The sequence below is a fragment of the Bacillus sp. GW823-FHT06B01 genome, assembly GCF_058952315.1.
Map to the genome: position 1 here is coordinate 174,896 of NZ_JBXAHR010000004.1, position 57,671 is coordinate 232,566.

General features: G+C 37.9%; 64 protein-coding genes and 1 pseudogene (1 of these 65 cut by a window edge). 62 read left to right on the forward strand and 3 right to left on the reverse strand.

The window, feature by feature from the left end; all coding sequences use genetic code 11:
• Positions 1-327 precede the first annotated feature (327 nt).
• From rho to AC1Q8N_RS19445, 11 genes are all read left to right on the forward strand, one after another.
• On the forward strand, positions 328-1,599 hold the full coding sequence (gene rho / locus AC1Q8N_RS19395) for a transcription termination factor Rho (protein ID WP_001053898.1): 1,272 nt from the start codon (positions 328-330) through the stop codon (positions 1,597-1,599).
• 688 nt (positions 1,600-2,287) lie between these two features.
• Positions 2,288-2,533, forward strand: a complete 246-nt coding sequence (locus tag AC1Q8N_RS19400) for a type B 50S ribosomal protein L31 (RefSeq protein ID WP_000643447.1) — start codon at positions 2,288-2,290, stop codon at positions 2,531-2,533.
• Positions 2,534-2,643: 110 nt separating this feature from the next.
• The gene (locus AC1Q8N_RS19405; RefSeq protein WP_000281084.1) at positions 2,644-3,228 is read left to right on the forward strand and encodes a thymidine kinase; all 585 of its coding nucleotides are present in this window, start codon (positions 2,644-2,646) and stop codon (positions 3,226-3,228) included.
• 314 nt (positions 3,229-3,542) lie between these two features.
• Complete coding sequence (prfA, locus tag AC1Q8N_RS19410; protein ID WP_002096180.1) at positions 3,543-4,610, forward strand: peptide chain release factor 1; 1,068 nt, start codon at positions 3,543-3,545, stop codon at positions 4,608-4,610.
• Positions 4,610-5,461, forward strand: a complete 852-nt coding sequence (gene prmC / locus AC1Q8N_RS19415; RefSeq protein WP_098577204.1) for a peptide chain release factor N(5)-glutamine methyltransferase — start codon at positions 4,610-4,612, stop codon at positions 5,459-5,461. The genes prfA and prmC overlap by 1 nt, the downstream gene beginning before the upstream one ends.
• 112 nt (positions 5,462-5,573) lie before the next feature.
• Complete coding sequence (spoIIR, locus tag AC1Q8N_RS19420; protein ID WP_098079821.1) at positions 5,574-6,437, forward strand: stage II sporulation protein R; 864 nt, start codon at positions 5,574-5,576, stop codon at positions 6,435-6,437.
• Positions 6,438-6,486: 49 nt separating this feature from the next.
• The gene (locus tag AC1Q8N_RS19425) at positions 6,487-6,945 is read left to right on the forward strand and encodes a GNAT family N-acetyltransferase (protein WP_000758432.1); all 459 of its coding nucleotides are present in this window, start codon (positions 6,487-6,489) and stop codon (positions 6,943-6,945) included.
• A gap of 108 nt (positions 6,946-7,053) precedes the next feature.
• On the forward strand, positions 7,054-8,097 hold the full coding sequence (locus AC1Q8N_RS19430) for an L-threonylcarbamoyladenylate synthase (protein ID WP_048560279.1): 1,044 nt from the start codon (positions 7,054-7,056) through the stop codon (positions 8,095-8,097).
• A gap of 74 nt (positions 8,098-8,171) precedes the next feature.
• Positions 8,172-8,720, forward strand: coding sequence for a manganese efflux pump MntP (locus AC1Q8N_RS19435; protein ID WP_048542694.1), 549 nt, complete (start codon positions 8,172-8,174; stop codon positions 8,718-8,720).
• Between the two features lie 19 nt (positions 8,721-8,739).
• Positions 8,740-8,871, forward strand: coding sequence for a hypothetical protein (locus AC1Q8N_RS19440; protein WP_001037624.1), 132 nt, complete (start codon positions 8,740-8,742; stop codon positions 8,869-8,871).
• 81 nt (positions 8,872-8,952) lie between these two features.
• Complete coding sequence (locus AC1Q8N_RS19445; protein ID WP_048542692.1) at positions 8,953-9,231, forward strand: DUF3935 domain-containing protein; 279 nt, start codon at positions 8,953-8,955, stop codon at positions 9,229-9,231.
• Positions 9,232-9,620: 389 nt separating this feature from the next.
• Here AC1Q8N_RS19445 and AC1Q8N_RS19450 read toward each other — a convergent pair whose 3' ends face one another.
• A complete protein-coding gene (locus AC1Q8N_RS19450) occupies positions 9,621-10,232 on the reverse strand; it encodes a flavin reductase family protein (protein WP_404519790.1) in 612 nt (203 codons plus the stop codon).
• A 159-nt stretch (positions 10,233-10,391) separates the two neighbouring features.
• Entirely contained in the window at positions 10,392-10,778 is a 387-nt protein-coding gene (locus AC1Q8N_RS19455; protein WP_087985979.1) for a DoxX family protein, read from the reverse strand.
• Positions 10,779-11,165: 387 nt separating this feature from the next.
• Here AC1Q8N_RS19455 and AC1Q8N_RS19460 point away from each other — a divergent pair, with 387 nt between their 5' ends.
• The 19 genes from AC1Q8N_RS19460 to AC1Q8N_RS19550 all read left to right on the forward strand — a co-directional run bounded on the left by AC1Q8N_RS19460 (position 11,166) and on the right by AC1Q8N_RS19550 (position 25,590).
• Positions 11,166-11,663 carry a PTS sugar transporter subunit IIA gene (locus AC1Q8N_RS19460; protein ID WP_000473649.1) on the forward strand — a complete coding sequence of 166 codons (498 nt, stop codon included), beginning with the start codon at positions 11,166-11,168 and terminating at the stop codon, positions 11,661-11,663.
• A gap of 247 nt (positions 11,664-11,910) precedes the next feature.
• Positions 11,911-12,351, forward strand: a complete 441-nt coding sequence (locus tag AC1Q8N_RS19465; RefSeq protein WP_048542685.1) for a low molecular weight protein arginine phosphatase — start codon at positions 11,911-11,913, stop codon at positions 12,349-12,351.
• A gap of 96 nt (positions 12,352-12,447) precedes the next feature.
• Entirely contained in the window at positions 12,448-12,891 is a 444-nt protein-coding gene (rpiB, locus tag AC1Q8N_RS19470) for a ribose 5-phosphate isomerase B (protein ID WP_000869917.1), read from the forward strand.
• A 21-nt stretch (positions 12,892-12,912) separates the two neighbouring features.
• A complete protein-coding gene (locus tag AC1Q8N_RS19475) occupies positions 12,913-13,530 on the forward strand; it encodes a TIGR01440 family protein (RefSeq protein ID WP_095205689.1) in 618 nt (205 codons plus the stop codon).
• 253 nt (positions 13,531-13,783) lie between these two features.
• Positions 13,784-15,025, forward strand: coding sequence for a serine hydroxymethyltransferase (glyA, locus tag AC1Q8N_RS19480; RefSeq protein WP_116443103.1), 1,242 nt, complete (start codon positions 13,784-13,786; stop codon positions 15,023-15,025).
• Positions 15,026-15,296: 271 nt separating this feature from the next.
• Positions 15,297-15,926, forward strand: coding sequence for a uracil phosphoribosyltransferase (gene upp / locus AC1Q8N_RS19485; protein WP_000517539.1), 630 nt, complete (start codon positions 15,297-15,299; stop codon positions 15,924-15,926).
• Between the two features lie 372 nt (positions 15,927-16,298).
• Positions 16,299-16,412: a DUF4024 domain-containing protein gene (locus AC1Q8N_RS19490; RefSeq protein ID WP_048542683.1), complete on the forward strand. Its 114-nt coding sequence runs from the start codon at positions 16,299-16,301 to the stop codon at positions 16,410-16,412.
• Between the two features lie 26 nt (positions 16,413-16,438).
• Positions 16,439-16,663: an AtpZ/AtpI family protein gene (locus tag AC1Q8N_RS19495; RefSeq protein WP_001171220.1), complete on the forward strand. Its 225-nt coding sequence runs from the start codon at positions 16,439-16,441 to the stop codon at positions 16,661-16,663.
• Positions 16,663-17,055, forward strand: coding sequence for an ATP synthase subunit I (locus AC1Q8N_RS19500; protein ID WP_000567600.1), 393 nt, complete (start codon positions 16,663-16,665; stop codon positions 17,053-17,055). Before AC1Q8N_RS19495 ends, AC1Q8N_RS19500 begins: the two co-directional genes overlap by 1 nt.
• Before the next feature lie 7 nt (positions 17,056-17,062).
• Positions 17,063-17,782 (forward strand): F0F1 ATP synthase subunit A, encoded by a 720-nt coding sequence (gene atpB, locus AC1Q8N_RS19505; protein ID WP_048542682.1) that lies wholly within the window; start codon positions 17,063-17,065, stop codon positions 17,780-17,782.
• Between the two features lie 56 nt (positions 17,783-17,838).
• On the forward strand, positions 17,839-18,057 hold the full coding sequence (gene atpE, locus AC1Q8N_RS19510) for a F0F1 ATP synthase subunit C (RefSeq protein WP_000052064.1): 219 nt from the start codon (positions 17,839-17,841) through the stop codon (positions 18,055-18,057).
• A gap of 129 nt (positions 18,058-18,186) precedes the next feature.
• Entirely contained in the window at positions 18,187-18,693 is a 507-nt protein-coding gene (gene atpF, locus AC1Q8N_RS19515; RefSeq protein ID WP_001142625.1) for a F0F1 ATP synthase subunit B, read from the forward strand.
• Positions 18,690-19,232, forward strand: coding sequence for a F0F1 ATP synthase subunit delta (gene atpH, locus AC1Q8N_RS19520; protein ID WP_000064683.1), 543 nt, complete (start codon positions 18,690-18,692; stop codon positions 19,230-19,232). The genes atpF and atpH overlap by 4 nt, the downstream gene beginning before the upstream one ends.
• An 11-nt stretch (positions 19,233-19,243) precedes the next feature.
• The gene (gene atpA / locus AC1Q8N_RS19525; RefSeq protein ID WP_493521324.1) at positions 19,244-20,752 is read left to right on the forward strand and encodes a F0F1 ATP synthase subunit alpha; all 1,509 of its coding nucleotides are present in this window, start codon (positions 19,244-19,246) and stop codon (positions 20,750-20,752) included.
• A gap of 412 nt (positions 20,753-21,164) precedes the next feature.
• On the forward strand, positions 21,165-22,025 hold the full coding sequence (gene atpG / locus AC1Q8N_RS19530) for a F0F1 ATP synthase subunit gamma (protein WP_000157696.1): 861 nt from the start codon (positions 21,165-21,167) through the stop codon (positions 22,023-22,025).
• A gap of 119 nt (positions 22,026-22,144) precedes the next feature.
• A complete protein-coding gene (gene atpD / locus AC1Q8N_RS19535; RefSeq protein ID WP_048542681.1) occupies positions 22,145-23,554 on the forward strand; it encodes a F0F1 ATP synthase subunit beta in 1,410 nt (469 codons plus the stop codon).
• A gap of 20 nt (positions 23,555-23,574) precedes the next feature.
• Complete coding sequence (gene atpC / locus AC1Q8N_RS19540) at positions 23,575-23,976, forward strand: F0F1 ATP synthase subunit epsilon (protein ID WP_000847206.1); 402 nt, start codon at positions 23,575-23,577, stop codon at positions 23,974-23,976.
• A 130-nt stretch (positions 23,977-24,106) separates the two neighbouring features.
• Positions 24,107-24,889, forward strand: a complete 783-nt coding sequence (locus tag AC1Q8N_RS19545; protein WP_000578786.1) for a DUF975 family protein — start codon at positions 24,107-24,109, stop codon at positions 24,887-24,889.
• Between the two features lie 47 nt (positions 24,890-24,936).
• Positions 24,937-25,590: a DUF975 family protein gene (locus AC1Q8N_RS19550; protein WP_048542679.1), complete on the forward strand. Its 654-nt coding sequence runs from the start codon at positions 24,937-24,939 to the stop codon at positions 25,588-25,590.
• 16 nt (positions 25,591-25,606) lie between these two features.
• Here the strand turns inward: AC1Q8N_RS19550 and AC1Q8N_RS19555 are convergent, their stop codons facing one another.
• On the reverse strand, positions 25,607-28,336 hold the full coding sequence (locus AC1Q8N_RS19555) for a putative bifunctional diguanylate cyclase/phosphodiesterase (RefSeq protein WP_493521325.1): 2,730 nt from the start codon (positions 28,334-28,336) through the stop codon (positions 25,607-25,609).
• A gap of 289 nt (positions 28,337-28,625) precedes the next feature.
• Between AC1Q8N_RS19555 and nuoA the strand changes: the two genes are divergently transcribed.
• From nuoA to gmd, 32 genes and pseudogenes are all read left to right on the forward strand, one after another.
• Positions 28,626-28,994 carry an NADH-quinone oxidoreductase subunit NuoA gene (gene nuoA, locus AC1Q8N_RS19560; RefSeq protein WP_000179270.1) on the forward strand — a complete coding sequence of 123 codons (369 nt, stop codon included), beginning with the start codon at positions 28,626-28,628 and terminating at the stop codon, positions 28,992-28,994.
• Positions 28,985-29,503, forward strand: coding sequence for an NADH-quinone oxidoreductase subunit NuoB (nuoB, locus tag AC1Q8N_RS19565; RefSeq protein WP_000236331.1), 519 nt, complete (start codon positions 28,985-28,987; stop codon positions 29,501-29,503). The genes nuoA and nuoB overlap by 10 nt, the downstream gene beginning before the upstream one ends.
• A complete protein-coding gene (locus AC1Q8N_RS19570; protein ID WP_493521326.1) occupies positions 29,500-30,669 on the forward strand; it encodes an NADH-quinone oxidoreductase subunit C in 1,170 nt (389 codons plus the stop codon). Before nuoB ends, AC1Q8N_RS19570 begins: the two co-directional genes overlap by 4 nt.
• A gap of 3 nt (positions 30,670-30,672) precedes the next feature.
• Positions 30,673-31,773 (forward strand): NADH-quinone oxidoreductase subunit NuoD, encoded by a 1,101-nt coding sequence (gene nuoD, locus AC1Q8N_RS19575; protein WP_000621434.1) that lies wholly within the window; start codon positions 30,673-30,675, stop codon positions 31,771-31,773.
• A complete protein-coding gene (nuoH, locus tag AC1Q8N_RS19580; protein ID WP_000573437.1) occupies positions 31,773-32,774 on the forward strand; it encodes an NADH-quinone oxidoreductase subunit NuoH in 1,002 nt (333 codons plus the stop codon). Before nuoD ends, nuoH begins: the two co-directional genes overlap by 1 nt.
• Positions 32,775-32,799: 25 nt before the next feature.
• A complete protein-coding gene (nuoI, locus tag AC1Q8N_RS19585) occupies positions 32,800-33,219 on the forward strand; it encodes an NADH-quinone oxidoreductase subunit NuoI (protein WP_000677191.1) in 420 nt (139 codons plus the stop codon).
• Positions 33,216-33,740 (forward strand): NADH-quinone oxidoreductase subunit J, encoded by a 525-nt coding sequence (locus AC1Q8N_RS19590; protein ID WP_048542672.1) that lies wholly within the window; start codon positions 33,216-33,218, stop codon positions 33,738-33,740. Before nuoI ends, AC1Q8N_RS19590 begins: the two co-directional genes overlap by 4 nt.
• Entirely contained in the window at positions 33,733-34,047 is a 315-nt protein-coding gene (gene nuoK, locus AC1Q8N_RS19595) for an NADH-quinone oxidoreductase subunit NuoK (protein ID WP_000100078.1), read from the forward strand. Before AC1Q8N_RS19590 ends, nuoK begins: the two co-directional genes overlap by 8 nt.
• A gap of 29 nt (positions 34,048-34,076) precedes the next feature.
• Positions 34,077-35,939 carry an NADH-quinone oxidoreductase subunit L gene (nuoL, locus tag AC1Q8N_RS19600; RefSeq protein WP_098075931.1) on the forward strand — a complete coding sequence of 621 codons (1,863 nt, stop codon included), beginning with the start codon at positions 34,077-34,079 and terminating at the stop codon, positions 35,937-35,939.
• Positions 35,936-37,438, forward strand: coding sequence for an NADH-quinone oxidoreductase subunit M (locus tag AC1Q8N_RS19605; protein ID WP_493521327.1), 1,503 nt, complete (start codon positions 35,936-35,938; stop codon positions 37,436-37,438). Before nuoL ends, AC1Q8N_RS19605 begins: the two co-directional genes overlap by 4 nt.
• Positions 37,439-37,445: 7 nt before the next feature.
• The gene (gene nuoN / locus AC1Q8N_RS19610; RefSeq protein WP_327986646.1) at positions 37,446-38,960 is read left to right on the forward strand and encodes an NADH-quinone oxidoreductase subunit NuoN; all 1,515 of its coding nucleotides are present in this window, start codon (positions 37,446-37,448) and stop codon (positions 38,958-38,960) included.
• A 216-nt stretch (positions 38,961-39,176) separates the two neighbouring features.
• Positions 39,177-39,413 carry a DUF1146 family protein gene (locus tag AC1Q8N_RS19615; protein ID WP_000940744.1) on the forward strand — a complete coding sequence of 79 codons (237 nt, stop codon included), beginning with the start codon at positions 39,177-39,179 and terminating at the stop codon, positions 39,411-39,413.
• A gap of 51 nt (positions 39,414-39,464) precedes the next feature.
• Positions 39,465-40,169 (forward strand): YwmB family TATA-box binding protein, encoded by a 705-nt coding sequence (locus AC1Q8N_RS19620; RefSeq protein WP_371399382.1) that lies wholly within the window; start codon positions 39,465-39,467, stop codon positions 40,167-40,169.
• Positions 40,170-40,208: 39 nt separating this feature from the next.
• Positions 40,209-41,513, forward strand: a complete 1,305-nt coding sequence (gene murA, locus AC1Q8N_RS19625) for a UDP-N-acetylglucosamine 1-carboxyvinyltransferase (RefSeq protein WP_000411269.1) — start codon at positions 40,209-40,211, stop codon at positions 41,511-41,513.
• A 208-nt stretch (positions 41,514-41,721) separates the two neighbouring features.
• Complete coding sequence (gene spoIID / locus AC1Q8N_RS19630) at positions 41,722-42,741, forward strand: stage II sporulation protein D (RefSeq protein WP_098075933.1); 1,020 nt, start codon at positions 41,722-41,724, stop codon at positions 42,739-42,741.
• Positions 42,742-42,844: 103 nt separating this feature from the next.
• A pseudogene (locus tag AC1Q8N_RS19635) lies at positions 42,845-43,312 on the forward strand (AMP-binding enzyme); the annotation flags it as partial.
• A 116-nt stretch (positions 43,313-43,428) separates the two neighbouring features.
• Complete coding sequence (locus AC1Q8N_RS19640) at positions 43,429-44,436, forward strand: LytTR family transcriptional regulator DNA-binding domain-containing protein (RefSeq protein WP_098048747.1); 1,008 nt, start codon at positions 43,429-43,431, stop codon at positions 44,434-44,436.
• Positions 44,437-44,616: 180 nt separating this feature from the next.
• Positions 44,617-45,459: an ABC transporter ATP-binding protein gene (locus tag AC1Q8N_RS19645; RefSeq protein WP_493521328.1), complete on the forward strand. Its 843-nt coding sequence runs from the start codon at positions 44,617-44,619 to the stop codon at positions 45,457-45,459.
• Positions 45,459-46,166 (forward strand): ABC transporter permease, encoded by a 708-nt coding sequence (locus AC1Q8N_RS19650; RefSeq protein WP_493521329.1) that lies wholly within the window; start codon positions 45,459-45,461, stop codon positions 46,164-46,166. Before AC1Q8N_RS19645 ends, AC1Q8N_RS19650 begins: the two co-directional genes overlap by 1 nt.
• A gap of 162 nt (positions 46,167-46,328) precedes the next feature.
• Positions 46,329-47,234 carry a stage II sporulation protein SpoIIQ gene (gene spoIIQ, locus AC1Q8N_RS19655; protein WP_098048749.1) on the forward strand — a complete coding sequence of 302 codons (906 nt, stop codon included), beginning with the start codon at positions 46,329-46,331 and terminating at the stop codon, positions 47,232-47,234.
• Between the two features lie 235 nt (positions 47,235-47,469).
• Positions 47,470-47,604 carry a hypothetical protein gene (locus AC1Q8N_RS19660; protein WP_000008907.1) on the forward strand — a complete coding sequence of 45 codons (135 nt, stop codon included), beginning with the start codon at positions 47,470-47,472 and terminating at the stop codon, positions 47,602-47,604.
• 308 nt (positions 47,605-47,912) lie between these two features.
• A complete protein-coding gene (spoIIID, locus tag AC1Q8N_RS19665) occupies positions 47,913-48,185 on the forward strand; it encodes a sporulation transcriptional regulator SpoIIID (RefSeq protein ID WP_000544012.1) in 273 nt (90 codons plus the stop codon).
• A gap of 161 nt (positions 48,186-48,346) precedes the next feature.
• A complete protein-coding gene (locus tag AC1Q8N_RS19670; protein WP_098067768.1) occupies positions 48,347-49,348 on the forward strand; it encodes a rod shape-determining protein in 1,002 nt (333 codons plus the stop codon).
• A 493-nt stretch (positions 49,349-49,841) separates the two neighbouring features.
• The gene (fabZ, locus tag AC1Q8N_RS19675; protein ID WP_000931959.1) at positions 49,842-50,276 is read left to right on the forward strand and encodes a 3-hydroxyacyl-ACP dehydratase FabZ; all 435 of its coding nucleotides are present in this window, start codon (positions 49,842-49,844) and stop codon (positions 50,274-50,276) included.
• Between the two features lie 366 nt (positions 50,277-50,642).
• Positions 50,643-51,320: a CpsD/CapB family tyrosine-protein kinase gene (locus tag AC1Q8N_RS19680; RefSeq protein WP_098819885.1), complete on the forward strand. Its 678-nt coding sequence runs from the start codon at positions 50,643-50,645 to the stop codon at positions 51,318-51,320.
• Positions 51,321-51,594: 274 nt separating this feature from the next.
• Positions 51,595-52,338: a YveK family protein gene (locus AC1Q8N_RS19685; protein ID WP_120451025.1), complete on the forward strand. Its 744-nt coding sequence runs from the start codon at positions 51,595-51,597 to the stop codon at positions 52,336-52,338.
• Positions 52,328-53,029 (forward strand): CpsD/CapB family tyrosine-protein kinase, encoded by a 702-nt coding sequence (locus tag AC1Q8N_RS19690; RefSeq protein WP_120451024.1) that lies wholly within the window; start codon positions 52,328-52,330, stop codon positions 53,027-53,029. The genes AC1Q8N_RS19685 and AC1Q8N_RS19690 overlap by 11 nt, the downstream gene beginning before the upstream one ends.
• A 108-nt stretch (positions 53,030-53,137) precedes the next feature.
• The gene (locus AC1Q8N_RS19695) at positions 53,138-53,905 is read left to right on the forward strand and encodes a tyrosine-protein phosphatase (RefSeq protein ID WP_493521330.1); all 768 of its coding nucleotides are present in this window, start codon (positions 53,138-53,140) and stop codon (positions 53,903-53,905) included.
• A 240-nt stretch (positions 53,906-54,145) separates the two neighbouring features.
• Positions 54,146-55,027, forward strand: a complete 882-nt coding sequence (gene galU / locus AC1Q8N_RS19700) for a UTP--glucose-1-phosphate uridylyltransferase GalU (protein WP_493521331.1) — start codon at positions 54,146-54,148, stop codon at positions 55,025-55,027.
• Positions 55,028-55,098: 71 nt separating this feature from the next.
• Positions 55,099-55,728 carry a sugar transferase gene (locus AC1Q8N_RS19705; RefSeq protein WP_479688828.1) on the forward strand — a complete coding sequence of 210 codons (630 nt, stop codon included), beginning with the start codon at positions 55,099-55,101 and terminating at the stop codon, positions 55,726-55,728.
• A 27-nt stretch (positions 55,729-55,755) separates the two neighbouring features.
• Entirely contained in the window at positions 55,756-56,700 is a 945-nt protein-coding gene (gene fcl, locus AC1Q8N_RS19710) for a GDP-L-fucose synthase (protein ID WP_120451021.1), read from the forward strand.
• A gap of 35 nt (positions 56,701-56,735) precedes the next feature.
• Positions 56,736-57,671, forward strand: the 5' portion of a protein-coding gene (gene gmd, locus AC1Q8N_RS19715; RefSeq protein ID WP_493521332.1) for a GDP-mannose 4,6-dehydratase. 141 nt of this gene lie beyond the right edge of the window; 936 of the gene's 1,077 nt are visible here — the first part of the coding sequence; it begins with the start codon at positions 56,736-56,738; its stop codon lies beyond the right edge, outside the window.

Sequence of the window (57,671 nt, forward strand, 5' to 3'; positions counted from 1 at the left end):
TCGAGCGAGAGAGTGAAATGACCGGAGATTCTAGCCACTGGAACTGGATTAAATAAAAGTGGAAGCGGCTCGTTCAGAATCGCAGGGCATTGTAGCTCCTGACCATTCTAGCTACTGGAACTAGGTTAAATAAAAGCGAAGACAAATTTTCTTGTCTTCGCTTCTTGTATTTGTGTTTCAACGTATTGATTAAAACTAGATAAAAGGGTTACAATAGTGAATATTACCCTACTTGAACTTATTGCCTTTCATTATTAATTATTTGCCTTCCGTATTTTTTCCCTTTACCCATGTGAAAAGAGAATAACGTTAAAGTGTGGTGTCTGAATGAATTTGTCAATTGCAGCATTAGAAAACATGAAATTAAAAGAGTTATACGAGCTTGCGAAAGAATTTAAGATTTCGTATTATAGCAAATTAACGAAAAAAGAGTTAATCTTCGCTATCCTAAAAGCTCGAGCAGAAAAAGAAGGTTTCTTCTTCATGGAAGGCGTATTAGAAATTATTCAATCAGAAGGATTTGGATTCCTACGTCCTATCAACTATTCTCCAAGCTCAGAAGATATTTATATCTCAGCTTCGCAAATTCGTCGTTTCGATTTACGTAATGGAGACAAGGTTTCTGGTAAAGTACGACCTCCGAAAGAAAATGAACGCTATTTTGGATTATTACAAGTTGAAGCTGTAAACGGAGATGATCCAGAGTCAGCAAAAGAGCGTGTGCATTTCCCTGCATTAACACCATTATACCCAGATCGCCAAATGAAATTGGAAACGGAACCGAAAAAGTTACCGACACGCATCATGGATTTAATCGCACCAGTTGGATTTGGACAACGTGGTTTAATTGTCGCGCCTCCAAAGGCTGGTAAAACAAGTCTATTAAAAGAAATCGCACACAGTGTTACAACAAATCACCCGGAAGCTGAATTAATTGTACTTTTAATTGATGAGCGTCCAGAGGAAGTAACAGACATTGAACGTTCTGTTAAAGGAGATGTTGTAAGCTCTACTTTTGATGAAGTGCCAGAAAATCATATTAAAGTAGCGGAACTTGTGTTAGAACGTGCAATGCGTCTTGTAGAGCACAAAAAAGATGTTATCATTTTAATGGATAGTATTACCCGTTTAGCGCGAGCTTACAACCTTGTTATTCCGCCAAGTGGTAGAACATTATCGGGTGGTATCGACCCAGCTGCCTTCCATAGACCGAAGCGTTTCTTTGGAGCTGCACGTAATATTGAAGAAGGCGGTAGCTTAACGATTTTAGCAACAGCGCTTGTTGATACAGGATCTCGTATGGACGATGTAATTTACGAAGAATTTAAAGGAACTGGAAATATGGAACTTCACTTAGATCGTTCATTAGCTGAGCGTCGTATCTTCCCGGCAATTGATATTCGCCGTTCTGGTACACGTAAAGAAGATCTATTAATTCCGAAAGAACATTTAGACAAGCTATGGGGTATTCGTAAAACAATGCGTGATACACCAGACTTTGTCGAAGGTTTCTTACGTAAACTTCGTCAAACAAAGACAAATGAAGAATTTTTACAAAACATTGTTGCAGACTCAAAAAGATATGTAACAACTAAGTAAAGGGAAAAGATTGGGACTCGCTTATTTTGTGGTAAGCGAGTTTTTTATGTTTTTTTAAGGGAATATTAGAGAGAGTAATATATGGGAAAAATTTTATTTTTTGAGATGAAAATTATATTTGGGTCGAGAGTTTGAAGTGTCCCGGATTCTGAACGAGCTGCTTGCGCTTTTAATTATATCCAGCTTCAGCGGCTAGAATGGTCGGTGGCTTCGCGTCTTCCTACGAGGTAAAAAGCGCCTCTACGTCAGAAGCTCCATCCCCCTCCTATTCTGAACGAGCTGCTTGCGCTTTTAATTATATCCAGCTCCAGCGGCTAGAATCTCCGGCCATTTCGCTCTCTCGGTCGAAGCAAAAAGCGCTTCTTGGTCGAGAGCTCCAATGTCCTGCGATTCTGAACGAGCCGCTTGCGCTTTTAATTATATCCAGCTCCAGCGGCTAGAATCTCCGGCCATTTCGCTCTCTCGGTCGAAGCAAAAAGCGCTTCTTGGTCGAGAGCTCCAATGTCCTGCGATTCTGAACGAGCCGCTTGCGCTTTTAAATTTTAAAAAGACAAAAACAGGTAGTTGCAAAATGGAGTTAGCCTTGTTATAATTTCATCATATGTGTTTCATCAATATAGTTGTGTAAGCAGCTGAAGATGAAAAACTCTGTTTCGAAAATGATTCAGGGCGGAAGGAGATGAAAAGAATGAAAGCAGGAATCCATCCAAATTACAATAAAGTTGTATTTATGGACACGAACACAGGCTTCAAATTCTTAAGCGGGTCTACTAAAGGCTCTAGCGAAACTGTTGAGTGGGAAGATGGTAACACTTATCCATTACTAAAAATTGAGATCAGTTCTGATTCTCACCCATTCTACACTGGACGTCAGAAGTTTGCTACTGCAGACGGACGTGTTGACCGCTTCAATAAGAAATACGGTATCAAGTAATAAAGAACATAAAACAGGCAAGTGTATGTATTCGCTTGTCTGTTTTTTTTGCAAAAATATTAAACCTTTACCCTACTTTGGATTAGGAAAGTAGATGAAAGGAGAGCTCAATGTACTTAATGAATCAAAATGGTTGGATTGAAGTGATTTGCGGGAGTATGTTTTCTGGAAAATCAGAAGAGCTCATCCGCCGTATACGCCGTACGCAATTTGCGAAACAACATGCGATTGTATTTAAACCATGTATTGATAATCGTTATAGTGAAGAAGATGTTGTATCACATAATGGATTAAAGGTTAAAGCAGTTCCTGTTTCAGCTTCAAAAGATATATTTAACCATGTAGCAGAAGAAATGGATGTTATTGCAATCGATGAGGTACAATTTTTTGATGGGGACATTGTGGAAGTGGTGCAAGTATTGGCAAATCGTGGCTATCGTGTCATTGTAGCTGGATTAGACCAAGATTTCCGTGGTCTACCATTTGGACAAGTTCCTCAGCTGATGGCGATTGCTGAACATGTAACTAAGTTGCAGGCAGTGTGTTCTGCATGCGGATCTCCTGCAAGTCGTACGCAACGTTTAATCGATGGAGAACCAGCGGCATTTGATGATCCAATTATTTTAGTTGGGGCTTCAGAATCGTATGAACCACGTTGTCGTCATTGTCATGCAGTACCTACAAAACAAAGATAAATGAAACTCGCTATGTAGAGCGGGTTTTTTTCGAAAATAGATGAAGATTGGTGGCCGGCTCTTCGTACAGCTAAGAACTTTAGCAGTCAGAGCTGAGCAAGCCGCTTACGCTTTTAAATATTATCTAGCTCCAGCGGCTAGAATCTCCAGCCATTTCACTCTCTCGCTCGAAGCAAAGAGCGCTTCAAGGTCGAGAGTTCCAAATAGCCTGCGATTCTGAGCGAGCCGCTTACGCTTTTAAATATAATTTGCGTTTTTTTGATTAAGTACCATATACTATTTGTATTAGATACTAGGATGTAGAGGTGAATGGTGTGTTAGATCGTTTGCAGGCTGTAGAAGATCGTTATGAGAAGTTAAATGAATTGTTAAGTGATCCAGAGGTTATTAGCGATACGAATAAGCTTCGTGAGTATTCAAAGGAACAATCTGATATGCAGGAAACGGTAGAGGTGTACCGTGAGTATAAAGATGTTCGTGAGCAATTAAGAGATGCAAAAGCAATGTTAGAAGATAAGTTAGACGCTGATATGCGTGACATGGTAAAAGAAGAGGTTTCTGAATTAGAAGGGCAAGATAAAGAATTGTCAGAGCGTCTGAAAATTTTACTTGTTCCAAAAGACCCTAATGATGATAAAAACGTTATTGTTGAGGTTCGTGGTGCTGCTGGTGGTGACGAGGCCGCTTTATTTGCTGGTGATTTATATCGTATGTATAGCCGTTATGCTGAGGTACAAGGTTGGAAAACTGAAATTATCGAAGCGAGCTATACAGAGTTAGGTGGATATAAAGAGATTATCTTTATGATTAACGGTAAAGGTGCGTTTGCGAAGCTGAAATTCGAGAATGGTGCTCACCGTGTACAACGTGTTCCTGAAACGGAATCTGGTGGACGTATTCATACATCTACAGCAACTGTAGCTGTATTACCAGAGGCAGAAGAAGTAGAAATTAGTATTCATGAAAAAGATGTTCGTGTTGATACGTTTGCTTCTAGTGGTCCTGGTGGACAAAGTGTTAATACAACGATGTCAGCGGTACGTTTAACGCATTTACCGACTGGTGTAGTTGTATCGTGTCAGGATGAGAAATCACAAATCAAGAATAAAGAAAAAGCGATGAAAGTATTACGCGCACGTGTTTATGATAAGTTTAGACAAGAAGCGCAAGCTGAGTATGATCAAAACCGTAAACAAGCTGTTGGTACGGGTGATCGTTCAGAGCGTATTCGTACGTATAATTTCCCGCAAAACCGCGTTACAGACCATCGAATCGGTTTAACGATTCAAAAGCTAGATCAAATCTTACAAGGTAAGTTAGATGATTTCATCAATGCCTTAGTGATGGAAGATCAGGCTCAAAAGATGGAGGCAGCTGAGTAATGCGTGTCTATGAAGCCCTGAAATGGGCTTCTTCTTTTTTACAGGAAAATGGACGAGATGAAAATGCGGGAGAACTTGTCCTTTGTCATGTATTAAAGACGAACAGAACCGGAATGCTCATGAATATGCGTGAAGAAATAACTGTGGAACAAGAAACAAGTTTTACGGAGTTTATTCACAAACATGTAGAAGGTATTCCTATTCAATATATGATTGGTTATGAAATGTTTTATGGACGGTCGTTCTTTGTGAATGAAGAAGTATTAATACCCAGACCGGAAACAGAAGAGCTTATAGTGGGAGTGTTAGAAAGAATCGAGCGTCATTTTGGCGATGAGAAACTACATGTGGCGGACATTGGTACAGGTAGTGGAGCGATTTCTATTACGCTTGCTTTAGAAAATAAAAATCTTCATGTGTATACGGTAGATATTGCACAAGAGTCGATTGAAGTTGCAAAAGAAAATGCAAAAACTTTAGGCGCAGAAGTAACGTTCTATCATGGTGATTTATTGTCACCATTTTATAAAACAGGTCAAAAGTTAGATGTTGTTGTTTCAAACCCTCCATATATACCGGAAGAGGATTGGCGTGGCCTTTCTCCTGTGGTGAAAGAGCATGAGCCAAAGAGAGCACTTGTTGGCGGTGAAGACGGATTAGATTTCTATCGCCGTTTTATGGAAGAGTTGCCGAATGTGTTGCAGAAGAAAGCAATTGTGGCATTTGAAATTGGAGTAGGGCAAGGCGAGGATGTAAAAGGGTTGTTACAAAAAGCTTTTCCACATGCTCATGTTGAGGTTGTTTTTGATATTAATGGAAAAGATCGTATGGTATTTGCAGAGATGGAGTAAGGTTCACACCTTACTCTATTTTTTTGTGGAAAAATTTATATAGATTTTGAATTTAATAGTTTAGAAAGATGAAAGTCTGTCCACACTGTTTGTAGAAGGGACGGTGGAGGAAATGAAAAAACAAGTTATTGCTTATCTTCTTCTATTATTAATTGGTGCACAGTTGCTTGTGCAGTTTGGATATATGAAAGCTGATGCGAAAGGGCCTTCAGTTATTCCGAAAGAGGCCGTTCGATTACGGATTTTAGCAAATAGTGATTCAGATAAAGATCAGGCTTTAAAGCGCAAAGTGCGTGATGAAGTAAAAGCACAAATTGATGGATGGGTAGCAGATTTAACTTCATTTGAAGAGGCACGTAAAGTCATTCAAAGTCATATTCCAGAAATCGAAAAAACAGTGGCAAATACGTTGAAAAAAGAAGGAAGTAAAGATTCATTTCAAGTGAAATTTAGTAAGAATGTAAAGTTCCCTACAAAGGTATATGGTAATTTTATTTATCCAGCAGGGGAATATGAGGCGGTATTAATTACGATTGGGGAAGGGGAAGGGGCAAACTGGTGGTGTGTATTATTTCCACCGATGTGTTTCTTAGATTTTTCAAGTGGTACAGCTGTAAGGAAAGAAGAACATGTTGTGAAGGCTGAATCTCCTGAAGAGGGGGAAGTTAAGGAGCAAGATGAGGAAGTAGTGGATGTATCAGAGAAGAAAGAGGATAAGGTGAAAGAAAAGAAAGCTGTAAAGCAGGAAGTTGCAAAAAAAGTAACAGCTTCTGAAAAGAAAGTAGTAAAAAATGAAACGAAAGTAGAAGAACAACCTGTAAGTAAAGAAGAAACAAAAACTGTTGAAAAAGTGGAGAAACCTGTGGAACAAAAGCAAGAAAAACAAAATGAGTATGTAAAAGTAGAGGAGGAAGAAGAAAAGCCAGAAGTTAAGTTATTTATTGTAGAAGCTTTTACATCATTATTCTCTAAATAGTACTATTAGTAGGTCCCTTCTCATATATAACAAAGAGGAGGGATTTACTATGAAGAAAGTATATTTTGCTACGAAAGCAGATGTGGAAAGATTGCATTCTTTTTTCGGACAAGCTAATAAAAAAGATGATAAAATAAATGAGTTGTACGCGCAATTTATGATTTTGGAAGAGGCGGAAGAAATACGGGCTGTCATCGGATATGAACAAAGTGAAGAACACGCACTGATTCGTTCTTGTTTATTCACACCTAATGTGGATAAACAGACTTTCTTATATTTTTTTGAAATGTTTTTGCAGTATATGAACGAAAAAAATATTCGACAATTGTACTTACTAACAAATCATCCACAATCTATAACAATCTTTCAGTTTTTTGACTTTGTTACTATAGAGAAAGAAAACGTACCAGAGGGAATTCGACAGTTAGAACACTTTTGTAAAAATATAAAAGAGCCAAATGCAATAATACTAAATTGTCAGCTATTCACAAAGTTATCCACGGATTAATTAGGTTTATCCACATTTTGTGGATAAACCTTGTTTGTCTTTTGGATAAATCTCATAGTAAACTAAAAATAGACAAGTATTTCAGGGTAGAAAAGGACGTGGGAAAAAATGCATACAAATATGTGGGTTGTGGATAATGTTGTGGAAAGAAAAAAATATTATCCACAGTTACAAGAAGCTGCAAAATTATTAAGGGAAAACGAGGCGATTGCCTTCCCTACAGAAACGGTATATGGACTAGGTGCAAACGCGATGAATGATGAAGCAATCGCGAAAATTTTTGAAGCGAAAGGAAGACCGAGTGATAATCCACTTATTGTCCACATCGGTACAAAATCACAGTTAGATGGGATTGTGAAAGAAATCCCGCCAGTTGCAGAGAAGTTAATGGAGCATTTTTGGCCAGGCCCGTTAACAATTATTTTACCTAGAAAAGAAGGGATTTCAGAGAAGGTGACGGCAGGACTTAATACGGTTGGAGTAAGAATGCCTGATCATCCAGTAGCGCTTGCTCTTATTGAAGAGGCAAATGTGCCTGTTGCAGCACCGAGTGCGAATCGCTCTGGGCGCCCAAGTCCGACACTAGCTTCTCACGTATATGAAGATTTAAATGAGAAAATTGCAGGTATTGTAGATGGTGGTGCGACGGGAGTAGGTGTTGAATCGACTGTAATTGATTGTACGAGCGAGGTTCCAACGATATTACGCCCAGGTGGGATTACGAAAGAACAATTAGAAGCGGTAATCGGTACGGTTTCTTTAGATCCGGCTTTAAAGGACGAGAAGGAAAAACCGAAATCACCTGGAATGAAATATACACATTATGCACCGAAAGCGCCGCTTAGTATTGTTGAGGGCTCACGTGAATTTATTCAGCTTATTGTGGATAAGAAAAAGGAAGAAGGATTTAAAGTAGGTGTATTAACGACGGAAGAATATCAGCATGTATATAGCGCGGATGTTGTATTATCTTGTGGTGTTCGAAGCGATTTAGCTAGCGTTGCGACTAAATTATATGATGTACTTAGAACGTTTGATGCAAGTGAAGTGGATGTTATTTTTAGTGAATCATTCCCGAATGAAGGAATAGGGAATGCCATTATGAATCGCTTAACGAAAGCGGCAGGCCATCAGGTTATTACTGAATCGTAAGGTACGATTAGCAAACCGAATATTTCTCCTCGGATAAGCATATTTTGAAGTAGCACGTCCGAGGAGGGACATGAATGACGTTTGAACAGCTAATACCTTTAATAATTATGGCATTCGCTTTAGGAATGGATGCGTTCTCGGTGAGTCTTGGTATGGGGATGATGACCTTAAAGTTAAGACAAATCCTGTATATCGGTATGACTATAGGGATATTTCATATTATCATGCCATTTATAGGGATGGTATTAGGTCGTTTTTTATCAGAACAGTATGGAGACATTGCACATTTTGCAGGTGCTATTTTATTAATTGGACTAGGATTCTATATTGTGTATTCATCTATTTTGGAGAATGAAGAGACTAGAACGGCCCCTATTGGAATTAGTTTATTCGTATTTGCATTTGGCGTTAGTATAGATAGTTTTTCAGTAGGCCTTAGTCTTGGTATTTACGGGGCGCAGACAATTATTACGATATTACTTTTTGGATTTGTTAGTATGTTATTAGCGTGGATTGGTTTATTAATTGGTAGACATGCAAAAGATATGCTCGGCACATATGGCGAGATAGTAGGTGGTATCATTCTCGTTGGATTTGGATTATATCTCCTTTTTCCTATATAATTTTAAATAGGAGGGGGTTATGAATAAATTATTGGAATGGTATATTCGATTTTTAACTTTTTTCCCTAGGTGGTTAAGACGGCTTGTTATTTGGGGTATTATTTTGCAAATTTCAATTTTAGGTTGGATGAAGTTAATTCGCGAATGGTAAGATAGCTCCTTTCTGTGCATAGTTTTATTTATACTATACTGATTGCGCTAAAAAATTATAGATATAGAAAGGATGAGATGAATGACGAGATTGAAGCAAGTTTTTGGTATTATTATTAGTTTTTTTGTTTTTTGGTTTAGTATGCTCGGTGTACAAATGTTTGCTGAGTTTTTAGATATTGAGTCATTGAAGTTTGTTGCGGGAAAAACGGAGGCAGCGCGTGCCTTTTATTCTCCGTATCCGTTTATAATCGTTTTTCTTATTACATTGCTTTCCCTATATTTCTTAGTAATTAAGCTTGGGAAACCGAAAAAAGAGAAAGTATCTACTTTAGAGGAAAAAAAGGAAGAATTACAATGATAAAATCCCTTGCTAAATAGCAGGGGATTTTATGTTTGAGTGATGGAAGTAATTGAGTTACATTCGCTCTCTCGCTCGAAGCAAAAAGCGCTTCAAGATCGAGAGCTCCAATGCCCTGCGATTCTGAACGAGCCGCCTCTGCCTTTAGATATATCCAGTTCCAGCGGCCAGCTCTTCGCATCTAAGAACCTCCCGCACGAAAGGTAAAAAGCACCTTTTGTGCGAGAGAACCTTAGCCGGTCAGAGCTAAGCGGGCCACTTCCACTTTTAGATATATCCAGCTCCAGCGGCTAGAATCTTCGGTCATTTCGCTCTCTCGCTCGAAGCAAAAAGCGCTTCAAGATCGAGAGCTCCAATGCCCTGCGATTCTGAACGAGCCGCCTCTGCCTTTAAATAGGCCTTACCAATTCAAATTGTTCTCCTAGTTTTGCGTAGTTGTGTCCTGCTAGACGGCTTACTGGTTTTAGTACTTCTGCATGAATGCGGCCGTTTTCGTATAGGTGTTCTGCGACGTGGAAACGAACGACGCGTCCGATTAGTAGATCGCAAGCTGGTGAGTCTTCTGTTCCGCCAAGAGGGATAGCGCGTTCTAGTACGCATTCCATTCGAATATTAGCTTCTTTCACACCTGGAACGGAGATGACATCACTTTCAATTGGTGTTAGTTTTGCTAGTTCAATTTCACTTTCATTTGGCGGGAGGTTAGCCGCTGTTTCGTTAATTGCTTCTACGTAAGATTCATCAGAGATATGTACGACAAATTCACCTTTTTCAATTGCGTTTCGGGAAGTGTCCTTTCTTTCTCCGGCTTTTCGTTGTACAGAAACTGAGATAAGTGGTGGATTAGCAGCGACAATATTGAAATAGCTATACGGTGCTCCGTTTAATACGCCGTCTTTTGTTACAGAAGTAACGAATGCGACAGGGCGTGGAATGATACTTCCCGTTAATAATTTGTAATTCTCTTTTTCCGTTTGTTCATTTGGATTAATGGATAACATGCGTAAAATCCCCTTTCTAAATATGACGACTTATTGTTTGTTTACAAGATGTTAGTGGAAAACTCCTGCTGAAAATAATATTTTTATTACATAAAAAGAACTTACTTCATTGTGATTGAAGTAAGTTCCGTCTAAATAATCTCGAATTCAAGATAAAAATTATAATAAAACGTATGCCCCAGGTCCGATTAAAGCTACTCCGACAGCAACAGCGATTAACATTAAATTGTATTCATATCCGTTTTGTGTTACCCAGTAACCATTTTTTCCGTGAACAGTGAAGATTGCCATTAACATTGTTCCAACGATAAATAATGAACCAATTGCAGTGAAAATACCTGATGCGAATAAGAAGCCACCTAATAATTCAGTTGCGCCAGCCATAAATGCCATGAATACACCAGGACGTAAACCGATTGACTCCATCCAGCCGCCTGTTCCTTTTAAACCGTAACCGCCGAACCAACCAAATAATTTTTGAGCACCATGACCCATGAATGTAATACCTATAATAAGACGAATAATAAGAAGACCGATATCCATCATTTCAAAAAACCTCCTAAAAGTTATTAACTTACCTTATGTAAGTAATAATAAAATAGTTACTTACTTTAGTCAAGTGGATTTCGAAAAAAGTTTGAAAAAAATTTTACAAATTAACAACAAAAAACAAAATGTAGTAAAGACCTCTAGACAAGTTGGGTAAAAAAAGAGAAAATATAAGTAGAAGTTAACTTCTTATTGTTATTCAGACAATCAGAATTGACTGGAATTTTGCAAAGAGCTACAATAAGAGTCTATTAGTAATGACGTAATTTATTTCGAAAGCGTTTTTACAGTATAATATTCGAAGTATGAAGTCTTACATGTATCCCGAGTTTTACTAGGGATTGCCCTATAAACTTTTAGGTAAATTATGAGGAGGACTATCCTATGTTTAAAAAATTATTCGGTTTTGGTTCAAAAACAAATGAAGAAACAATCGTAGCTCCATTAACTGGAGCAGTGAAAAATATTGAAGAAGTACCAGACCCAGTATTCGCTGGTCGTATGATGGGTGAAGGTGTTGCAATCGATCCTACTGAAGGTGTAGTTGTATCTCCAGTTGATGGTGAAATCGTACAATTATTCCACACAAAACATGCTGTAGGAATTAAAGCGAAAAACGGTACAGAAATTTTAATCCACGTTGGATTAGAAACTGTAAAAATGGAAGGCGAAGGTTTCGAAGCTCACGTTTCTGAAGGCCAAGCTGTAAAAGCTGGAGATAAATTAATCTCATTCGACTTAGAATTAATCCGTGAAAAAGCGAAAAGTACAATTACTCCAATCGTTATTACAAACACAGATGCAGCTGAGTCTATTAAAACAACTGTAGGGGTAACAGCTACAAAAGGTTCAACAGAAGTAATGAAAGTTACAATGAAATAATTATTGTATAAGAGGAATCCGTTTCATATGAAATGGATTCCTTCTTTTGTTTTGTAGTACGCTTGCTATGTATGTTAAAATACTCTAGGCACTTGGAAATAGGGTTTCACATATATGTGGATAAGGCGCATTTTTCTTAGAAAAAATATAAGAGAAATGCGCCTTTCGTATATTCACATTTCTTTTGTTCTATTCTTATGTACGTTATGATGAAAGATAGGAAAAAGAAGAAAAGGGGTGGGTTTGGATGGAACGAGTGTTATTTATTTGCACTGGAAATACATGCCGTAGCCCGATGGCTGAGGCGTTACTTCGTCATCATGGAGAAGGGAAGTTTGAAGTGCAATCTGCTGGTGTTTTCGCCTATCCTGGAAGTGATGCGTCGATATATGCAAAGGAAGCTTTAGCTGAAAAGGGAATTACAATCGATCATGCTTCGCAACAGATAAATGAAGCTTTGATTGATTGGGCAGATATTGTAGTAACAATGACGGAAAACCATAAGCAAATTGTACTTGGGCATTATCCGAGTGTTGAAAAGAAAGTGGATACATTATATGGAGTAACTGAGGGGATAAGTAAGGATATTTCAGATCCATTTGGCGGTTCGCTTTCTATTTATAAAGAAACGTTAGAAGAGATGGAAAAACTTGTACAAACTTTACTGAAAAAACATTCAGAAGGTTGATGTTTCGTGTATAATACGATATTGGAGATTACTTCGTTCCGTTAAGGTAACGAGTGAGAAATGAAGATAATTGATTGAAACTTTGGAGGGGTAAAAATGAAAGTAGTAGTAGCATCTGATCACGGCGGTATGAATATCCGTAAAGAACTTGTAAGTTTATTAGAAGAGTTAAATATTGAATATATTGATTTAGGTTGTGAATGTGAAGCTGGTTCTGTTGATTACCCTGATTTTGCGTTTCCAGCAGCGGAAATGGTAGCGAATGGCGAAGTAGATCGTGGTATTTTAGTTTGTGGGACAGGCATCGGTATGTCAATTGCAGCAAACAAAGTAAATGGTATTCGTTGTGCATTAGTTCATGATACTTTCAGTGCGAAAGCAACGAGAGAGCATAATGATACGAACATGTTAGCAATGGGCGAGCGTGTAATTGGTGCAGGTCTAGCACGTGACATCGCAAAAATTTGGTTAACAACTGACTATGAAGGTGGTCGTCACGAAAACCGCGTAGGAAAAATTAAAACATACGAAACAAAGTAATAGATTCTAACTAGAAGTAGTATGAAATATAATTTGGTGAACCAACCTGTGAAAGGAAGAGGCGTAATGACAGAAATCGTAAAGGTAAGAGAACAGTTACAAATTTCGCTTGCTGATTTCCAAGAACAAGCTTCATTACAAAGTGGACAAATTTTTGTAGTGGGGTGTAGCACGAGCGAAGTGCTAGGAGAAAGAATTGGGACATCAGGAACGATGGAAGTAGCAGAGGCGATTTTTTCTGAGTTAAAACAATTTCAAGAACAAACAGGTATTGAGTTGGCGTTTCAATGTTGTGAGCATTTAAACCGTGCTTTAGTAGTTGAGAGAGAGTTGGCGATGAAATATCAATTTGAAATTGTAACAGTTACGCCTGTTAGATCAGCAGGTGGTGCATTAGCAACATATGCGTATCACAATTTGAAAGATCCGGTAGTAATTGAGTTTATTAAAGCAGATGCAGGAATGGATATTGGTGATACATTTATCGGTATGCATTTAAAGCATGTAGCTGTTCCGGTTCGTACAGGTGTGAAGGAAATTGGAAGTGCGCATGTAACGATGGCAACGACACGTGGAAAACTAATTGGTGGAGCACGTGCTGTTTATGCGGCGAAGGAAGAGACTATAACTTGCCGTTAGACATGAAAAATTATAAAGTCGCATAATAGCTTTATATCGAAAGATAAAAGGTATGTAGTCTGACTTTATAATAGAAGAAAGAAAAGACCGATTTTCGGTCTTTTTTTTCTTTTATGATATAGAAAGTCATGTTAGAATGTAGTTGAAAACATGAAGGTTCGAAAGAATTACAACCTGAATTTTCGTTTTTTCTGAATAAATGAGAAAAAACTATTGGGAATCGATGTAATTCGTTCAGAAAAGGGGGATTTTGGTGGATCATTTAAAACGTCAAGATGAAAAGGTATTTGCTGCAATTGAGGCAGAACTAGGAAGACAGCGTTCAAAGATTGAGTTAATTGCTTCGGAAAACTTCGTAAGTGAAGCAGTAATGGAGGCGCAAGGTTCTGTTTTAACGAATAAGTATGCTGAGGGATATCCTGGAAAACGTTACTATGGTGGCTGTGAGCACGTAGACGTAGTGGAAGATATCGCACGTGATCGCGCGAAAGAAATTTTTGGCGCAGAGCATGTAAATGTTCAACCGCATTCTGGTGCACAAGCGAACATGGCAGTATACTTCACGATTTTAGAGCAAGGCGATACAGTACTTGGTATGAATTTATCTCATGGTGGTCACTTAACACACGGAAGCCCTGTTAACTTCAGTGGAGTACAATATAATTTCGTAGAATATGGCGTGGATGCTGAGTCTCACCGTATTAATTACGATGATGTATTAGCAAAAGCGAAAGAACATAAACCAAAATTAATCGTTGCAGGTGCAAGTGCATATCCTCGTGTTATCGATTTCAAACGATTCCGTGAGATTGCAGATGAAGTGGGTGCATACTTTATGGTTGATATGGCACATATTGCTGGTTTAGTAGCTGCTGGTTTACATCCAAACCCAGTACCACATGCACATTTCGTTACAACGACAACACATAAAACATTACGTGGTCCACGTGGTGGTATGATTTTATGTGAAGAGCAATTTGCAAAACAAATTGATAAATCAATCTTCCCTGGTATTCAAGGTGGTCCACTTATGCACGTAATCGCTGCAAAAGCTGTTGCATTTGGTGAGACACTACAAGATGATTTTAAAACATATGCACAAAATATCATTAATAATGCGAATCGCTTAGCTGAAGGTCTTCAAAAAGAAGGACTTACACTTGTTTCTGGTGGAACAGACAATCATTTAATCCTGATTGATGTTCGTAACTTAGAAATCACAGGTAAAGTAGCAGAGCACGTGTTAGATGAAGTTGGTATTACAGTGAACAAAAATACAATTCCATTTGAAACAGCAAGCCCATTTGTAACAAGCGGTGTACGTATCGGTACGGCAGCTGTAACATCTCGTGGTTTCGGTTTAGAAGAAATGGATGAAATTGCGTCACTTATTGCTTACACATTAAAAAATCATGAAAATGAAGCTGCATTAGAAGAAGCAAGTAAGCGTGTAGAAGTGTTAACGAGCAAATTCCCAATGTACACAGACCTATAATAGATTAAAGAAGACTGCTGAGACGTAATTGTTTTGGCAGTTTTTTTTTGGACATATATTGTTCTTTAAGTATGTATACAAATGATGAATAAATTTTGGCGATATAATGAAGGATACAGCTCCCATAATTGGTAAAGATACTAGATAGATTCATCGTAAAATCATGATTTTGCCAAATTTGCCCTTGAATATTAGTAGCGTTTTCTTTACAATCGTAAATAGTGTAAAAAAGCGTGCAAACGCATGAATATCATCTAAAGGAGAGATTCACATGGGAAAACTGTATGTATTTGATCACCCGTTAATTCAACATAAGATTACATATATTCGCGATAAGAATACAGGTACGAAAGATTTTCGTGAATTAGTGGACGAAGTAGCAAGTTTAATGGCTTTCGAAATTACTCGCGATCTTCCACTTAAAGACATTGAAATTGAAACACCTGTAAGCAAAGCGACAACAAAAGTGATCGCTGGTAAAAAGCTTGGTTTAATTCCGATTTTACGTGCAGGTTTAGGAATGGTTGATGGAATTCTGAAATTAATTCCAGCAGCAAAAGTAGGACACGTTGGTTTATACCGTGACCCTAAAACATTACAACCGGTAGAATACTATGTGAAACTTCCAACGGATGTAGAAGAACGTGACTTTATCGTACTAGATCCGATGCTAGCAACAGGTGGTTCTGCAGCTGAAGCAATTAACTCTCTGAAAAAGCGCGGTGCAAAACAAATTAAATTAATGTGTATCGTTGCAGCTCCAGAAGGAGTAAAAGTAGTACAAGAAGAACATCCTGATGTTGATATTTATGTAGCAGCATTAGATGAGAAATTAAATGATCACGGATATGTAGTACCAGGTCTTGGTGATGCTGGTGACCGTTTATTCGGAACGAAGTAAGACAACTGACGAGAGGGGATTCCCCTCTCGTTTTTTTGTACTCTGATGAGGTAGGGGAGGGGGGATAAATATACATAGTATATACAACATAAGTTGAATACACACCACATATAATGTAGAAGTCTTACGTCTAAAGAGCACTATATTATGGAAGGAAAGCGTTATATCTTAAAAATATAATAGTGACAAACTTGTGAACATTTCCTTCTATTATAATGAGAAAACTGCTAGAAATTGCATATCTCTAACCAGTATTTAGAAGGGGAACGTTTTCATTTTTGGGAGGAAATGACTAATACTCAAATTTTTTGATTTTTTACGATTTCTCGTTGACACTGTTAATACCCTATTGTATGCTAACAACGGGGATAGATGGTAGGGCTTTCAGTGACAAAAATACATCTATTCCGTGACGAAAATGTAAACTTTTTAATTTGTATAGGATTTATGCAAAAAAATGAGTTATTATTAACACATCGTGAATGAGGGTTACATATTGGAGGGATGAATCCTTGCAAAAAAACGATCGCAGCCATATAAAAGCTTATGCTTTAATGTCAGGTATTCTTGCTCAGTTAGTCGGTTCTATTCTTATTGGAATCTTTGGTGGGCAGTGGATTGATAGTAAGGTTGGAACGTTTCCATTGTTTCTTATTATAGGGTTATTACTCGGATTAGGAACAGGGATATACGCAATGATTCGACTCATTCGACATTACTATTCGGGAGAGCAATGATGATAGACGTACATGGACTTGTCCAAAGACAAAAGAAATATATGTACTACTTGCTTGCGCTTCTAGTGCTAGGATGGGGATTCACCTCTTACAAGGATGTATTTCTTGGGCTGATTATCGGAACGATTTTCAGTTTTCTTAGTTTGCGCATCATTGCACGTAGAACAGACAAGCTGTTGGATCGCGTAACAAATGGAGAAAACGTGAAGTTTAAGGCGACAGCGGTAAGTACATATTCGAGATTCGCCACGATTGGATTATTAATTTTATTTGCAGCCAAATATCAAGAGTTAATCGCGATGTGGGGCCTAGGTGTAGGATTGCTGACAGGATACCTTGTCATGATCATAGATTTTCTTTATTTAGAGTATAAGAGCAGGGAAGAGAGGTGAATTACTAGTGGAACACGGTAAATTAGTTAAATTTCTAGGTTTAACGTTCGATTTGTCATCAGTTATGATGGTTACTGTAGCAGCAGTTATAGTTTTCTTAATCGCTGTTATCGGAACTCGCAGTTTAGCCCTTCGCCCAACCGGGATGCAAAACTTCATGGAATGGGTGTTTGACTTCGTGAAAGGGATTATCAATAGTACGATGGACTGGAAAACAGGTGGGCGTTTCTTAACGCTTGGCGTTACGCTTATCATGTTTATCATCGTATCGAACTTCCTTGGTTTACCATTCATGTATTCAACAGTTGAGGCTGGCGAACATATTGCATGGTGGAGATCACCAACGTCTGATCCAGCAGTTACATTAACATTAGCCGTGATGGTAGTTACCCTCACCCATTATTATGGAATTAAGATGAAGGGTACGAAAGAATACGTAAAAGGTTATTTCCAACCTATGAAATTCTTATTCCCATTAAAGGTTATTGAGGAGTTTGCTAACACATTAACGTTAGGTCTTCGTTTATTCGGTAACATTTATGCAGGTGAGATCTTATTAGGATTACTTGCTAAGTTAGGTGGGGCATCATTCCTTGGAGCATTAGGTGCGCTTGTACCAATGTTAGCATGGATGGGATTCAGTGTATTCGTTGGATCAATCCAGTCATTTATTTTCGTTATGTTAACGATGGTTTATATGGCTCATAAAGTAAGCCATGACCATTAATATAATTTAAGTAAGAAAAAATTTATTTTTTTATAATACAAAGGAGGACAAATTAAATGAGTTTAGGTGTAATCGCAGCTGCAATTGCAATTGGTTTATCAGCATTAGGTGCAGGTATTGGTAACGGTCTTATCGTATCACGTACAATCGAAGGTGTTGCTCGTCAACCAGAATTAAAAGGCGCGCTTCAAACAATTATGTTCATCGGGGTTGCTTTAGTTGAGGCACTTCCAATCATCGGTGTAGTTATTGCATTCATCGTAATGAACAAATAAGGGAGACTCCCCTTACATAGATGGCGAAGAGTGTTTTTCCGAACTTTCTTCGCCATTGCTTTATGAACGAAACGTATGTCTTTTTTTTTCATATGATCAATTTAGATATTTTGAAGGGAGTGAATCCTTGTGCCAACTTTATTATTAGGGGCTTCCATTCCATTTGGAACGATTGCTTATACATTGTTCATTTTCTTACTTCTATTAGTAATGCTACGCAAATTCGCGTGGGGCCCTTTAATGGGAATTATGAAAGAACGTGAAGAGCATGTTACTAATGAAATCGACGCTGCAGAAAGAAGTAACGCTGAAGCGAAGAAATTAGTAGAAGAACAACGTGAAATGTTAAAACAATCGCGTGTTGAAGCACAAGAGTTAATCGAAAGAGCGAAAAAACAAGCTGTAGATCAAAAAGATGTTATTGTTGCTGCTGCGAAAGAAGAAGCAGAATCAATTAAAGCATCTGCTGTACAAGAAATTCAACGCGAAAAAGAGCAAGCGATTGCTGCTTTACAAGAACAAGTCGCTTCTTTATCTGTTCAAATTGCTTCTAAAGTAATTGAAAAAGAGTTAAAAGAAGAAGATCAAGTTAAGTTAATTCGCGATTATATTAAAGAAGTAGGAGAAGCGCGATGAGCAATGGGATTGTAGCAAAACGTTATGCTGTCGCTCTTTTTAAAATTGCAAAAGAAAAACACGTATTAGAAATGTTTGAAGAGGAATTACGCCTTGTACAAAACGTTTATGTAAAGAACGGAGAACTACATAGCTTTTTAACGCAACCGAACATTTCAAAAGAGCAGAAGAAAACGTTTCTTGCGAACGTATTCGGATCTGTTTCTGAATCTATTTTAAATACGTTATATATTTTAATTGATAACAAACGCATTGATATCTTACCTGAAATTGCAGATGAATATGTTGTTCTTGCTAATGAAGAACGTAACGTAGCCGACGCAACTGTATATTCTACTCGTCTTCTATCAGAAGAAGAGAAGCTTAACATTGCAGAAGCATTTGCAAAGAGAACGGGAAAAGATGCAATTCGCGTAAAAAATGTTGTAGATGAAGATTTACTAGGCGGCATTAAAGTACGTATTGGAAATCGCATTTACGACGGAAGCTTGCAAGGAAAATTAGCACGTATTCAGCGTGAATTAATGAAGAATAGATAGGGGTGAAGCACATGAGCATCAGAGCTGAAGAAATTAGCGCACTGATAAAGCAACAAATCGAGAACTATCAGTCTGAAATCGAAGTTAGTGATGTTGGTACAGTTATCCAAGTTGGTGACGGTATTGCGCGTGCTCATGGTCTTGATAACGTTATGGCTGGTGAACTTGTAGAGTTCTCTAACGGCGTTATGGGACTAGCACAAAACTTAGAGGAAAACAACGTAGGTATCATTATTTTAGGACCTTACACAGAAATTCGTGAAGGTGACGAAGTTCGTCGTACTGGTCGCATCATGCAAGTACCAGTAGGAAAAGAACTAATCGGTCGTGTTGTAAACCCATTAGGTCAATCAGTTGATGGTTTAGGCCCAATCAATACAACAAACACTCGTCCAATCGAAAGTCCAGCACCAGGTGTAATGGATCGTAAATCTGTTCATGAGCCACTTCAAACAGGTATTAAAGCGATCGATGCTCTTGTACCAATTGGCCGTGGTCAACGTGAGTTAATCATTGGTGACCGTCAAACAGGTAAAACAGCAGTTGCACTTGATACAATCATTAACCAAAAAGATGAAGATATGATTTGTATCTATGTAGCTATCGGACAAAAAGAATCAACTGTACGTAACGTAGTAGAAACACTACGTAAGCACGGTGCATTAGATTACACAATCGTTGTAACTGCATCAGCTTCTCAACCAGCTCCATTATTATACTTAGCTGCTTATGCTGGTGTAACAATGGGTGAAGAGTTCATGTACAATGGTAAACACGTATTAGTAGTATATGATGACTTATCAAAACAAGCAGCGGCTTACCGTGAGCTTTCATTACTATTACGTCGTCCTCCAGGTCGTGAAGCATATCCAGGGGATGTATTCTACTTACATTCTCGCTTATTAGAGCGTGCAGCAAAATTAAGTGATGCAAGAGGCGGCGGTTCTTTAACTGCACTACCTTTCATCGAAACACAAGCAGGGGACGTATCAGCTTACATCCCAACAAACGTAATTTCTATTACGGACGGACAAATCTTCTTACAATCTGACCTATTCTTCTCTGGCGTACGTCCAGCGATCGATGCGGGTACTTCTGTATCTCGTGTAGGTGGATCTGCTCAGATTAAAGCAATGAGTAAAGTATCAGGTACACTTCGTCTTGACCTTGCATCTTACCGTGAGTTAGAAGCGTTCGCTCAGTTCGGTTCTGATCTTGATAAAGCAACTCAAGCGAAACTAAACCGTGGTGCTCGTACTGTTGAGGTATTAAAACAAGGATTACACAAACCATTACGTGTAGAGAAACAAGTTATCATTCTTTACGCTTTAACACGTGGATTCCTAGATGATATCCCAGTAGTAGATATCACTCGTTTCGAAGAAGAATTCCATGCTTGGTTAGATTCTAATGCGACTGACTTATTAGAAGAAATCCGCACAACTAAGAAACTTGCGGATGACGACAAATTTGCAGCAGCTATTAATGGATTTAAAAAAGTATTCGTAGCTTCTGAATAATAATTGAAAGTGAAGTCGACTGTTCAGCCCCATCGGCTAAGGTTCTTTCCCACAAAAGGTGCTTTCTACCTTTTGGTGGGGAAGGTTCTTAGACGAAAGGGGCTAGGAGATGGAACTAGATAAATAAAAGCGGAAGCGGCTCGTCCTGAATGTGAGGGGGGTGGAGCTTCTGACGAAGAGGCGGTCTTTGCCTCGTAGGAAGAAGTGAAGCCACCGAACATTCAAGCCGCTGGAGCTAGATAATATATAAAAGGCATCTCAAGTTTTGAGATTGCTGACGGTTATGTAAAGGAAAAGAGTAGGTGCACCTATTCTTTTCCTTCAATCATGAGCAAGAATATCTTGCAACGTAGATTAGGAAGAGAATTCTTACTAATCGTGCCAACTTCCGGAAAAAAGGTGGTGAAAACCTGTGGCATCTTTACGCGATATAAAAGCGAAGATTAACTCGACAAAGAAAACGAGTCAAATTACGAAAGCGATGGAGATGGTATCTGCATCTAAGTTAAACCGTGCAGAGCAAAATGCTAAATCTTTCGTTCCGTATATGGAAAAGATTCAAGAAGTAGTAGCGAGCATTGCGCAAGGAAGTAAAGGAATTAATCATCCGATGCTAAATGCGCGTCCTGTAAAGCGTACAGGGTACATCGTTATTACATCTGATCGCGGACTAGCAGGTGGTTATAACAGTAACGTATTACGTACAGTAAGTAACGTAATTCGTGAACGTCATAATATGGATTCAAACCAATATTCAATTATTGTGCTTGGCCGACTAGGACGTGATTATTTAAAACGTCGCGGCTTTAATATCATTGATGAAGTAGTTGGACTATCTGACCACCCATCATTTACTGATATTAAAGATCTTGCTTCTCGAGCAATTGCGATGTTTGCAGATGGTGCTTATGATGAGCTGTATATTTACTACAACCATTACGTAAGTAAAATTTCACAAGAAGTAACGGAAAATAAAATTTTACCGCTTACTGATGTGGCGTCTGACAAACCGACGACAGCTTATGAATTCGAACCTTCTGAAGAAGAAATTTTAAAAGTACTATTGCCACAATACGCAGAAAGCTTAGTGTACGGTGCATTACTAGACGGTAAAGCAAGTGAACACGCAGCGCGTATGACAGCAATGAAGAGTGCTACAGACAACGCAATGGAAGTTATCGATTCACTTACACTTTCATTCAACCGTGCGCGTCAGGCAGCGATTACGCAAGAAATTACGGAAATCGTTGGTGGAGCAGCAGCGTTAGAGTAGTAATAAAAAGCGTAGGCGGCTCTTTCAAAAGAGTCGCGTAAGCTATAAACCAATAAAAAATGAAAAGCTAACTGCTCGTAGAAAGTTGGCTAATTAAAAGAAAGCTAGGAGGGAACCCGATGAATAAAGGGCGCGTTACGCAAATCATGGGTCCGGTTGTAGACGTTAAGTTTGATGGCGGAAAGCTACCAGAAATCTACAACGCCCTTACGGTAAAACAAAGCAACGAAAACGGAGCAAGCATTAACTTAACATTTGAAGTTGCACTTCATTTAGGTGATGATACAGTTCGTACAGTTGCAATGTCTTCCACAGACGGACTTGTTCGTGGCACAGAAGTAGAAGATACTGGTAAAGCAATCTCTGTACCAGTTGGTGATGTAACACTTGGTCGCGTATTTAACGTATTAGGTGATGCAATTGACTTAGATGGTGAAGTTCCTGCGGATGTCCGTCGTGATCCAATTCACCGTCAAGCACCTGCATTCGAAGAATTATCTACTAAAGTAGAAATTCTTGAAACTGGTATTAAAGTAGTAGACTTACTTGCTCCTTACATTAAGGGTGGTAAGATCGGTCTATTCGGTGGTGCCGGTGTAGGTAAAACTGTATTAATTCAGGAATTAATTAACAACATCGCACAAGAACACGGTGGTATCTCTGTATTCGCTGGTGTAGGTGAGCGTACTCGTGAGGGTAACGATTTATACCACGAAATGAGCGATTCTGGCGTAATTAAGAAAACTGCGATGGTATTCGGACAAATGAATGAGCCACCTGGAGCACGTCAACGTGTTGCATTAACAGGTTTAACAATGGCTGAACATTTCCGTGATGAGCAAGGACAAGACGTACTATTGTTCATCGATAATATCTTCCGTTTCACGCAAGCAGGTTCTGAAGTATCTGCCCTTCTTGGTCGTATGCCATCTGCGGTAGGTTACCAACCGACACTTGCAACAGAAATGGGTCAATTACAAGAGCGTATTACATCTACAAATAAAGGGTCTATTACGTCTATCCAAGCGGTATATGTACCAGCCGATGACTATACGGATCCAGCACCAGCTACAACGTTCGCTCACTTAGATGCAACAACAAACTTAGAGCGTCGTTTAACACAAATGGGTATTTACCCAGCCGTAGATCCATTAGCATCTACATCTCGTGCACTTTCTCCAGAAATCGTAGGAGAAGAGCATTATGAAGTAGCTCGTCAAGTACAGCAAACTTTACAGCGTTATAAAGAGCTTCAAGATATCATCGCTATCTTAGGTATGGATGAGTTATCTGAAGAAGATAAGTTAGTTGTACATCGTGCTCGTCGTATTCAATTCTTCTTATCTCAAAACTTCCACGTAGCTGAGCAGTTTACAGGTCAAAAAGGTTCTTACGTACCTGTAAAAAATACAGTTAGCGGATTTAAAGAAATTCTAGAAGGAAAATATGATGACCTTCCAGAAGATGCATTCCGTCTTGTAGGTGGTATTGAAGAAGTTATTGAAAACGCGAAGAAAATGATGGCGTAAGGCCTTAGGAGGGACGAATTATGAAGACATTTCCAGTCAGTATTGTAACTCCTGATGGACCGGTTTACGAAAAAGAAGTAGAAATGGTAAGCGTAAAAGCAGAGAGTGGGGAAATGGGGATCTTACCAGGTCACATTCCAACTGTTGCACCATTAAAAATTAGTGCAGTTCGTCTGAAACATGGTGGACACACTGATTATGTAGCAGTAAGCGGTGGCTTTATCGAAGTTCGTCCAGATAAAGTAACTGTATTATCATCATCTGCTGAAGAAGCAAACCATATCGATATCCATCGTGCAAATGAAGCGAAGCGTCGCGCTGAGCAACGTATGCAAGATAAACAAGCACATGTTGACTTTAGACGTGCAGAAATGGCATTACAACGTGCTGTGAACCGTTTAAACGTTTCCGACATGAAATAAAAAATCCGTAAAGGCTTTGCCTTTACGGATTTTTTTATGTAGTTCATGGATAATTTTACAAAAATGGTATAATTATATTGATGCTTGTATAAGTAGAGAATGTACAACAATTTATAAAGGGGATGAAGAAATGATCGGTGAAATGAAACGAGAAGCGTTGCACTCTTTAAAGGGAAAATGGGGGCTAGGTGTTGGATCAACGATTTTATATTTTATTTTAAGTTATGTTGTTTCAATGGCTGCAATGCTTATAATGTTAATTCCAGGAATTATTATATTTTTCTTAGTTGTTAGCTTAACTGGATCAGTTGAAGAGGAAACGATGTCAATCGGAGCAGGTATTACATTTGGTATTTTTTATTGCATCATAATAATTTTGAGTAACGCATCGTATGGAATTACATCATACGGTTATACAAATGTATTTTTACAGATTAGTAAACGGGAAGGTGCTAAAGTAGATCACTTATTCGAAGGATTTCGTGGCTTTAAAAGAATGATGAAAACGATGTGGGCAATGCTTGCGATTTTATTATATACAGGTACATGGATTCCAATGTTGCTAGTAGCCTTATTCGCATTTTTCGGTGAAGAAGGAAATACGTCGTTTACTATCGCTTTCTTTGTACTATTAGCTATTTCAATCGTTGTTATGATTGTGATGTATTTTTCTTATGCGATGACGTACTATGTAATGATTGAAAATCCAGAGTATAGTGTGTCACGAGCAATGAAAGAAAGTAAGCATCTTATGAAGGGACATAAGTTAGATTTGTTTCTTTTATGGCTTAGTTTTATAGGATGGGGTATTTTAGCGATTCTTACACTCGGAATAGGATTTCTTTGGCTTAGTCCGTATATGAGTACAACGACAGCGCATTTTTATCGCTATCTTTCAAAAGATGAATTGTAGTAGGAACATGCTATACTAATAGAGTTATTACGTATAGGAGGAACAATATGATTAGTGATTTAAAAGGAGAAGCGCTAGATTCATTAGAAGGGAAATGGGGATTAGCTGTCGGGGCAACATTACTGATTTCGATTCTTATTTCAGCTTTTAGTTTTAGTATTGATTTCATTTTCTTTCAATTTTGGGATTGGAAAGAAGTAAATAACTCACTTTCAGTAGACGTTATTACAATATTGATGGTAGGTCCATTAACGCTAGGTGGTTATCATTTAGCACTACATATCATTCGTGAAAAAGAAGCGAGTATTGGGCATATATTCAGATGGTTTACAGAAGGAAGTAAGTTTATAAAGTCATTTTTATTATATATAGTAGTGAACATTTATATTTTCTTATGGTTTTTATTATTTATTATTCCAGGCATTATTAAATCATTTTCTTATGCGATGACGTACTTTATAATAAATGATCATCCTGAGTATTCCATAAATCAAGCTATTACAGAAAGTCGTCGTATGATGAATGGACATAAGATGGAGTATTTCATTTTATGTTTAAGCTTTATTGGTTGGTTTATATTAAGTTGTATTACGTTAGGGATTGGATTCCTATGGCTAATTCCATATTTTTATACGACGTCAGCAGCTTTTTATGAAGAAATTGCAGAGGAGTATTACGAGAAAACAATTCCGACACTATAAAAACACCCAGTATGAGCTATTGGTTCATACTGGGTGTTTTTTGTAGAAATTTTATAAATTGATGACTAGTAAGTGGTTTACTGAAATAGTAACCTTGCATATATTTACAGTTGTTCTTTTGTAGAAACTTAAGTTGTTTTTCTGTTTCAATTCCTTCAGCAACGACAGAGAGGTTTAAAGTATTTGCAAGGGAAAGGATAGTGGAAACGATAGCTCGTTCCTCAGGCCGATGATCGGCTAGTTGTGTAAATTCTCTCGGTACTTTTAACGTATCGATAGGGAAAATTGATAAATAAGCGAGAGAGGAATAGCCGGTACCGAAGTCATCAATGGACGTTTGAATACCATATTCCTTTAATTGTTTTAGTCTTGATAATGTTTCTTTTTCGTTGATCATTGCAATTCGTTCTGTTAGCTCAAGTGTTACATGCTTTGGATCGACTTTAATGTCTGTTAGTATTTGTGAAATGTTCTTGATTAAATAATCTTGCTGGAACTCCTTTGCTGATAAGTTCACACTTATTTTTAAATCTGTGTAGCCGAAAGTATGCCATATTTTTAACTGGCGACAAGATTCTTTTAATACCCAATGACCGAGTGGAATAACCTGCGGAGTCTCCTCTACAATTGGAATGAACTCACATGGTGGAATGTCACCTAGGAGTGGATGTTTCCAGCGTATTAATGCTTCAGCACCAATAACTTTTTTCGTCGTAATATCAATTTGTGGTTGATAAACGAGATAAAATTCTTCATTTACTAAAGCGAGTGGTAAATCTTTTTCAATTCGAGCTTTTCGTTCCATTTTTTTATACAATTCTTTCGTGTACAGAGAGCTACCATTTTTTCCTTTGTTTTTTGCTTCGTACATGGCCATATCAGCATGCTGTAAAATGGACAATGGATCTTCACCTGCTTCAGGATATATTGCAATCCCGATGCTCGGTGAGATTTGTAAATGTTGACTTTCAATTTCGAATGGTTCGTTCATGGCTGCTACAATCGTATCAGCCATTTTTTTTACATCGGGTCTTTTTTTATAATTTTCGATAAGGATTGTGAACTCATCCCCAGCTAGCCGGGCGAGTTTCATATTTGGTGTCGATAGTCTTTCTAGTCTTTTTGCTACGGCAATTAATAGAAGGTCTCCTACCCTATGACCGAGGGTATCGTTAATAACTTTAAAGCGGTCTAGGTCGAGAAACATAACAGCAAAAGGCCTTTTTGATATTTCGGATCGAGCAATTGCTTGTTCTACATATTGATGAAATGCACGGCGATTTGCAAGCTCTGTTAAAGTATCATGATATGCTAGAAAATTAATTTGTTCTTGTTGATGTTTGCTTTCCGTAATATCTTTAATCATTAAATAAACACCAGAAATATGATCCTTTAAAAAGATAGGAACTGCTGTAACATGCAAGTAGTAAATATCCCTATTCTTATGATATGCCCGTACTTCTAAAGAAATAGATTTCCCCTTTTTTACCCGATGAAAGGCGCTAATGATTTCTTCCAAATCTTCTTCATACATAAGTGAATAGTAAGGTTGATTTAATAATTCATTCGTTTGATAACCGAGCAAAGTAGTACCAGCGTTATTCACTTTGAGAAAATTACCGTACAAATCTAAGGTGAAGATTGGATCTGGATGATGCTCATATAAAGATTTAAACATCTGTTGGTTATGATATAGTTCATTTTTTTGTTCTACTAAATCTTCTGTACGTAGTTCAATTTGTTTTTCGAGTTCCGAGTTGAATTGCATTTGAGCTAGTAATAATATTTTATTTTGTTTTCGAACTAAACTATGGCGTATGAGAACGAAGGAGAAAGTTATGATCAGCCCGATTACTACAATAGGTGCAAAAACATATTCAACTAGTATAAAAACAATAAGCATTACTACAGAAATATAAGGTAATGACAATCTGATCGATTCCCCAAGTTTAGGTGTTAATAGTACTTGCTCTTGTCTTTCGGGTTCTTTTGTATGCAGAATACAGGCGATTGCTACTAGTACTAAAGTTACTTGATAGAGAGGAGTAACTGTAAACATAGAATACTCGGGTATAAAGTATTTAATATAAGCATAAATCGCATCTGTAGTAGCATATAAAATTAAAGCACTGCCAAGAAGCGCACCAACTTTTTTGGATAATAAGGATAATGGCTTGAATAACAGATTGATTCCTATGAGAAGAAAGAGCAAATCGGCCATTGGATAGGTAAGTTGAACAAATATGTCGATATAGGATGTTGAAGAAACGTGAATGGTGCGTTCAATAAGTAAGTAGTAACTTAAAGTGAATTGTGCTGTAACAATAATACAAATATCACATATCATAAAAAGCTTTTCTAATAAATCGCGGTTATAGATGATTTCATATAGAAACGCAAATGCAAAGCTAATTAAAAAAAGTAAGTAAAAAAAATCGGACGGATCAACGAATGTATAATAGTCCTTTAAAATTAAACGTTGATAGGCAACGACCATATCACCAATGAAATAAGAGAGGGTTCCAACAGATAAAATGGTCCAAAATAAACGAGGTAACCCTTCTTTCCTATTTGAAAAATAAAGTATATAACTACAAGCGATAATATCAATGAATAAGGTACTCATTCCAATTAATATTTGAAAAGGAAATGAGTATTCATATAGAAAAGGCATTGCCACGTAATGAATCGCTATAGATAACAATATAATGCTTATAAGAATACTTACATGTGTTTGTTTTTTCATTTATCTCACCCACGGTATATACATATAAATTCCTCTTTTTATTTTTTATTGTTTCTTGAAACATATATATAATTTCTATACTTATTTTACACAGGTATAGCGAGTTATAAAAATAGATTTTAATAATTCTCGTTTCGGTCCCCAATATATCGACATAGGAATTTGAAGTTTGCTATAATGATTAAAATAGTTGCATTATTTAGAAAAATTTAAAAATAATAATTACTGCAACTAGGACATATTGTTTACTAAGTGAACTTGTTCTTAATTCAGGGGGGAGGGTTTCACAATGGCAAGTGTATATGAAAATAGTTATATGATCGTTTTGATTTTCTTGCTATTAGGTATATTGCTGCCGGTAGTGGCTCTTACATTAGGAAAGATGCTGCGTCCAAACAAACCAAGTGCAGCGAAAGCGACGACGTATGAGAGTGGGATTGAGCCTTTTCATGATGCAAATATTCGGTTTCATGCTCGTTATTATATTTTTGCTTTATTGTTTGTCATCTTTGATGTAGAAACTTTATTTTTATATCCATGGGCTGTTGCATATGACAAGCTCGGTTTATTTGCACTGATTGAAATGCTCATCTTTGTTGTAATGTTGCTAGTTGGATTAGCGTATGCTTGGAAAAAGAAGGTGTTACAATGGTTATAAATTTTGAGGAATTACATCCAAATGAGCGGGCGGAATTAGAACGAAATATCTTTTTTTCTACATTGGAGCAGTTAAAAGGATGGGCACGAAGCAATTCTTTATGGCCGATGACATTCGGACTGGCATGCTGTGCAATTGAAATGATGGGAGTAGGTTCATCACATTACGATTTAGATCGATTTGGGTCATTTTTTCGGACATCGCCAAGGCAATCGGACGTTATGATTGTGTCGGGAACAGTAACGAAGAAGATGGCTCCTATTGTTCGGCGTTTATATGATCAAATGCCCGAACCAAAATGGGTTATTGCAATGGGATCTTGTGCGACAGCAGGTGGCCCATATGTAAATTCGTACGCTGTTGTGAAAGGTGTGGATCAAATTGTACCAGTTGATGTGTATATTCCTGGTTGCCCACCCAATCCTGCTGCTTTAATTTATGGAATTAATAAATTGAAAGAAAAAATTCGTTACGAGGCAAAGACGGGAAAGCAGGTGACGAATAAATGAGTGATCCAAATAAAAATCTAGAGGATTTGAAAAGAGAAGCGGCTAGGCATGCGAAAGAAGAGGCGAGAAAGCGTCTCGTTGCGAAACATGATGCGGAAATAAGTAAACTTGAGGAAGAAAATCGAGAAAAAGAGAAAGCGCTACCAAAAAATGATGATATAACTGTGGAAGAAACAAAACGACGTGCAGCAGCAGCCGCGAAAGCAAAAGCGGCAGCGTTAGCAAAGCAAAAAAAAGAAGGAACAGAAGAGGTAACGGAAGAAGAAAGGGCCAAAGCGAAGGCGAAGGCGAAGGCAGCCGCAGCCGCGAAAGCAAAAGTGGCAGCATTAGCGAAGCAAAAAAGAGAAGGAATCGAAGAAGTAACGGAAGAAGAAAAGGCCAAAGCGAAAGCGAAGGCAGCCGCAGCGGCAAAAGCAAAAGTGGCAGCGTTAGCAAAGCAAAAAAAAGAAGGAACAGAAGAGGTAACGGAAGAAGAAAGGGCAAAAGCAAAGGCGAAGGCCGTGGCGGTAGCAAAGGCAAAAGCGGCGGCTTTAGCGAAGCAGAAGGCCTCGCAAGGTAATGAGGATTCAGAAGATGAAAAGGCGAAGGCAATTGCAGCAGCGAAGGCAAAAGCGGCAGCGGCAGCAAGGGCGAAGATAAGGGGCGCTGAAGGTAAAGCGGAAGAGGAGCCGAAGCAGGAAGAGCCATCCGTGAATCAGCCGTATTTAAATCAGTATGTTGAATTTATTAAGGGGGAAAAAGGCGAAGGTGCATTAGTAGATTCCTACATTAATAAACTTTCAAAAGACGTGCCAACTCTTGTTGTGGATCCCGCAAAATATTATGAAGTAATGGAGTTACTGCGATTTCATGAGGGACTTGCTTTTGATTATATGTCAGAGCTACATGCGACGGATTTTGTGACACATATGGAAGTGTATGTTCATTTATTTTCATATGGAAAGAAACAGTCAGTAGCGGTGAAGGTGAAGTTGGATAGGGAAGCACCAGAAGTAGAGTCGGTTGCAGCGCTTTGGAAAGGAGCGGACTGGCCAGAGCGAGAAGCGTATGATTTGCTCGGCATTGTATTTAAGGGACATCCGAATTTATCACGTATTTTAATGCCTGATGATTGGATAGGGTATCCGCTTCGGAAAGATTATGAACCGTATGATGTGGAGGTGTAGCTTATGATCCGTACGGAAGAAATGCTTTTGAATGTAGGGCCTCAGCATCCGAGTACGCATGGTGTGTTCAGGCTTGTTATTAAGATTGACGGGGAAATTATTAAAGAAGCTACACCAGTTATTGGATATTTGCATCGCGGGACCGAAAAGATTGCCGAGAGCTTACAGTATACGCAAATTATCCCTTATACAGATCGAATGGACTATTTATCCGCCATGACGAATAATTACGTCATTTGCCATGCTGTAGAGACGATGATGGGGCTTGAAATCCCGGAGCGGGCCGAATACTTACGAGTACTTGCAATGGAGCTTGGAAGGATTGCGAGCCACCTCGTTTGGTGGGGGACAAATCTTCTTGATATAGGAGCGGTCAGCCCGTTTTTATACGCGTTTCGTGAACGAGAGATGATTATAAATTTATTAAACGAATTATGCGGTGCCCGTCTTACTTTTAACTATATGAGAGTCGGGGGTGTAAAGTGGGATGCGCCGGACGGTTGGATTGAAAAAGTGGAAGAGTTTGTTCCGTATATGCGAGAGCAATTGGCAGGTTATCATGATCTCGTTAGCGGTAATGAGATTTTCTTAAATCGCGTAAAAGGCGTTGGTATATATAGCGCGGAAGAAGCGATTTCGTATTCTTTAAGCGGAGCGAATTTGCGGTGTACCGGAGTAAACTGGGATCTTCGCAAGGATGAACCGTACTCCATTTATGATCGTTTTGATTTCGATATTCCTGTTGGGAGTGTGGGAGATGCTTGGGATCGTTACGTTTGCCGCATGCAAGAGATTGAGGAGTCATTAAAAATTGTTGAGCAAGCTGTCCAGCAGTTCCCGAAAGACGGAGCTGTGCTAGCTAAAGTGCCGAAAATCATTAAGGCGCCTAAAGGGGAAGCGTTCGTCCGTATAGAATCGCCGCGAGGAGAGATTGGTTGCTATATTGCTAGTGATGGAAAGAAAGAGCCGTACCGCTTGAAGTTTCGCAGGCCGTCTTTTTACAATTTGCAAATTTTACCGAAGTTATTGAAAGGTGAAAACATCGCCAATTTAATTACGATTTTAGGTGGAGTTGATATTGTACTTGGGGAGGTTGATGGCTAATGATTGAAACGCTCTTACAATCACCTTCAAGCTGGACGAATTTCTTCATTTTTTTCGGGTTAGCGGTGCTTCTACTATTTGCGGTCCTTGGCTTCGTTACATATGGTATTTTGGCAGAGCGGAAAGTGATGGGTTTTATGCAAGGGCGGATTGGCCCAAACCAAGTTGGGGGCCGGTTCGGTTTACTGCAAACGGTAGCTGATGTTTTAAAACTATTACTGAAAGAAGATAGTATTCCGAAAGCGGCAGATAAACCGTTGTTTATATTAGCGCCTGTTATTGCATTCGCACCGGCATTTATGGTGCTTGCAGTCATCCCGTTTACTGATAAATTTCAGTTCGCGGATATTGGCGTAGGCTTACTGTATTACATTGCTGTTTCTGGCATTACGACGATTGGTGTCGTAACCGGGGGGTGGGCATCAAATAATAAATATTCCCTTTTAGGAGGGATGCGTGCGGCGGCGCAAATGATTTCTTATGAAATTCCGCTCGTAATGAGTGTAATTGGCGTCGTTTTGTTAGCTGGTAGCCTGAATTTAAATGAAATTGTAGCGGCGCAGGAGAATGTTTGGTACATTTTCGTGCAGCCAATCGGTTTCGTCGTTTTCTTAATCGCGGCGGTAGCAGAGTTAAATAGGACGCCGTTTGATTTACCAGAAGCAGAATCGGAACTTGTTTCTGGATATCATACGGAATACTCAGGGTTTCGATGGGCGTTTTTCATGCTTTCAGAGTACGTATATTTCTTCGGAATGGCATCTTTAATTACAGTGCTCTTTTTAGGCGGATGGAATCCAGTTATGTTCCTTGGATTTATCCCAGGAGCTGTATGGTTTGCTTTGAAATTTAGCAGTGTAGTCTTTCTATTAATTTGGTTCCGCGTTACGTTTCCGCGTATAAGAGGTGACCAGTTAATGGAGTTTGGCTGGAAAGTATTATTGCCAATTGCACTTGCGAATATTTTCTTAACGGCATTGATTAAGGAGTTATTCTTCTAATCTATGAGGGGGGTGCCAGTAAGAGATGAAAGGACTATTTAAAGGATTAAAATATACATTAAGCAATTTGAGTAAGAAGAAGGTGACTTACGATTATCCGAATCAACCGTTGCCGTTGCCAGACCGCTTTCGAGGCATTCAAAAGTTTTATCCAGAAAAGTGTATTGTTTGTAACCAATGCTCCAACATTTGTCCGACAGACTGTATTCAGTTAACAGGAAAAAAACATCCGGATCCTACGAAAAAAGGAAAAATTATCGACACGTATGATATTAATTTTGAAATTTGTATTCTGTGTGATTTATGTACAGAAGTTTGTCCGACAGAGGCGATTGTTATGACAAATAACTTTGAGCTCGCGGAATATTCACGTGATGATTTATTTAAAAATTTGCAGTGGCTTGACGAAAACGACGAAAACGTCAGGAAGGAGAATAAAGCATGAATGGCGAGTTTGTAGCATTCTTCATACTATCCTTGTCTGCAATTATCGGCGGTGTTCTTATGTTGAACTTAACGAAAGTCATGCATATGATGCTAGCTCTCGTTCTGACATTTCTTAGTATCGCAGGTTTGTACTTTCTTTTATCGGCCGAATTTATCGGAGTTGCACAAATTTTACTTTACTCCGGTGCGATTACAATTATTATGATTTTTGGCATTATGTTAACGCAACATAACGCAGAAAATGAATCGCGTCTTACTCTTCGAAAATGGATTATCTTCTTTGCGGTTGTAGCATTTGGGGCAGTTATGTATTTTGCTGTTAACAATATTGATTTTGCAAATGAAAGCACACAAGGAAGTTTACCTCTCCATGAAAAAAACACACTTCAAATCGGTACACTTCTCTATTCGAAATATATTATTCCATTTGAGTTAACCTCAGTCATTTTACTTGTAGCACTTGTTGGCGCGATTGTACTTGCGAAGAAGGATGAGAAAGAGGAGGATTCCAATGAGTAGCGTTCCAGCTTCTGCATATTTAACGCTTGCGATTATTTTGTTTTGCATCGGTTTGTTTGGAGCTTTAACGAAGCGAAATACAGTGATTGTATTAGTTTGTATTGAATTAATGCTTAACGCGGCCAATTTAAATTTAGTCGCGTTTAGTAAATTAGGTTTGTTCCCGAATTTAACAGGGCAAATTTTCTCTCTGTTTACGATGGCTGTAGCAGCAGCGGAGGCGGCGGTAGGACTCGCCATTTTAATTGCTTTGTATCGTAATCGTACGACGGTTCATGTAGATGAAATGGATACGCTCAAAGGATAACATTGTGACCGAAAAGGGGGAAGGAAACAATGATCGATTATGCATGGCTCATACCGCTTTTCCCGCTTGTTTCGTTTTTTTTATTACTTATATTCGGGAAGAAAATTAGAGAAGGAAGCAGTGTACTTAGTATTTTCCTCGTCTTTCTCTCCTTTATATTTGCGGTACTTGTATTAATAGAACGGTTTTCGAAAGTAGGATTGAAGCATAAGTGGGTATGGCTTAGAACGGGAGATATTGATATATCATTTGGCTTTGAAGTGACTGCATTAGGGGCTTTAATGCTGTTTATCGTTACACTTGTGAGTTTACTTGTACATGTGTATTCGAAAGGTTATATGAAAGGTGATGAAAGATTAACAACCTTCTATGCCTATTTAGGGCTCTTTACATTTGCAATGCTCGGGCTCGTTATATCACCGAATTTATTACAGCTTTATATATTTTGGGAGCTAGTCGGCCTTGGTTCATTTTTACTCATCGGTTTTTATTTCTTTAAAGAAGAAGCGAAGGCTGCTGCGAAAAAGGCTTTTATTATGACTCGTATTGGAGATGTCGGTTTATTTATTGGGATGATCTTAATTTTCTGGCATGCAGGTAGTTTTGAATATGACGCAATATTTAGGGCGATTCATACGGGGGATCTTACCCCTACGATGATTACAATAACAGCGATATTAATTTTTATCGGGGCGATGGGGAAGTCGGGTCAGTTCCCGCTTCATACGTGGTTACCAGATGCGATGGAAGGGCCGACTCCTGTTTCGGCACTTATTCATGCGGCGACGATGGTCGCAGCTGGCGTGTATTTAGTGGCGACGATGTTCCCACTATTTTCAGCAAGTGCGGTGGCGATGCAGACGGTGGCAATCGTTGGAGCTTTCACCGCAATCTTTGCGGCTTCTATCGGTCTTGTTCAAACGGATATAAAGAGAGTGCTTGCTTATTCTACAGTTAGCCAGCTAGGTTATATGATGCTCGCATTAGGATCTGCTGGTTATGTAGCTGGTGTTTTCCATTTAACGACACACGCTTTTTTTAAAGCGCTACTATTTTTGGCGGCAGGAAGTGTCATTCATGCAGTGCATACGCAAGACATTAATAAAATGGGCGGTTTACAGAAGAAGATGAAAGTAACGGGTGCACTATTTTTAATCGGTACACTTGCAATTAGTGGGGTGCCACTCCTTTCTGGTTTCTTTAGTAAAGATGAAATTTTAGCGGTGACTTGGATGAATGGCAATTACGTTTTATTCATATTAGCAGTAATTGCAGCATTTTTAACAGCATTCTACATGTTCCGGCTCTACTTCCTTGTTTTTACTGGGGAAGCAAAGACAAAGGAAGATGTGCATGAATCGCCCCGCATTATGACGTATCCGATGATCGTTCTCGGGGTCCTTGCAGTAGTGGCAGGTTATATAAATACACCGTGGTTTGGGACGTTTCTCGGGGATTGGCTTACGAAAGATGTAGCATTTAAAGCGCGAGAGGCACATGGACCAGTTTGGATTATGATTGTTGCGACGCTCGTTTCCTTGGCTGGGATTGCTCTCGCATATTTCATATATGGTAAGAAATCTATTTCTAGAGATTGGGCAGGTGGCGATGGAACACCTCTTTATAACCTTTTGAAAGAAAAATATTATGTGGATGAACTATACAATATGACGGTGATCCCTATTACGAAGGGAATCGCCCATGTGCTTCGCTTATTTGAGGCGTATGTAGTCGAAGGAATTGCCGTTTTAATAGGGAGTCTAATTAAAGGGCTAAGCGGACTCGGTTCTAGACTCCAAAACGGAAATGTACAAGTGTACGGCACTGTAACAGCTGTTTCACTTGCATTACTCGTCATTATTTTGCTCTATACGGGAGGGGATTTACGATGAATGATTTGTTATTAACGTTCTTCATTTTTTCCCCGCTTTTAGGAATTCTCTTACTTGTATTAACGCCAAAAAAAGAATCGCGTACTGTGCGAGCGCTTGGTTTATTTGGGACGGCGCTTCCATTTGGAATCGCTATCGTCCTCGCTTGTACATATGCTTCTGGAAAGAGTTTGTCGCTATTCGATGAAAAAGTGAAATGGATTAAATTTGGGGATTTTGCAGCGGTGGATAAAAGATGGTTTTCCATTTATTACGAGCTCGGTATTGATGGTTTATCGCTCGTTATGATGGTGCTGACAGCTCTTCTAGCGATGCTTGCAGCAATTGCGGCATTTACTATTAAAAGAAACTTGAAAGCTTTTTATATGCTGCTACTCATGTTAGAAATAGGGATGCTCGGCGTCTTCGCTGCTCAAAATTTAATGTTGTTCTTTATCTTCTTTGAAGTTACGTTGCCTCCAATGTTTTTATTAATTGGAAAGTGGGGGAAATTGTCGAGTGAAAAGGCTGCTTATAGTTATTTAATATATAACGGTATTGGCTCCGCTATTTTACTCATCGTTTTCTCAGTTTTATTTGCAAAAACAGGTACAACAAATATTACAGAGCTTAAAGAAATATTAACGAGTGTAGGTGCTGGGGGAGGAATGACTGTCTCAAGCAGCTTACAGTTCGGTTTGTTTCTTGCCATAATGATTGCCTTTGCGATTAAACTACCCGTTTTCCCGCTACATCGCTGGATGGTCAATGTGCATGTTGAAGCGCATCCGGCTGTAGTTATGCTTCACGCGGGCGTTTTACTGAAGATTGGGGCATACGGTATGATTCGTTTCGGAAAGGGGCTATTCCCGGAATACTTTCGCGAGTTTGCAACGCTTATTGCGATTTTAGGAGTCATCAATTTATTGTACGGAGCCTTCTTAGCGCTCATTCAAACGGACTTTCGGAAGGTGCTTGCTTACTCTAGTATTTCGCATATGGGCATCGTATTAATGGGCCTTGCGGCGTTAAATGCACCAGGTACACAAGGGGCACTATTCCAAGTTGTCTCTCACGGTTTAATTGCGGCCTTACTCTTCTTCTTACTTGGCGTTATAGAACAGCGCTTTGGAACGTCGGACATTACAGCGCTTGGCGGACTCGCAAAAAGTGTCCCGGTACTTAGCGGATTCTTCTTAGCAGGAGGAATGGCATCGCTTGGATTGCCAGGAATGTCTGGATTTGTTAGCGAGTTTCTTGCCTTTCTCGGTTTATTCCAAGGGGAGCCAGTCATTGCTGCAGTCGGTGTACTTGGCATCATTTTAACCGCTGTATACGTATTAAGAGCAACGCTTCAAGTAACATTTGGTAAGAAAGAGTGGGAGGCGAAAGCTGATATACACGGTTGGGAGTATGTGCCTATATTGCTACTTATCTTCTGCATTATTGCAATTGGAGTAATGCCAGAAATACTAGGGGATCCGCTTCAAAATACATTGAAAACATTGGGGGTGAAGTAGGATGGATATGAATACGTTACTTAGCTTATCATGGCATCTCATGGTGCCAGAATTCATTATTCTCGGAGCAGCCATCCTTCTTTCCATATGTGATTTATTTTTTAAGCTGAACCATAGATATGTAGCGCTTAGTGCAATCGCAGCCGTCATATTAGCAATCGTGTCGTTAATCACGCTATACGGTGAACCGACAGGAGATATTTTAAATGGATCGTTTGTGTTAGATGGGTTTTCAAAAGGGTTTAAAACGTTGTTATTAGGCGGAGCGGCCCTCATCTTATGCACCGCCATGAGCGATGATAAGAAGAATCCAATTGAAGATAAGGGAGAATATTATTACTTATTTTTAATGGCACTTCTTGGGGCTATGTTTATGGCCTCTAGTGTTGACTTCATTACACTTTTCGTCGGTTTAGAATTGCTTTCACTTTCTTCATATATTTTAGTAGGAATACGAAAAAGGAACCGTGCGTCAAACGAGGCGGCCATGAAATATGTCATTAATGGCGGTATTGGCACGGCAATTACGCTCTTTGGAATGAGTTATTTATACGGTATTACAGGATCAACTAATATCGTGGACATGCAAAAAGTATTCGCAGGGGAGCTTGCTGGTGGTATTCAGTTATTGTTAGCTCTCGCATTTCTACTATTACTCGTTGGACTCTCGTTTAAAATTGCGACAGTGCCGTTTCATATGTGGGCACCAGATGTGTATGAGGGAGCGGCTACGCCTGTTACTGCTTTTCTCGGGACGATTTCTAAAATTGCTGGATTCTTACTCATTATTCGTCTGTTTCTCATGGTTTTTGCAAGTGTATCGGTGCAAGGAGACGTGCAATCTTTATACGGACGTATGAGCATATACATTGCAGTACTAGCGAGTATTACGATGATTATTGGAAACGTAGTAGCGTTAAAGCAATATAACGTAAAACGCCTATTTGCCTATTCGGGAATCGCACATGCGGGGTATTTACTCGTTCCGCTTGTAGCATTATCACCATTTACGATGGATAGCATGTGGTTTTACATGCTTGCGTATATGCTTATGAATATAGGTGCATTTGCAATTATTCACGGCTTAATCTTACAAAGCGACAAAGAAAACATTACCATTTTCACCGGATTATATAAAAGGTCGCCATTTACAGCGATAGTGATGACGATTTTTATATTATCGTTGGCCGGAATACCAGGAACAGCTGGTTTCATCGGGAAAATTAACATCTTTTTAGGTGCACTGCATGTAGAGCCAGCTCATTACGTACTAGCTTCTATTATGATGGGGACGACAGTCATCTCATTTGTATATTATTTCCGTATTCTACAGCAAATGTTTTTCCGGACGGGAGAAGTGGAAGAGAAAATTCGTTTGCCATTGAATATAAAGGTTGTTATGAGCCTTTGTGCAATCTCGATTGTAATACTAGGGATTATGCCGATGATTGGATACAATTTCTTTTATGAATATTTTCCATTAATGAAGGATTTCTTCTTCTTAGGGAACGTGGTACAATAAGTGAAAATAAAAGGTGTGGAGTTGTTACTCTGCGCTTTTTATTTTGTGTGAATTACAATTGAAAATGCATGTAGGTATATGTTTTTTTTTGAGAGCAAATTACGATGTGAAATGTAAGATGCTTATTTGTATTTGAAAAAGTGTGGCTCCTACTTATCATGGTATCGTTTTTATAGTATTTCGTAAGTAGTAGCTGGGTAAAAAGGGGTCGATTTTTTGGCACATCTTTTAGGGCAACAAGCACTGATTGCCATTGTTTCGCATTTATTGTTTATTACCATTACGTGGTGGGCCTTACAAGGTGTTCACATTGAGCGTTTAATGAAGTCTGGAAAAGTGATGCAGACGCGAGTGTTACTCATCCTAATTACAATTGCAATTGGGACATCTGTAAGTAACTTTTTCCTTGATTATTTAGGCTATTCAAAGAGTTTAACGTATTTAGTAAAGTAAGTGTATAGAACCTCATATCTCCGTTAACAATGGGGATAGGAGGGGATGAAATTGAAGCTTAAAGCCATTCTTATTGTTGTGATAAGTGTTGTTTTATTTTTGGTTGGATATAGAGAGATGAAACCGATCAGCGATGAACAGAAAATGGAGAGCATGATTGCAACTTTAGAGAAAAATGATGCTAAAGTAGAGAAGTGGTCATGGTTAGCGCGAGAAACAAAAACAATTTCTAATATACATACGTTTCAAAAGTTGTTAAACGATGTGAAGGACAAGGCGAATATTCAAAAGTGGGAATTAGAGCAATCTCCAGATGGATATAAAGCTACATCCTATAAAAAGTTTTCTTCTTATGAAGAACGAGTAGTAGTAACATGGAGTAAGGAAAATACTAAAGAAAACACTTTCATTATTTTTGAAGTAAGCGGGGCGAAATGGGACCCGAAGTACATTCAGAAAACAAATAAAATTTTTAGTGAAAAACCTATAATTTACACTTGTGTTCAAGGTGTACTGAATGATAAGATTGAAGGTGTTTTGCAAAATAAAACCAATCAGTTTTTGAAAGATCTTTCAGCAAGAGCGATCGAACAGATAGAAGAAAGAGCATTTGTGTCAGTCTCCGCATACAATAAAAAGTGGGATGACGCTCTTTCAACAAATAGAGAGAAAATAAATGTGCAAATAGCAATACGTTCTACAGACAACAAAGATACAATTGTGGTTGGCACACCGATCATAACTTCTGAGTATTGAGTGAATAGATACTGAAAAAAGGACACGGAGGGGAATAATTTGGAAAAGATCATCGTCCGTGGCGGAAAGCGGTTAAACGGCACAGTGCGTGTTGAGGGCGCAAAAAATGCTGTATTACCTATAATCGCTGCAGCCCTATTAGCGAGTGATGGAAAGAATGTACTATCTGAAGTACCAGTTTTGTCTGATGTATACACAATTAATGAGGTATTACGTCATTTAAATGCTGAAGTCGTATTTGAAAATAACCAAGTAACAATCGATGCTTCTAAAGAACTAAACATTGAAGCACCATTTGAATATGTACGTAAAATGCGTGCATCTGTTCAAGTAATGGGACCATTACTTGCACGTAACGGCCGTGCTCGTATTGCGCTTCCTGGTGGATGTGCAATTGGTTCACGTCCAATTGACCAACATTTAAAAGGCTTCGAAGCAATGGGAGCAAAAGTACAGGTTGGTAATGGTTTTGTTGAGGCATACGTTGAGGGAGAACTAAAAGGAGCTAAAATTTATTTAGACTTCCCAAGCGTGGGCGCGACAGAAAACATTATGTCTGCAGCTACATTAGCAAAAGGGACAACAATCCTTGAAAACGCAGCGAAAGAACCAGAAATCGTTGACTTAGCTAACTTCTTAAATGCGATGGGAGCGAAAGTACGCGGAGCTGGAACTGGAACGATTCGTATCGAAGGCGTTGATAAATTATATGGTGGAAACCACTCTATTATTCCTGACCGTATTGAAGCGGGAACATTCATGGTTGCAGCGGCAATTACTGGTGGAGACATCTTAATTGAAAATGCTGTACCTGAACATTTACGCTCAATTACAGCGAAAATGGAAGAAATGGGTGTTAAAGTTATTGAGGAAAATGAAGGTGTACGTGTTATCGGCCCAGATAAGTTAAAAGCGGTTGATATTAAAACTATGCCTCACCCAGGTTTCCCAACAGACATGCAATCACAAATGATGGCATTATTACTACAAGCTGATGGAACAAGTATGATTACAGAAACGGTATTCGAAAACCGCTTTATGCACGTTGAAGAATTCCGTCGTATGAATGCTGATATTAAAATCGAAGGTCGTTCTGTTATTATGAACGGTCCAAACAGCTTACAAGGTGCTGAAGTAGGCGCAACTGACTTACGTGCTGCTGCTGCATTAATCTTAGCTGGTTTAGTATCTGAAGGTTACACTCGTGTAACTGAGTTAAAGCATCTTGACCGTGGTTATGTAGATTTCCATAAGAAATTAGCTGCATTAGGTGCAACTATTGAACGTGTAAACGAAAAAGTAGAAGAAGTGAAAGAACAAGAAGTTTCTGATCTTCACGCTTAATTGAAATAGTCTCTACGTCTTTTGACGTAGGGACTATTTTTTTGGGTTATTACTGTTATAGTCAATAAATTCTATACTTATGCACGTACCAGTAAAAATATTTAGAAAATTTTCGTTTTAGCTACTTCCCCCTTAAGTATGTTCTAAAAGGAAGAGTTGTTCCATAAGAATGAATGGAGTAAAGCTTTTGGATATTGGGGGAAATAAGATGAAATTTTCAAAGCCACTTTTTATCACAGTAGCGCTTCTCATAGCGCTCGTTATCATTGTACCTGCTGCTCTTGTTATTCCGTTTGCGAAAGCAAAAGTAGGGGAAGAAGCAGCTTCTAAAACTCCTCCAGCAATAGAAAGTATACCAGCTCCAGGGAAAGTGGATACAGCGGTTCAAGTTGCTGTATATCGTGATCAGCAAAAGAAGGTAGATACATTACCTATGGAGGAGTATGTGACCGGTGTAGTAGCTTCTGAGATGAATGCCAGTTTTGAAATAGAGGCGCTAAAGGCGCAGGCATTAGCAGCGAGAACATTTGTGGTACAGCGTATGCTAAGCGGAGGAAAGAAAAACAATGCGGACGTGACAGATACGGTGAAAGATCAAGTGTACAAAAGTAAAGAAGAATTGAAGAAACAATGGGGTAATAACTACGAAAATAACTTGAAAAAAATCGAAGAAGCCGTTTCGAAAACCGCAGGACAAGTTTTAACGTATGATGGAAAACCAATCTCAGCATCCTTCTTCTCAACGAGTAATGGCCGGACAGAAAATGCGGCTGATTATTGGGGAAATGATTATCCGTACTTAAAGAGCGTAGATAGTCCGTGGGATCAAGCCTCTCCAAAATTTACGAGCGAGCAAACCTTTACAGTAGCTGACTTTCAAAAGCGTCTCGGTGTGAAGGTGTTGGCAGACGGGAAGGTTGGAAATATTAAAGATCTTACGGAAGGAAAGCGAGTAAAAGATGTAGCATTTCAAGGGAAAACATTAACCGGAAAAGAAGTTCGTGAAAAGTTAGATTTACGCTCTTCTGACTTCACGTGGAAACAAGATGGAGATAAAATCATTGTTACGACGAAAGGCTTCGGCCACGGCGTTGGTATGAGTCAATATGGAGCGAATGGCATGGCAGCGGAAGGTAAGAAATATACAGATATCGTTGCTCATTATTATAAGGGTGTCGAAATAAAGTCGATGAATGATTATGAAGGAAAGTTAATGGTGAAGAAGTAGAGGGAAAAGAGACCGTTCCAAGAGGTATGTTGGGACGGTTTTCTTTTGTTAGTGGATAGGTTAATAGATATATTAAAAAAATCGTCAATGTTCAGTGGTGACAGAACTCTGTTTAAAGGGCCTATGGATTGCTGGAAGCTATTATAAGGATGAACGTACAGAAGAATCAATGAAAGACGGTTGGCTCTATACAGGAGACATTGTCACGGTTGATTCGGAAGGATCTATTAAGATTGCTGATCGTACGAAAGATTTAATTAAAAGTGGAGGCGAATAGATTTCTTCCTTAGATTTAGAAAATGCTTTAATGTCACATGATAAAGTGTTAGAAGCATCTGTTGTGGCGGTGCCGCATGAAAAGTGGCAAGAACGTCCCGTTGCTTGCGTTGTACTAAAAGAGGGACAAGCAGTAGAAAGAGAAGATCTGTATACTTTACTAGAAGCAGATTTTCCAAAATGGTGGATGCTAGAAGATATTTTATTTGTAAACGAAATTCCGAAAACATCTGTAGGGAAATTCTTAAAGAAAGCGCTGCGTGATCAGCTCAAGACGTATATAGAGCAAAACTAGAGAAGAAGGCTATCCTTTCATTTGGATAGCCTTCTTTTTATGATACTTCATAAAATATCAAAAATTTCCATTAATTGTTTGGTATAATGTGATAAAAAGCATTCGGGGGAGACGAAATGGCACTACTGGAGTTAAAACAGTTAGGAAAGACGAATCAGTTACCGGCAGTTGAACTGAAGGTTGAGAAGGGACAATGCGTTGTTTTGCAATGTAATAACCATACAGCTAAAGTATTGCACCGCATCATTATTGGTGAGGAAGAAGCTTCAACTGGCAACGTGCTATTTGAGGGGGAATCGATTGGAAAGAAAAATTATTCTCGCATCGGCTTTTGTTTTTTGAAAGATGAAGCATACGAACGTTTGAAGGTAAAGGAATACTTCAAGTTCTTAATAGGACTTTATGAATCAAATATGGGCACGGAAGAAGTAGTACAATATGTCGGCCTTTTAGATAAGTTAAACGTTAAAATAGAAAAACTATCATTTTCAGAGAAACGTCGCCTTCATATCGGGCGAGTGATGATTCATAATCCGGATTTAGTTGTTTTGGAAGAGCCAGAGCAAAATGTAGATACAGAGAGCACAATTATTATTCGAAAAGCGATTATGGCAATGAAGGAGAAAGGAAAGGCGATTTTTATAACGTCATCCTTTCTATCGGACGCCCTTTCGTTAACAGAAGATGTATACATATTAAACAATGATGGTGTGAAGAAAATAGAAATCGAACAAGAAGAAATTGAAGAGGTGGATGAAGAAAAGGTTGTTCAAATGATTCCGCAAATGAAACTTGAAAGAATTCCAGCGAAAGTGAACGATAAAATTATTTTACTTGATCCGATGGAAATTCATTTCATTGAAACGCAAAACGGAGTGACACATATCCATGTGCGCGAAGGTGATTTCGTATGTGCATTAACATTAAGTGAATTAGAAACGAGATTAACAGGTTTTGGTTTCTTTAGATGTCATCGCTCGTACCTTGTGAATTTACAAAGAGTACGAGAAGTCATTACGTGGACTCGTAATAGCTTTAGTTTAATTTTGGATGACGAAAGAAAAAGTTCAATTCCGCTTTCAAAAGGACGAATGGATGAATTAAAAGGTGTGATTGGGCTATAAAAATTACTCCAATAAGCTCAAAATATGATTCATTCACCGGTAAAAATACTCCTTTTACCGGTATTTTACTGCGTAATCTCTTTGTTTTTCATATGATTGAGTCAAGAAAAGCGAAACAAACAAACGAAAAGCGCTAAAGCGACTTTCATCTATAAAAGAAAAAACAAAGGGGATGACGAGATGACATTGGCAATTGAAATGAAAGATGTAATGAAAAGTTTCAACGAAAAAACGGCACTTCGAAATGTAAATATTGAAGTGAAGCAAGGAGAAATTTTTGGATTCCTCGGACCGAGTGGATCTGGAAAAACGACAACAGTAAAGATTTTAACTTCTCAATTGCTGCATAGTGTTGGAACAGTGAGGGTACTAGGTAAAGATATTACAGGACCAAGCAGCATCGATTATAAACGAATCGGTATTTTAACAGACAATAGCGGCTTATACGAAAGACTTAGCATTTATGATAACTTACTATTATTTTGCGACTTATACGATTGTAAAAAAGAACGAATCGATGAAGTGCTAGCGCAAGTGAATCTATTAGATGATAAAAAAACATTAGTAAAGAAATTATCAAAAGGAATGAAGCAGCGCGTCACACTAGCTAGAGCAATCCTTCATAAACCAGATATCCTCTTCTTAGACGAACCAACATCTGCACTTGATCCAGTAAACGTACAAAACATTCATAAAATCTTAAAAGACTTAAATAAAGAAGGAACAACGATTTTCTTAACGACTCACAATATGGAAGAGGCAGAGGCACTTTGTAACCGCATAGCCTTTCTGTGCGGCGGAGAAATTGTAGCGCTTGATACACCGGAAAACCTTCGCTTACAATACGCGAAAGATCAAATACAAGTCGTATTAAAAGATAAGCAAAAAGAAGTCGTGCAAAAAGATGAATTAGGTGCAAAACGCATTTCAGAATGGATGAAAAAGGGCGAATTACTATCGATTCATTCACATGAACCAACGCTAGGCGATATCTTTATTGAAGTTACTGGGAGGGGATTATAATGACATTTTCAATGAGACGATTTTCAGCTATTTTTCGGAAAGAGGTACAGGATATTAAAGCAAATGCATCTGTACTCGTAATGGCAGCACTGCCACTTGTATTTTCTTTTGTTTATCAACAGATGGATGGACCGAAAGAACAAATCGCTAATATGGTAACTTTAATGGCCTTAACAATGGTAGGAAGCTTTGTTCAAGCAGCTTTAATTGCGGAAGAAAAAGAAAAGCACACACTACGTGTGATGATGTTGTCACCAGCATCATCGTTAGAAGTATTATTAGGGAAAAGCGCATTAACAGGTCTTATTACATTTGTAATTTGTATTAGTAACTTTGCTATTTTAGGGGTAATGAAGGGGAATATGGTTTTAATCGTTCTATTTTTACTTGCTAGTATATTTTTCTTCCTTATGTTAGGTACGGCGATTGGGTTAATAGCTAAAACAACGGCGTCAACATCAGTAGTAGGTATGCCGATTCTATTTATTTTTCTTCTAGCTCCAATGTTAGGTGGATTTATTAAAAGTGAGTTTGTAAAAAAGGCAATCGATTTTCTTCCAACGAAACATCTTGCAGATGCAATGCCGAAGCTATTGGCTGGAAAAGGTTTTTCAACTGTTAGTGGCGATTTAATAAATATTATAATTTGGTGCGTGCTTTCAATTATTCTTTGCATTGTAGTTTACAAAAAGAAACAATTGGACTAAAAACTGAGCCGAAAGTGCTCAGTTTTTTATTTTTTCTATCATTTCCTCGGAAATTTTACAATTACTATACATATTTTTACAGATTTTGTCGAAAAGTAATTAGTTATACGTTGTATAGGATACGTGAATATTGTTCAAAATGATTGCTGAGGTGATGATGGAATGCGAGGAAGAAATAATAAAAAGTCGCAAAAGGTAGTACATTTATTTCAAAAAAGATGGGTGTTTCCGGCACTATACATTGCTTGTGCAGCGGTGATTTTAATGGTTGCGCTATGGTTCCAAGGAGCTAATCCGAAGAAGACTCCGAACCAAGATCAAGCAACACCGTATACACAATCGGAAGATCCAGCAGTACCAGTAACGAAATCTTCAGAAGTAGTGAAAATGCCAGCAGCCGCGAGTGCGGAAGTAGTCGTACAGAAGAAATTCTATGAAGATGCAGCAACTGAGGCGGAACAAGAAAAAGCACTTGTCTTTTATAACAACACATATTCCCCGAACAAAGGAATTGACATTGCTGCGAAGAATGGAAAAGAATTCGATGTAGCTGCTGCTTTAAGTGGTACAGTAACGAAAGCTGAAAAAGATTCACTTCTTGGTTATGTTGTAACAGTTGATAGTGGAAATGGTGTAGCAGTTTCTTATCAAAGCTTAGGCAGTGTGAAAGTAGAAAAAGGTGCACGAGTTGCACAAGGTGAAATATTAGGAAAATCCGGTCTAAGTGCAATGAATAAAGAAGCAGGTTCTCACGTTCACTTTGAAGTACGTAAAGACAACGTGGCTGTGAACCCTGAGCGCTACTTAAATAAGTCAGTAGCAGAAATTAAAGCTGATGCAGGTGCTGCAAAGGCAACGAACGCTTCTGGTAAAAAAGCTGAAGACAAATCTCAAAAAGAAGAGAAGTCAACGAGCACGAAACCAGAAAATAAAACAGAAGACAAGTCTCAAAAAGAAGAGAAATCAACAAGCGGTTCGACTAGTGACAAAAAAGAAGAGCCGAAGAAAGAAGAAAAATCAACAAATGGTTCTACAGAATCATCTAACAGTTCTTCTTCACAAGAATAAGAAAGTGAAAAAATCAGTTCTCACTAGGAGAGCTGATTTTTTACTTTTACCCCGCATTAACGGGCAGTAAGACCCCTATTTCAAAATTCAGTAAAAGCTAAGAAGTTAGGTTAGGGGCAACTGCCCGTAAAAGCCTTCACTTTATATAAAAATACTCAATTTCGAGAAAAAAGTTGCAATAACAAGGAAAAATGACGAGATTCTCGAATATATATTACAAAAGGGAGGGGATACTGTGTCATTTTTGTTTGTTCTGTCGACTGCTATTATTTTATTGTTTGTTTTATTCACTTTATATTATTATATTGCCAGTAAGAAAGAGGTTCCCCACCATCAATTGTTAGAAGAAGAATTGGAACGAGAAGAATGACGCCTTATATACAAGGTGTCATTTTTTTTCGTCAAAATAGTCAATGTTAACGTATTTCTCACAAAAAAACGTAATTTTTCTTAACTTAGTCCGCAAAAATAGTGAACATGTAGCATATATCAGTAGTGCGGGCAATACAATGGTATAAACCAAAGCAAAGAGAGTGTTTGAGGTGAGAAATCGTGAATCATTTCATTATAAATCCAAGAATGTTTAACGCTTACAAACAGCACTCACACTTACTTCTTAGTCGTATGCAGCGAGGCTCATTTCACACTTCTCACATCCAATTTAGGGAGGCGAGTGGTGTGCACGATTACATCAAAGAGAGAACTATCAAGATTGGTAAGTATATCGTGGAGACAAGAAAGACAGTGCGTGTCATTGCAAAGGAATTTGGGGTATCAAAGAGTACAGTCCATAAAGATTTAACGGAACGTCTACCAGAAATTAATCCAGAGCTCGCAAATGAAGTGAAAGAAATCCTTGATTACCATAAGTCTATTCGTCATTTAAGAGGCGGAGAAGCAACAAAGCAAAAGTATAGAAAAGAAGATGTAGAAAAGCCGGTCCGTCAATAAATATGCGATCGCAAACATTCCGTGTCAATTCGGTAATATTTTTCAGAAGAATTCTTTTTGCGAATATTACGTTTCTGTTAAATTTATGATAAAATCAGAAATTAGGTGTAAAAGAATTCGGGTGTAACCTGATTTTGAATATCGAGGAGGAAAAAACGGGAATGTTTGCGCGAGATATCGGAATTGACCTAGGTACGGCTAATGTATTAATCCATGTTAAAGGTAAGGGTATTGTATTAAATGAGCCATCTGTTGTTGCTATTGATCGTAACACAGGAAAAGTATTAGCAGTAGGTGAAGAAGCAAGAAGTATGGTGGGACGTACGCCTGGTAATATTGTAGCCATTCGTCCACTAAAAGATGGTGTAATCGCAGATTTCGAAATTACAGAAGCGATGTTAAAGTATTTCATTAACAAATTGGACGTAAAGAGCTTCTTTTCAAAACCTCGCATTTTAATTTGTTGTCCAACAAATATCACATCAGTAGAACAAAAAGCAATTCGTGAGGCTGCTGAACGTTCAGGTGGTAAAACAGTATTTTTAGAAGAAGAACCAAAAGTAGCCGCAGTTGGTGCTGGTATGGAAATCTTCCAACCAAGCGGTAACATGGTTGTTGATATTGGTGGAGGTACAACGGATATCGCTGTACTATCTATGGGTGATATTGTTACCTCTTCCTCTATCAAAATGGCTGGCGATAAGTTTGATATGGAGATCTTAAACTACGTTAAACGTAAGTATAAGCTATTAATTGGAGAACGTACTTCAGAAAATATTAAAATTAAAGTTGGTACAGTATTCCCAGGTGCACGTAGCGAAGAGCTTGAAATTCGCGGACGTGACATGGTAACGGGCTTACCACGTACAATTACAGTATGCTCTGAAGAAATTACAGAAGCACTAAAAGAAGACGCGGCTATCATTGTACAAGCTGCAAAAGGCGTACTAGAGCGCACACCACCAGAATTATCAGCGGACATCATCGACCGCGGTGTTATTCTAACAGGCGGTGGAGCTTTATTACACGGTATCGACATGCTTCTAGCAGAAGAACTAAAAGTACCGGTATTAATTGCTGAAAACCCAATGCACTGCGTTGCGGTTGGTACAGGCATTATGTTAGAGAATATCGATAAATTACCACGTCGTGCGCTGCGATAAGGTAAAACTCTAAAAAGTGGGGGTATCCCCCACTTTTTATTAGCTCGCAAATAGCAAAGCAGATGAGAAGAACTACGGTGTGAACCGTAGTTCTTTTTGTTTTTTTATTCTTTTATTTTTTTATTTTATTTTAATTTATTGAGAAAATAGAAGGAAAATAAAGAAAAACGAAGAGAATAGGTAAAATATTCATATATATGGTTAAATTTAATATTTCCTTATTTGAAAACGTTTATAATATAATGAGTCGAATACGACATTAAGGCAAATCATGTTCAAATACATATTGCCTTTCCCTAATTTGGGCATACACTCTTTTCTACCTCCGTGTCAGTTGCAAGTATATGCAGCTATTTTAAGGGAATAGAGTGTGTGCATTTTTTTATAATAGGAAGTAAAGTGTCACTTTATAATGACAAACAATAAACAAAATGGGATAATAAACAATATGTCCAAGTGGTAAGACCAATATTACAAAAGGGGCGATTGTTACATGCTAAATATAGAACAAATTAAAGAAATCATTCCTCACCGCTATCCATTTCTACTTGTTGATAAAATATTAGAAGTAGATGAAGGAAAACGAGCGGTTGGAATTAAAAATGTATCCGCAAACGAAGAATTCTTTAACGGTCATTTCCCTGACTATGCAGTTATGCCTGGTGTACTTATTGTAGAAGCATTAGCACAAGTAGGCGCTGTTGCTGTATTAAAGAAAGAAGAAAACCGCGGAAGACTTGCTTTCTTCGCTGGTATCGACAATTGTCGTTTCAAAAAACAAGTACGTCCAGGTGATCAACTTCGTCTAGAAGTAGAAATGACACGTGTACGTGGTCCAATCGGAAAAGGAAAAGCAATCGCAACAGTAGATGGTGAAGTTGCATGTGAAGCTGAAATTACATTTGCGATTGGTGATAAAAAAGAATAGATGTGAATTAAAAAAATTCTTCTGCAATAGGCGGAAGAATTTTTTTAATTCATGTATTTTATGTTCGAAATATTAAAATGCAGATTAGTCAGAATTATTATTGTAAATGAATGGAAATTCATATATAATGACGCTATAAATATCTTGAAATTAAGATAAATGATAGCGCGATAAAAATAGAGACGCGGTTGTCACATTATGAAGGTTATGAGATAGGACAAAGCTTATGATGATTGGTTATGATGAATTGTAGAGGAAAGTGATGGGGAATTTTAACAGTATTAGTAAATGAAAAATGGGCGTAGCATATCGGACATAGAGAGATAAAGGGGAAAGTGTCGCATTTTGAAAAGAGGAGATCATACCATGTTCGGGAGAAAAAAAAGAAAACCATTACGACAATTAATTACGCATAAAGAGCCTAAATCACGCATCACAGAACAATACCGTAACATTCGTACAAATATTGAATTTACATCTGTAGATAATCATATTCGTTCTATTATTGTTACCTCGGCAGATCCAGGTGATGGGAAAACAACAACAATCGCAAACTTAGCAGTTGTTTTTGGCCAGCAAGGAAAGAAGGTTTTAGTAATCGGAGCTGACTTGCGTAAGCCGACGCTTCAAAACTTATTTGCCATTCACAGTTCAAATGGATTAACGAACCTATTATCAGGACAAGCAAAATTGATGCAATGCATTCAAAAAACAGATATAGAGAATGTATACTTAATGGCGTCAGGACCAATCCCGCCCAACCCAGCTGAACTATTAGGCAGCCGGGTAATGGATGAGCTATTACTAGAAGCATATAACATGTTTGATATTATTTTAATCGACACACCACCCGTTCTTGCGGTTACCGATGCACAAATACTAGCGAATAAATGCGATGGAATCGTACTTGTCGTACGCAGTGAAAAAACAGAAAAAGACAAAATCGTAAAAGCGAAGCAAATATTAGACAAAGCGTCCGGTAAAATACTTGGTGTCGTTTTAAATGATAAAAGAGAAGAAAAGAAACAATATGGATATTATTAGAATATAATATATATAATGGTAAATTACTAGCTGATAAAAATTTTTATCAGCTTTTTGAATTTTTGTTAAATTTAGCATTTTATTATATGAAAAGTATGATATAAAGGAAATTTTGGAAAATCGTTGGAATGTGTTGTCATATTTAAGATTATTTTGTAAGATTATATATGTTTTTAAATAACAATCGTACATAGATATTACTAAAATAAAAAAATGTAAGATTTATATGTTATAATTTTTGTTATGTGCAAATTTTAGAAAGTTGGAGGAACTTATGGAAGAAACAATTAGTTTGAAAGAGTTATTTCATATTTTAAAAAAACGTTTAGCAATGATCCTCGTAATCGCCTTTGGTGCCGCTATAGTAAGTGCTATCATTAGCTTCTTCTTCATGACACCAATCTATCAATCTTCGACGCAAATTCTTGTTAATCAGAAGAAGCAAGAGGGTGCAATGATTCAAGCTGGTGAAGTTCAAACGAATATTCAATTAACGAATACATATAAGGTTATTATTAAAAGTCCAGTAATCTTAGAGCAAGTGAATGAAAAATTAAATTTAAATATGGCACCACAAGCTTTAACGAAGAAGATTAATGTTGCGAATGAAAGAGATTCACAAGTCATTTCTGTAACAGCTGAGGATAAAAATCCAAAATTAGCTCGAGATATTGCAAATGCAACTGCAGATGTATTTAAAGGTGAAGTTGCAAAAATTATGAATGTGGATAATGTAACAGTACTATCTAAAGCGGAAGTTGCAGAAAATCAATCTCCAATTAAGCCACGTCCAATGTTAAATGTAGTAATTGCCTTTGTTGTTGGTTTAATGGCTTCAGTTGGTCTTGCATTCTTACTAGAATACTTAGATAACACAGTGAAAAAAGAAGAAGATGTAGAAAACTTACTTGGTTTACCAGTGTTAGGTATTGTAGCTCGTATGGATGAAGAAATAACGAATGTGAAATCACACGCTCCATCATCAAGAAAAGTGAGGGGACAAACAATTGGCTCTTAATTTATTTAAAAAGAAAAAAAATCATCGTCAACGTCGTCAATTAATTGCTCATCAACAACCGAAATCACCAATTTCAGAACAGTATCGTAATATTCGAACAAATATCGAATTTGCAGCAGTAGATACGAATTTACATTCATTAATGGTTACGTCTGCGAACCCAAGTGAAGGGAAAACAACGACAACAGCGAATATGGCAGTCGTATTTGCCCAACAAGGAAAGAAAGTATTATTAATTGATGCAGATATGCGTAAGCCAGCGATGCATCAAATGTTTCAAGTCGATAATATTTTCGGGCTAACGAATGTATTAACACATAGTGAACGTTTAGAAAAATGTGTACAAAAAACATCAGTTGATAATTTACACTTTTTAGCTTGTGGTCCAATCCCACCAAATCCAGCAGAATTGTTAGGGTCAAAATCGATGCAAGAGCTTCTTGCACAAGCATACAGTATGTATGATTTAGTTATTTTTGACCTACCACCAATTTTAGCTGTAACTGACGCACAGATTATGGCGAATGTATGTGATGCTTCTATTCTTGTCGTTCGTAGTGAATCGACAGAGAAAGAAACGGCAGTAAAAGCAAAAGGGTTGTTAGAATCAGCTAAAGGTAAACTGTTAGGCGTCGTTTTAAATGATCGTGAACGTGAACAAGGTCTATATTATTATTACGGTGCAAACTAATAAAGAGAGTGAGATATGAATAGAACATATCTCCTTTTTTCCCTTGAATATGAGATGTCTCATATTCAAGGGAAAAGAGATTACTATAAGAGAGGGAGGATGAAACAAATGATTGATTTACATTGCCACATTTTATCTGGTATCGATGATGGAGCACAAACAGTAACAGATAGTTTAGCGATGGCACAACAAGCAGTGGCAGAAGGAATACATACAATTGTCGCAACGCCACATCATCAAAATGGAAAATATGTAAATGAGCGTACTTCTATTATTCATCAAGTGAAGCAATTAAATGATGAATTAGAGCAACATGAAATCCCGCTGAAAGTTTTACCAGGGCAAGAGGTCAGGTTATACGGTGATTTATTAGAAGATTATGAAGCTGGTAAAATCGTTACTTTAAATGAAACAAACAAATACATATTCATTGAATTTCCATCTAATCATGTACCTCGTTATGCAGAACAACTATTTTATGAACTACGTGTAAAAGGAATGATCCCAATTATCGTTCATCCTGAACGTAATGCCGAGTTAATCGAGCGGCCAGATAAGTTATATAACCTTGTAAATAAAGGGGCATTAACACAAGTGACAGCAGGTAGTTTACTAGGTAAATTCGGTAAAAAAATCAAAAAATTTTCATTGCAGCTTGTGGAACATAATTTAACCCATATGATCGCATCAGATGCACATAACATAACGTCAAGAGGATTTCATCTAGCAGAAAGCTATGAACTAATAGAGAAAGAATTCGGTGCAAGTGTTATGAATGATTTAAGAGAGAATCCGTATTTAATAATTAGTGGGAAAGCAATTTATAAAGAAGATCCAGAACAAATTCGTCGTAAAAAGTTGTTTGGCATCTTTTAAATAAAGAACAGGTGATGTCTCCTAACCGTTATCAACGGAGGCACTCGGTCGTGCTGTGGGTAGAAATTTTTATTTCGAACCTACCTTAGACGCTTGTCGTCGGGAGTATGACGTGAGGATGGGTTGGATGCCCATAATTTATTTGTATAGAAACTCTACCTATGGAGTTATAAACATGACTCTATAGGTAGGGTTTTTGTTATTGTTACATACAAATAAAAGGATGTAGGGGGAATACAATTGAAAAAAGTAAGAAAAGCAATTATTCCAGCCGCTGGTCTTGGAACAAGATTTTTACCAGCAACGAAAGCGATGCCGAAAGAAATGTTACCGATCGTCGATAAGCCGACAATTCAATACATAATAGAAGAAGCGATAGAATCAGGAATTGAAGACATTATTATTGTGACTGGAAAAGGAAAGCGCGCGATTGAAGATCATTTTGATCATTCATTCGAACTAGAACAAAACCTTTTAGAAAAAGGAAAGTATGAAATGCTTGAAAAGGTGCAAGCTTCTTCAAGAATTAATATCCATTACATAAGACAAAAAGAACCGAAAGGGCTTGGACATGCAGTATGGTGTGCACGTAAGTTTATTGGAAATGAACCATTTGCGGTATTACTTGGTGATGATATTGTACAAGCAGAGACGCCATGTTTACGTCAATTAATGGATCAATATGAAAGTACACAGTCGTCAGTTATTGGTGTACAAACAGTACCTGAAAATGAAACACATCGTTACGGTATTATCGATCCAGTTGAACAAAATGAACGTCGTTATCAAGTACGTCAATTTGTTGAAAAGCCAGCACAAGGTACAGCACCATCAAATTTAGCAATTATGGGGCGTTACGTATTAACGCCGGAAATCTTTATGTTCCTTGAGAATCAACAGACAGGTGCTGGTGGAGAAATTCAATTAACAGATGCCATTCAACGGTTAAATGAAATTCAGCGTGTGTTCGCATATGATTTCGAAGGTACTCGTTATGATGTTGGAGAGAAGTTTGGGTTTATTAAGACGACGATTGAGATGGCGCTCCAGCATGAGGAATTAAAAGTGGAATTAATGAAATACATGGATGAATTAATTAGAGAAAAAAATATGTATGCTTAGCATATAAGGTGGGTGGAAAGTTGAAAAATCAAGGGTTAGTAAATGAATCAGCACAAGAAAATTCTGAGGAGATTAAACAGGCAGGGGCACTGTATATTTTTTCGAAGCGATGCATGGATATTCTAGGAGCTATTATTGGATTAATTATTTTTTCTCCATTATTTATATTAATACCAATTATGTATATGAGGGGAGAAGCAAAGGGGCCGGTGTTTTTCAAACAAGTACGAATTGGAAAAGATGGTAAAGAGTTTTACATTTATAAGTTTCGTTCAATGGTAGTGGATGCCGAGGGTAAATTAAAGAAAAATGAAATTTTATATAAAAAATATGTAGAAAATAATTATAAACTTGAACCAGAAGAAGATCCACGTATCACTGGTATTGGGAGATTTTTAAGGAAAACAAGTTTAGATGAATTGCCGCAATTTATTAATGTTCTCAAAGGCGATATGAGTCTTGTTGGGCCACGGCCTGTGGTGCAAGAGGAATTGCGAGAATATGGACAAAGAAAATCCGAATTTTTATCTGTTAAACCAGGATTAACAGGATATTGGCAAGTTAGTGGAAGAAGTGATGTAGGTTATCCAGAGAGAGTTGATATAGAGTTATATTATGTATATAACCAATCTCTTTTATTAGATTTGAAAATATTAGTTCAAACATGTCTATTAGTTATATTAAGAAAAGGTGCTTATTAATTTATACACAGAGAGGAAGAAAAACAAATGGATAAAAGTTCAAAAATTTATATAGCAGGTCACCGTGGATTAGTTGGTTCGGCTATTTTACGTAAATTAGAAGAACAAGGATATACAAATTTAGTATATAAAACAAGTAAAGAATTAGATTTACGTGATCCAAGACAAGTAGAAGAGTTTTTCCAGACAGAGAAAGTTGATTATGTATTTTTAGCAGCAGCTAAAGTAGGTGGGATTGTTGCAAATAATCAATATCCAGCGGACTTCATTCGTGATAATTTAATGATTCAAACGAACGTAATCGATTCAGCTTATCGTTCAGGTGTAGAGAAGTTACTATTTTTAGGTAGTACTTGTATTTATCCGAAATTAGCTCCACAGCCGTTAAAAGAAGAGTATTTATTAACAGGTGAATTAGAACCAACAAATGAACCGTATGCTCTTGCAAAAATTGCGGGTATTAAAATGTGTGAATCATATAATCGTCAATACGGTACAAAGTATATCTCAGCAATGCCAACAAACTTATATGGTGAAAATGATAACTTTGACTTACATACATCACATGTATTACCAGCTTTAATTCGTAAATTCCATGAGGCAAAAGAAAATAATGCTGAGTTTGTAGAAGTTTGGGGAACAGGTACTCCGTTACGTGAGTTCTTATACTCTGATGATTTAGCAGATGCTTGCGTGTATTTAATGAATAACTATGAAGGTAATGAAATTGTAAACATTGGTGTAGGGGAAGATTTATCAATTAAGGAACTTGCTGAAAAAGTGAAAGCTACAGTAGGTTTTACTGGTGAGCTTCGTTTTGATACTTCTAAACCAGATGGTACTCCACGTAAGTTAGTAGATGTGACTAAGATTAATGCATTAGGATGGAAGGCAACGACTTCTTTAGATGAAGGTTTAAAGAAAGCATATGATTGGTTTCTACAGACAGAAAAAGAATTAGTAAGAAAATAATAATAAAAGATTAATAGAGATAACTGGAGGATATTATGAAAAGAGCACTTATTACAGGCGTAACAGGACAAGACGGATCATATTTAGCAGAGTTTTTATTAGAAAAAGGATATGAAGTACACGGTATTATTCGTCGTAGTTCTTCTTATAATCTAGATCGTATTGAGAGCCTAGTAAATGAAGAAATTGAAGGTTTAAATAATCAAGAAAATTTCCACCTACATTATGGTGATATTACAGATACATCTAATGTAATTCGCTTAATTAGTGAAATTCGTCCAGATGAAATTTATAATTTAGGTGCACAATCACATGTAAAAGTGTCATTTGACGTACCTGAGTATACAGCAGATGTAGATGGCGTAGGAACATTACGTATTTTAGAAGCGGTTCGTATTTTAGGACTAACAGAAACGACTCGTATTTATCAGGCATCAACATCTGAGCTATATGGTAAAGTACAAGAAGTACCACAAAAAGAAACAACGCCATTTTATCCACGTTCTCCTTATGGTGTAGCAAAAATTTACGGTTTCTGGATTACAAAGAACTACCGTGAATCTTATAATATGTTCGCAGTAAATGGAATTTTATTCAACCATGAATCAGAACGTCGTGGTGAAACATTCGTAACACGTAAAATCACACTTGCAGCAGCACGTATTGCACAAGAGAAACAAGAAACATTATATTTAGGAAATTTAGACTCACTTCGTGACTGGGGTTATGCAAAAGATTACGTAGAATGTATGTGGTTAATCCTTCAGCATGATAAGCCAGAAGACTTTGTCATCGCAACGGGTGAAATGCATACAGTACGTGAATTCACTACATTAGCATTCAAACATGTAGGTATTGAGCTTGAGTGGGTAGGAGAAGGTGTAGAAGAAAAAGGTATCGATAAAGCAACAGGTAAAGTACTTGTAGCAGTAGATCCTAAATTCTTCCGTCCAGCTGAAGTTGAGCAATTA

Bases quoted from the DNA above. Each gene is read 5' to 3' on its own strand.
- upp (WP_000517539.1), top strand. From the start codon at position 15,297: ATGGGAAAACTGTATGTATTTGATCACCCGTTAATTCAACATAAGATT.
- AC1Q8N_RS19570 (WP_493521326.1), top strand. From the start codon at position 29,500: ATGAGTGATCCAAATAAAAATCTAGAGGATTTGAAAAGAGAAGCGGCT.
- AC1Q8N_RS19405 (WP_000281084.1), top strand. From the start codon at position 2,644: ATGTACTTAATGAATCAAAATGGTTGGATTGAAGTGATTTGCGGGAGT.
- atpC (WP_000847206.1), top strand. From the start codon at position 23,575: ATGAAGACATTTCCAGTCAGTATTGTAACTCCTGATGGACCGGTTTAC.
- AC1Q8N_RS19490 (WP_048542683.1), top strand. From the start codon at position 16,299: ATGGTAGGGCTTTCAGTGACAAAAATACATCTATTCCGTGACGAAAAT.
- AC1Q8N_RS19425 (WP_000758432.1), top strand. From the start codon at position 6,487: ATGAAGAAAGTATATTTTGCTACGAAAGCAGATGTGGAAAGATTGCAT.
- atpD (WP_048542681.1), top strand. From the start codon at position 22,145: ATGAATAAAGGGCGCGTTACGCAAATCATGGGTCCGGTTGTAGACGTT.
- spoIIQ (WP_098048749.1), top strand. From the start codon at position 46,329: ATGCGAGGAAGAAATAATAAAAAGTCGCAAAAGGTAGTACATTTATTT.
- AC1Q8N_RS19550 (WP_048542679.1), top strand. From the start codon at position 24,937: ATGATTAGTGATTTAAAAGGAGAAGCGCTAGATTCATTAGAAGGGAAA.
- nuoK (WP_000100078.1), top strand. From the start codon at position 33,733: ATGAGTAGCGTTCCAGCTTCTGCATATTTAACGCTTGCGATTATTTTG.
- AC1Q8N_RS19555 (WP_493521325.1), bottom strand. From the start codon at position 28,336: ATGAAAAAACAAACACATGTAAGTATTCTTATAAGCATTATATTGTTA.
- rho (WP_001053898.1), top strand. From the start codon at position 328: ATGAATTTGTCAATTGCAGCATTAGAAAACATGAAATTAAAAGAGTTA.
- nuoD (WP_000621434.1), top strand. From the start codon at position 30,673: ATGATCCGTACGGAAGAAATGCTTTTGAATGTAGGGCCTCAGCATCCG.
- spoIID (WP_098075933.1), top strand. From the start codon at position 41,722: ATGAAATTTTCAAAGCCACTTTTTATCACAGTAGCGCTTCTCATAGCG.
- AC1Q8N_RS19500 (WP_000567600.1), top strand. From the start codon at position 16,663: ATGATAGACGTACATGGACTTGTCCAAAGACAAAAGAAATATATGTAC.
- fabZ (WP_000931959.1), top strand. From the start codon at position 49,842: ATGCTAAATATAGAACAAATTAAAGAAATCATTCCTCACCGCTATCCA.
- AC1Q8N_RS19605 (WP_493521327.1), top strand. From the start codon at position 35,936: ATGAATGATTTGTTATTAACGTTCTTCATTTTTTCCCCGCTTTTAGGA.
- AC1Q8N_RS19545 (WP_000578786.1), top strand. From the start codon at position 24,107: ATGATCGGTGAAATGAAACGAGAAGCGTTGCACTCTTTAAAGGGAAAA.
- AC1Q8N_RS19440 (WP_001037624.1), top strand. From the start codon at position 8,740: ATGAATAAATTATTGGAATGGTATATTCGATTTTTAACTTTTTTCCCT.
- AC1Q8N_RS19455 (WP_087985979.1), bottom strand. From the start codon at position 10,778: ATGATGGATATCGGTCTTCTTATTATTCGTCTTATTATAGGTATTACA.
- AC1Q8N_RS19650 (WP_493521329.1), top strand. From the start codon at position 45,459: ATGACATTTTCAATGAGACGATTTTCAGCTATTTTTCGGAAAGAGGTA.
- AC1Q8N_RS19435 (WP_048542694.1), top strand. From the start codon at position 8,172: ATGACGTTTGAACAGCTAATACCTTTAATAATTATGGCATTCGCTTTA.
- nuoH (WP_000573437.1), top strand. From the start codon at position 31,773: ATGATTGAAACGCTCTTACAATCACCTTCAAGCTGGACGAATTTCTTC.
- rpiB (WP_000869917.1), top strand. From the start codon at position 12,448: ATGAAAGTAGTAGTAGCATCTGATCACGGCGGTATGAATATCCGTAAA.
- nuoL (WP_098075931.1), top strand. From the start codon at position 34,077: ATGATCGATTATGCATGGCTCATACCGCTTTTCCCGCTTGTTTCGTTT.
- atpH (WP_000064683.1), top strand. From the start codon at position 18,690: ATGAGCAATGGGATTGTAGCAAAACGTTATGCTGTCGCTCTTTTTAAA.
- AC1Q8N_RS19590 (WP_048542672.1), top strand. From the start codon at position 33,216: ATGAATGGCGAGTTTGTAGCATTCTTCATACTATCCTTGTCTGCAATT.
- atpE (WP_000052064.1), top strand. From the start codon at position 17,839: ATGAGTTTAGGTGTAATCGCAGCTGCAATTGCAATTGGTTTATCAGCA.
- fcl (WP_120451021.1), top strand. From the start codon at position 55,756: ATGGATAAAAGTTCAAAAATTTATATAGCAGGTCACCGTGGATTAGTT.
- atpA (WP_493521324.1), top strand. From the start codon at position 19,244: ATGAGCATCAGAGCTGAAGAAATTAGCGCACTGATAAAGCAACAAATC.
- nuoN (WP_327986646.1), top strand. From the start codon at position 37,446: ATGAATACGTTACTTAGCTTATCATGGCATCTCATGGTGCCAGAATTC.
- AC1Q8N_RS19685 (WP_120451025.1), top strand. From the start codon at position 51,595: ATGGAAGAAACAATTAGTTTGAAAGAGTTATTTCATATTTTAAAAAAA.
- AC1Q8N_RS19680 (WP_098819885.1), top strand. From the start codon at position 50,643: ATGTTCGGGAGAAAAAAAAGAAAACCATTACGACAATTAATTACGCAT.
- AC1Q8N_RS19475 (WP_095205689.1), top strand. From the start codon at position 12,913: ATGAAATATAATTTGGTGAACCAACCTGTGAAAGGAAGAGGCGTAATG.
- spoIIR (WP_098079821.1), top strand. From the start codon at position 5,574: ATGAAAAAACAAGTTATTGCTTATCTTCTTCTATTATTAATTGGTGCA.
- AC1Q8N_RS19670 (WP_098067768.1), top strand. From the start codon at position 48,347: ATGTTTGCGCGAGATATCGGAATTGACCTAGGTACGGCTAATGTATTA.
- AC1Q8N_RS19695 (WP_493521330.1), top strand. From the start codon at position 53,138: ATGATTGATTTACATTGCCACATTTTATCTGGTATCGATGATGGAGCA.
- AC1Q8N_RS19430 (WP_048560279.1), top strand. From the start codon at position 7,054: ATGCATACAAATATGTGGGTTGTGGATAATGTTGTGGAAAGAAAAAAA.
- AC1Q8N_RS19645 (WP_493521328.1), top strand. From the start codon at position 44,617: ATGACATTGGCAATTGAAATGAAAGATGTAATGAAAAGTTTCAACGAA.
- nuoA (WP_000179270.1), top strand. From the start codon at position 28,626: ATGGCAAGTGTATATGAAAATAGTTATATGATCGTTTTGATTTTCTTG.
- AC1Q8N_RS19460 (WP_000473649.1), top strand. From the start codon at position 11,166: ATGTTTAAAAAATTATTCGGTTTTGGTTCAAAAACAAATGAAGAAACA.
- AC1Q8N_RS19465 (WP_048542685.1), top strand. From the start codon at position 11,911: ATGGAACGAGTGTTATTTATTTGCACTGGAAATACATGCCGTAGCCCG.
- AC1Q8N_RS19400 (WP_000643447.1), top strand. From the start codon at position 2,288: ATGAAAGCAGGAATCCATCCAAATTACAATAAAGTTGTATTTATGGAC.
- AC1Q8N_RS19640 (WP_098048747.1), top strand. From the start codon at position 43,429: ATGGCACTACTGGAGTTAAAACAGTTAGGAAAGACGAATCAGTTACCG.
- nuoI (WP_000677191.1), top strand. From the start codon at position 32,800: ATGAAAGGACTATTTAAAGGATTAAAATATACATTAAGCAATTTGAGT.
- prmC (WP_098577204.1), top strand. From the start codon at position 4,610: ATGCGTGTCTATGAAGCCCTGAAATGGGCTTCTTCTTTTTTACAGGAA.
- AC1Q8N_RS19450 (WP_404519790.1), bottom strand. From the start codon at position 10,232: ATGTTATCCATTAATCCAAATGAACAAACGGAAAAAGAGAATTACAAA.
- nuoB (WP_000236331.1), top strand. From the start codon at position 28,985: ATGGTTATAAATTTTGAGGAATTACATCCAAATGAGCGGGCGGAATTA.
- AC1Q8N_RS19445 (WP_048542692.1), top strand. From the start codon at position 8,953: ATGACGAGATTGAAGCAAGTTTTTGGTATTATTATTAGTTTTTTTGTT.